Source organism: Mucilaginibacter frigoritolerans (assembly GCF_007830615.1).
GTDB classification, from domain to species: Bacteria; Bacteroidota; Bacteroidia; order Sphingobacteriales; family Sphingobacteriaceae; genus Mucilaginibacter; species Mucilaginibacter frigoritolerans.
Genome location: NZ_VLLI01000006.1, coordinates 1 through 57671 on the forward strand (window position 1 = coordinate 1; position 57671 = coordinate 57671).

The window sequence follows — 57671 nt, forward strand, 5'->3', positions numbered from 1 at the left end:
AGCCTTGGTAAGCCGTTACCTTACCAACTAGCTAATGTTCCGCATGCCCATCCATATCCTATAAATATTTGATCATTATACAATGCTGTACTGTGATTTTATGCGGGCTTAATCTCTCTTTCGAGAGGCTATCCCCCTGATATGGGTAGGTTACATACGTGTTACGCACCCGTGCGCCACTCTCATGAAAAGCAAGCTCTTCAATCCCGTCCGACTTGCATGTATTAGGCCTGCCGCTAGCGTTCATCCTGAGCCAGGATCAAACTCTCCATTGTAAAATGTTTTTGTTTGTTCACTGACCCTATTATTAATAATAGAATCTGTATTTTATATCTTTTTACAGTATCCTATCTCTTTGTTTTCATAACCGCTTCGATCCGAAGATCTCTACTGTTACACTACATGATTATCTATATCTTTTAAGAACTTTGCGCTTCCCCATCTCGGTTCTGCTTATTTCGTATCAGGCCTTTTAAAACCCTCACTATTTCATTTTTACTACCGGAAATCGCTTCCGGTCTCTTTTGCTTTTCAGCGCCCCTTTCTTTTGGGACTGCAAAGGTAAGAACCTTTTTCTTTTTTGCAAACTTTATTTTTTTATTTTTGTTCGCCTTTCTTGCCGCCCTAACCCCTCTTTTCCTTCCTCTCTTGCGGGCTGCAAAGGTAACAACCTTTTCCTCTTTTGCAAACTTTATTTTTTATTATTTTCGTTCGCCTTTTCCCGCATTCCCCTCTCTCTTTTTCTCCTCGTTTGCGGGCTGCAAAGGTAAGCACAATTCTATATTCTGCAAATAGTTTGGTAGAAAAAGAAGCACAATTAATATAACTCACTGCAAAACAGGCGAAAAAATTTAAGAACAATTGTTAATAGCATTAATAACCACGGTTAGTGCCCCATTATTCACAGCAACGTCTTATTAATTTAACAATTATTCAATATAGTTATATGTGAAATGATATCACCCATCAATAGTTCAATCGCTGACTATTGATCAGCTACTGTATATAGTATATAATATAGGTGGCGATTAGGGTGAATGATTTCTGACAATGAATACAGATCAATGGATTATCAATTAACAAACTATCCTGATCTAAATAATAAATGAAAACCTATGCTATAATAACAGTTGGTATATCTTTCTGCCATCTGGCAACCCCATACAGTATAATAATATAGATATAACCTGTTTGCTTTTATATTCAGTAATAATCTACAAAATATATTGCTCCACATATATACTATATAGCAGGCATTTTTTGTTTTAGCGTTAAACCTCAATTATGAGTTGTATTATATGGCCTTCTTATTAAAGCTACATGGTTATTTGGCATACCATTATATATAGTATCAGCTTTAAGTAAAGACGATGGATTGGTACGCATTACCGGGCCATCAAACCGCAATAGTTAAAAGATGTTAAATCATACCTATATATATACTACAGGTAAAACAAGCGTTATATATTAGCTGCTAAATAAAAAATTGACTGATTTATATTATTCACCTATCTTTGCAAAATGTTTAAAAAACAACTAACGTTATTAGCAAGCGTATTTGCTCTATTCATTATCGTACTGGCCGGCTGTAAAAGCAAATATGAAAAGCTTAAAGCCAGTAATGACAATGCCAAAAAATACGCTGAAGCTGTTAAATTATATAACAAAAAAGAATACGCAAAAGCGTTAGGCTTATTTGAACCATTGGTAACCCGTTACCGCGGACAGGAGCAAGCAGAAGATTTGTATTATTACTATGCTTATACTAACTATAAGCTGAAAGATTACACATCGGCCAGGTATCACTTTAAAACATTTGCGGATACCTACCCTTCCAGTGCAAGAGCTGAAGAGTGCCGGTTTATGTCGGCCTATTGCTATTACCTGGATTCTCCGATATTTTCATTGGATCAGGAAAATACCAATAAGGCAATTGATGCACTGCAATTATTTATTAACTTGTATCCGAAAAGTGATCGTGTTCCGGAAGCAAGTAAGTTGATACAAAATTTACGCGACAAACTGGAAGAAAAATCATACGCTAATTCAAAGCTGTATTTAACTATCAGTGATTATCAGTCGGCAGTAATTTCATTCGGCAACACCCTGCGTGATTACCCGGATACTAAATATGCTGAAGAAATTGAGTTTTTAACAATTAAGGCTCAATATTTGTATGCATATCATAGTCGTGAAGATTATCAGGTAGATCGTTACCACTTAGCTATAACTTTTGCAGATCAGTTTATTGAAAAATATCCAAACAGCAAATACCTGAAAGATGCAAAGCAATTTGAAAAAGACAGTCAATCTGGCACATTAAAAGCTAAAAGCGTATTAGCTGAAGCTTTGGGCAATCAAAAAATAGCTAAAAAAATAGCAGCAAAGAAAGATACAGTAATTAGTCAACCACCGTCTGAAAAAGGGAACGACGATAAAAAAATCCCTAATTAAAAAACGATATGAACAATAACAATAATATTAACAAGCCGACTGGTCCAGCCAGCAGCACTGTGACCCGCGACTTACGTGAGTTAGATGTAAACACAGGCAACATTTACGAGTCACTCGTAATTATGTCAAAAAGAGCTAATCAGATCTCTAATAATATTAAAGAAGAGCTTCATCAGAAGCTTTCTGAGTTTGCTTCATCAAATGATAATCTTGAAGAGATTTTTGAAAACCGTGAGCAGATTGAGATTTCTAAATATTATGAAAAACTTCCAAAACCTACTTTAGTAGCAGTTCAGGAGTTTTTAGAGGACAAGGTTTACTACCGTAACCCAACAAAAGAACAATAGTGCCAACTGCATTAGCAGTTATGCATTTTTAGAATCTGGCTAAATATCAGTCAGCATTCAAAAGCTACCAGCATCTTGAGAAAAGCATGCTGGTAGCTTTTTTATTATACATTATTGTGATATGGTATAGTACCTAATGTGTATTTTTGTTTTATGCTTGAGGGTAAAAACATTATTTTAGGCGTTTGCGGAAGCATTGCAGCCTATAAATCAGCATCATTTGTAAGACTTTTGGTTAAAAGCGGCGCTAACGTACAAGTAGTGATGACCCCCGATGCTACCAATTTTATCACACCGCTTACACTTTCAACTTTATCTAAAAATCCTGTTCAAACAGCCTATTTTATTCCTGAAACCGGCGAATGGAACAACCATGTGGATTTGGGTTTATGGGCGGATCTTTTAGTGATTGCACCGGCAAGCGCCAACACCCTGGCGAAAATGGCAAACGGTCTTTGCGACAATTTGCTTTTAGCTGTTTATCTTTCGGCCAAATGCCCGGTATACTTCGCTCCTGCTATGGATTTGGATATGTGGAAACACAGTGCCACCTATGAAAACATCAGCAAACTACAATCATTCGGCAACATCATGATTCCGCCGGGTACCGGCGAATTAGCAAGCGGATTGCATGGAGAAGGCCGCATGGCTGAGCCCGAAGATATGATTGCCTTTTTATCTGCTGATATAAAAAAAAAACTTCCTTTAGTTAATCAAAAAATACTGGTAACCGCGGGGCCTACTTATGAGGCTATTGATCCGGTACGCTTTATCGGTAATCATTCGTCAGGTAAAATGGGCTTTGCTATTGCTGATGAACTGGCTTTATTAGGTGCCGATGTTACTTTGATAGCTGGCCCATCGGCACAAAAAAGCAAACAACAAGCAGTTACGCGTATTGATGTTACCTCGGCAGCCGAAATGCTGGAGATCTGCCTTCTGTATTTTAAAGATTCAAATGCCTGTATTATGAGTGCTGCTGTAGCTGATTATACTCCTGCTACAGTATCAACTCAAAAAATCAAAAAAAGTGATAGCACCTTTAGCATCGACTTAAAGAAAACTACAGATATTTTAAGTACCCTTGGCGCTCAAAAAGTAAACGGACAAGTATTAGCCGGCTTTGCTCTTGAAACCAACGATGAAGAAAAAAATGCTATTGCAAAGCTCCAAAAGAAAAATCTTGACTTTATTGTGCTAAATTCGTTGAATGATGAAGGGGCCGGTTTTCAGAAGGATACCAATAAAATAACCATTATTGATAAACATATGCAAAAAACGGTTTATAACCTTAAAAGCAAAAATGAGGTTGCCCGTGATATTTGTCAAAAAGTGATTGAGCTGATAAAAGCATGAAAGTATTTAGCCTGTATATTTTTTTTACCTTATTAAGTATTGGTGCCTTAGCACAGGATCTAAATGCAAGAATACAGATTCTTTCGCCCAAAATACAAACAGCCAATAAGCGTACTTTTCAGGCATTGGAAACGGCAATGAAAGATTTTTTAAATGGCCGTAAGTGGAGTGCCGATAATATTTTACCACAGGAAAGGATTGATTGTAACTTCATCCTGAATATAACCAGTTGGGATGGCAGTTCTGCTTTTACCGGCGAATTACAGGTCCAATCATCGCGCCCTGTATACAACTCGACCTATACTTCTACCCTACTCAACACATTAGATAAAGACATTGACTTCACCTATACCGAAGGCCAAACCATTGATTATACTGATCAGAACTTTCAAAGCAATCTAAGCTCTATAATGGCATTTTATGCCTATATCATTGTTGGCCTTGATTACGATACTTTTTCCAAATACGGAGGATCGCCTTACTTTTTAAGCGCCCAAAATGTGGTAAACAATGCACAAACTGGCGGCAGTAAAGGCTGGAAAGCTTTTGATGGAACAGTAAACCGCTACTGGTTATCAGAAAACCTGAACAATAAACTTTATAGTTCATTAAGGGGTTTTATGTATGATTACCATAGAAACGGATTGGATTTAATGGCCGAAAACCCCGGAAAAGGCCGTAAGGTTATTGCTTCTTTATTGCCAACGCTATCTCAAGTGGATCGTCAGCGGCTCGGGGCTACCTTCCCGCTTATCTTCTTCACAGCAAAATGTGATGAGCTTATTTCTATTTTTACCAAAGCCGATGTTCCTGATAGATTACAGGCTTTAGATATTTTAAGCAAGGCCGACCCGGCCAATGGTCTTAAATATCAAACATTGCAGAAAAACTAATTCCATTTCGGAGTTCGGAATTTCGATTTCGGATTTATCTACAAACGTTACAAAAACATCTTCCTTTACTGTAACACTCCTGCTTTTCAAGCGTCTTTTAAAAAAAATCAATAATTAATTTGCAAATACGAAAACTATCGTACATATTTGTACGAAGAAATTCGTATAATAAATAAAATGGAAATAAAACCAACAGAAAGCGAACTGGAGATATTGCAGGTGATTTGGAAAAAAGGTCAGTGCAGTGTTCGCGACGTACACGAAGAATTGGCAAAAAACAAAGATGCCGGCTATACTACTACCCTAAAATTAATGCAAATAATGCATGATAAAGGTTTGGTTGAGCGGGATACTACGGCCAAAATACATTTATATAAAGCGATAATTACCCGTGAGCAAGCACAACAAACAGCTTTGGATAAGATTATATCAACCGTATTTAAGGGCTCAACATCTGACCTGGTTATACAGGCTTTGGGTAACCACCGTGCCTCAAAGGATGAAATTGATGCCATAAAAAATTATTTACAGCAATTTGAAGGTAATGATTAGTGATTAGGATCAGGGTTAGTTGATAGTTAATTAATAAAAATAAGAACTTACACCAATGGAAATCATACTATATAATATCAGCCAAGTTTTAGGTATCACCCTAATCCATTCTTTATGGCAGGGCTTACTAATTTATTTTATACTCCGTATAATTTTAAATGTTGCCCCCCGGTTATCATCTGTAAAAAAGTATAATCTGGCTGTAATTGCATTGTCATCCATCAGTTTATGGTTTATATATACCCTGTTTTTTGAGATACAATCCTATAACTGGGTAAGCTCCGGTACCGCTCATATTACTCCGCTAATCCCTTACTTCAACCTGGCGGCTAATGCACAATTACTGGCTGATAATCATACCTCCTTCTATTATAAAATAGCCGGTTACTTACCTTATGTATCTATATTATATATAGCGGGCTTGTTGGTTAACCTTGTTAAACTGAGTGCCAGTCGTAAAAGGCTAAAACAGATAAAAAAATCACTGATTCCTGCTGAGCAAATGCAGCAGTTTATCAATAGCTTCTCTAAAAGTCTGGATATCCGTAAACACATCCAGGTAAATTTCAGCTCATTAATTGATGTCCCTTGCGTTACGGGTTATTTAAAACCTATTATTCTGCTTCCTGTATCATTGGCTACCAGTTTAACAGCCTGCGAAATTGAAGCTATACTATTACATGAGTTGTCGCACATTAAAAGGAAAGATTATCTGGTAAACATATTACAGCAGATGATCACCATTATACTTTTCTTTAATCCATTTGCACGATTAGTAAATGGTATTATAAACCGTGAAAGGGAAAATGGCTGTGATGATATGGTAATTGAAAAGACCGAAAACCCATTAATATATGCCCATGCTTTATTAAAACTGGAAGAAACCAGGCAACCTAATATGGAGCTTACGCTTGCAGCAACCGGAAAAAGACATGATTTATTAAACCGAATTGAACGTATTATGAAAACTCAACAGCCAACAGGCAACTTTAAGCACCTGGTAATTACCATTGCTTTATTGGCGGGCAGCCTTAGCGGATTAGCTTGGTTTAACCCTAAAGCCAATAACCACAAAGTTATTGCAGAAGATAAAAAAACTGTAACAACGGTTATGGTAAGTGGATCGTCAAAAACAGCACAGACTTCCATAAGTGCAATACCCACTATTACCAAAACCAATATTATTAACTTTTTGGGTACCGATTCAACCAAAACAATCAGGATTACTGATACGTCAAAGCACATAAAGAATAAAATTATCATTATTGACGATAACGGGAATAAAAAGGAATATGGCTCCATTGATGAAATGCCATCGCCATTAAAAGAAGAGTTTTTGAAAAATAATTTTGGCATTAATCAGGCCCGGTTTGATTCTATCAAAAATTATTATTCAAGCCCTGAGTGGAAAAGCCAGATGGAAGCTATGAAAAAACAGGCTGAAGAAATGAAAAAGCAATTCAACAGCCCGCAATGGAAGTTTCAGCAGGAAGCTATGAAAAAGCAGGCCGAAGAAATGAAAAAACAGTTTAACAGCCCGCAATGGAAAAGCCAGATGGAAGCCATAAACAAGCAAGCTGAAGAAATGAAAAAACAATTCAGCAGCCAGGCATGGAAGGATCAGGAAATAGCCATGAAGAAACAAGCTGAGGAAATGAAAAAACAGTTCGATAGCCCGGAGTGGAAAGAGCAGATGGAAGCTATGAATAAACAGGCTGAGGAAATGAAAAAGCAATTCAACAGTCCGCAATGGAAGCTTCAACAGGAGGCCATGAAAAAGCAGGCCGAAGAAATGAAAAAACAGTTTAACAACCCGCAATGGAAAAGTCAGATGGAAGCCATGAAAAAACAGGCCGAAGCAATAAAAAAGCAATTTGATAGCCCGGAATGGAGAAAACAAATGGAAGAGATGAAGAAACAGGCCGAAGCTATGGGTAAACACAGATGGATTTTAAAAGATTCGGTAGGTGGCGTAAAAATATATGCTCCTGAAAAACCTGAAGCTCCCGAAAAACCAGAACAATAATAGATACGCTAAACGTTATAAATGATTAATACACCGGTTATGGAAAACATATTGTATAACATCAGCCAGGTTTTGGGTATCACCATTATCCATTCATTATGGCAGGCGCTGCTGGTTTATTTTATGCTTCGGCTGGTATTGATGTTTCCGGAAAGGCTTTCATCAATTACAAAATACTGGCTGGCCGTAAGCAGCATGCTGGTTGTAACCGGGTGGTTTATTTATACGCTGATTAATGAAATTAATATTTATAACTGGTTGGCTGTAATACCGTCAAGGTTAAATGCAATGCCTTTGCTGCTTAACCTTCCCACAGGCATTCACCAATTTGATGATCAAAGCATTCGGTATTATTATAATATTGAAGAATATTTGCCTTACATAAGCGCTTTGTATGCCGTCGGACTCCTTTTTAATTCGGTAAAGCTTTTACTGGCCCGTAAAAAGATCAGTCTCCTTAAGCAAACTATGAGTATTGATATTGCCCTTCAATATAAGGTGAACAAATTTGCCGGAATGCTTAATATCAGCCAAAAAGTAAAGGCCGGCTTAAGCAAACTGGTTGATGTGCCCTGTATGGTAGGGTATTTTAAACCTGTTATTTTACTACCATTTACGCTGTCAACTTATCTTTCGGCCGAAGAAATTGAAGCCATATTGCTTCATGAGATGGCTCATATTAAACGGCATGATTACCTGATAAACGTATTTCAGCAGGTAATAAGCATATTATTATTTTTTAATCCGTGTACACAATTAATTAACCGGATTATAAACGAAGAACGTGAGAACTGTTGCGACGACCTGGTTGTAAAGGCCACCGCAGATCCTATCATCTATGCAAAAGCATTATTGAAGCTTGAGCAAACCCGCCAAAACGACTGGAAGCTAGCGCTGGCCGCCACTGGCAGTAAGTACTATTTATTAAACAGAATTGAACGTATCATGAAAACCAAAAAACAAACTCCAAGCCTGCGCCCCGCATTGTTGGCCATGCTCATATTAACAGCCACAATAGGCATTGTGGCCTTATTAAAACCTGAAATTGCCCAGGGGAAAATATCCGTAAAATTAATTAACCCTACTTTAAACAGTCTATTTGCTGATACAGCGCATAAAGCTAAAAAGGCTGCGCCATTACAAGCACATGCCACTAAAAAAGTTAATCATACAACATATCAGGGAGATGCAAATCAAAAACTGAATGAATTATCGGCAGAAGTAAGTAAACACTCAGAGGCATTAAGTAAGCTTTATAGTAGTGAAGATTTTAAGATGACTCAAAAGCAGCTAGAAGAACACGGCAAGGTTGTGAATGCATATTATGACCGCCCCGAGTTAAAAAAACTACAGGAAGAGATGCAACAAGCCAGTGGTGATTATGCAAAAGATTACGGAAATGATCCCCAATTAAAGGAGATTACTGTCCAAATGAGTGAGGAAGGGCGGAAAATAGGCGCCTATTACAGCAGCCCTGAATTTAAGAAAGTAAATGCTGAGCTGGAAAAGAAATACGGTATTCCGCATGAACATGCCTATTATAATAACGATGATATTAAAGATGAGAATTACAAGAAATATCAGGCTGAACTCAACACTCATATCCCTGCAAATATCAAACAAATACAAAAAGACCTGGAAAAACAGGGCGAACAGATAAGTGCCAAATATGATTCACCAGATGCTAAGGCAAAAACTCAACGTATACAGATTTTGGGAGATAGCATGAGAATAGTTTATGATAATCCTGAAATTAAACAGCAACAACAAGAAATGGATAAGCTCGCTCAAAAAATGAGCACTTATCAAAATAGCCCGGAAATAAAAAGGGAGCAGGCACTACTTGACCAGGCTGTAAAAAGAATGACTGCTTACATCAACAGCCCCGAATACAGAAAATACGTTGCTCACGTGCAAAAGATGAGTTATAATTTCGATTACCATTATGACTACGACAAGCCAGAGAAACCAGAAAAACCTGAAGCGCCAGAAAAACCTGAAGTACCTGAAAAACCAGAAGTAGTGGCACCGGCACAACCTGTTCAACCGGTAGTACCGCCAGCGCCTGTTGATCAATAACTAACGAGCTTAGCCAATAGACGCTCCGATTGGGTTGAACAAAAGCTGCTAATTAAATTAGCTATTTCATCAACACCATAAAACATAATCAACTAAAACCCTTAATTTAGTATCCTCCAAACAGGGGATACTTTTTTTATGCTTCAGAAGCTCAGTATTAATAATTACGCCTTAATTGATAACCTTGAAATTAGTTTTGGCAGCGGGTTAAACATACTCACCGGCGAAACAGGGGCCGGAAAATCCATTATCTTGGGTGCACTTTCGCTCATATTAGGTCAGCGGGCCGAGAGTCGTTATTTTTTTAATCAGCAAAAAAAATGTGTAATCGAAGGATCATTTAAAATCGGTGCATTTCATTTAAAACAGTTCTTTGAGGAGAATGATCTTGATTACGAAGCCGATACGGTTTTGCGGCGAGAAATATCTGCCGACGGTAAATCAAGGGCATTTGTGAATGATACTCCGGTAAACCTTACAGCCCTTAAAGCTTTGGGCGAAAGATTGATAGATATCCATTCGCAACATGCTACCTTAGAGATTAATGATCCGGAGTTTCAGTTACTGGTGGTTGATGCCGTGGCTAAACATGATGATCTGCTGAACGAGTATCGTACAAAATTTAAATCGTACAAAAAAGCAACAAACAAACTGGAACGCCTAATCAGCGAAAGTGATCAGGCTAAAGCGGATCTGGATTATTTTCAGTTTCAGTTTGATGAACTGGAAAAAGCCAAACTTGCGGCCGATGAACAAGTGCCCCTTGAACAGGAACTTTATACCTTAAATAACGCCGGCGAAATAAAACGCAACCTGCTTGGCGCTTTTTATTTAATGCAGGATGGCGAAACCGCAGCTATTATTCAACTGCGCGAAGCCGGGCATCAGCTTTCAACTTTAGAGAAGTTTAATCCTAAAATTGAAGAGTTGCATCAGCGTTTAAACAGCACGCTAATTGAGTTAAAAGACATTGCTGCTGAAATTGAAATACTTGAACAACATACCATTACTGATGATGCCCGCGCCGAAGAAGTAAATACTCGTTTAAGCTTGATTTACAATCTGCAAAAAAAACATCGCGTTAGCAACAATGCGGAGCTTTTAGCATTACAGGACGACCTGTCAGGAAAAATACAGCAAGCAGTTTTCGGTGATGAGGCAATTGAAAAACTAAAACAACAGCTTAAAACAGATAAGGATGAGCTGGAAAAATTAGCTAAAACATTGTCTGCCAACCGCAAAAAGGTTATCCCCGCCATTGAACAGCAAGTATTGGGAGCCTTAAGCGAAATGGGCATGGGTAATGCTGCTTTTAAAATCAATTTGACTTCAACTTCAGCATCAGGCTCCTCATCAGTGGGTTTGAGTGCCAATGGAATTGACGAGGTTAAATTTCTTTTCACGGCAAATAAAGGCCATGCTTTATCAGAAATGAGCAAGGTAGCATCAGGCGGTGAGCTTTCCAGGCTGATGCTGAGCATTAAATCATTAATAGCACAGAACACGGCTTTGCCAACTATTATTTTTGATGAGATAGATACAGGAGTATCAGGCGAGGTAGCTAATAAAGTTGGGCAAATAATGAAGCAATTGGCTAATAATTTACAGGTTATTACCATTACCCACTTACCCCAAATTGCAAGCAAGGGACAAAGCCATTATTTTGTTTATAAAGATGATGAAGGCGCAACTACCTATACCCGTATTAAACAATTGGACAAACAGGAACGCGTATTGGAAATTGCAAAAATGTTAAGCGGCGATAAACCCGGTGAAAGCGCTTTGCAAAATGCGCGGGAATTGCTTGGCAGTTAACATTAAGCAGCTAGCAGTTTGCCATTTTTTGTGCAAAATACTAAAGCAAACTGCCTGCTATAAACTGCAAACTAATTTTATAACTTTACAGCCGATTATTAAACTTTAAACATGGCTTATAACTTATTAAAAGGTAAAAAAGGGATTATTTTTGGTGCGCTAAACGAGCAATCCATAGCCTGGAAAGTAGCACAGCGTGCTGTTGAAGAAGGCGCTGAAATTATTTTGAGCAACGCCCCTATCGCCTTACGTATGGGCGAATTAAATAAACTTGCCGAACAATGCAACGCGCCTGTTATTGGGGCTGATGTTACCAATACCGATGACATTGTTAACCTGTTCACCAAATCCCAAGAGCATTTTGGCGGTGGTGTAGACTTTATTCTGCACTCTATTGGTATGAGCGTTAACGTTCGTAAAGGCATTAGCTACCCTGAAAATAATTACGATTTTACCCACAAAGGGCTTGATATATCATCATTAAGCTTACACCGTGTATTACAAACGGCCATGAAAATGGATGCTATTAATGAATGGGGATCAGTACTTGCCCTTACCTATATCGCCGCGCAACGTGTGTTTCCTGATTATAACGATATGGCTGATAACAAAGCCTATCTGGAAAGTATTGCGCGTAACTTCGGCTACTATTACGGTACTAAAAAACACGTACGTATCAATACGGTATCTCAATCCCCTACCCGCACCACTGCAGGTTCTGGTGTTAAAGGATTTGACGGCTTTATTAATTACGCTGAAAAAATGAGTCCATTAGGTAATGCCAGTGCGGACCAGTGTGCCGACTACTGTGTTACCTTATTCTCTGATTTAACTAAAATGGTAACTATGCAAAACCTGTTCCATGATGGTGGTTTCTCCTTTACCGGGGTTACACAAGCTGTTATTGAACAAATGGAAAAATAAAAGATCCATTTTAATACATAAAAAAAGGTTCCCCGGATATATTCCAGGGAACCTTTTTTGTTTTCCTTTAGGTTATTATCTCTTAGTTAGAATCAACCAAAATAATTTTAACCTTTATTGGCAATGTTGGTTGTACAGCAGTAGTACCATCAGATGATTGGGCATAAAGCGTTACGTTACCTGCATTGTAAGTATAGCTATAAGCTATACCAGCATAAGTTTCGGGTAATTGCTCGTAAGTAGTTCCACCATCGTAAGAAATAGCAACTATAATACCGCCGTACTGTGCAAAATTGTTGCTTATTAAACTCACATTAATAGGAGCCTGATACGATTTGTTACCGCCATTATCGGTGTATAAAGTCCAGTCGGTAGTGGCCAGGTTAGCGTAAACCGTTTGATTGGTTGTGGCTGGTGAAACATATTGTTTTGTGCATGAAGTTGCTGCAAACAAAATAACGCAGCCAAGGATAGTCAAGATTTTTTTCATAAATAAGAGTTTTAACTGTATTATAAGAACAACGTTTTTGTAAAAGGTTTAATATAAGTTAAAGTTTTTTTCTAAAAAAAATCTATTAACCAACCCTTAACAAAAACTATTATCTTCAAATTTAAAATAATTCTTTAAACTAATCAATTTTATACCGATAAACCTGCCGGCCTAAATTGCCATCACTATCAATACCTTCCACTACAACACGATAATTTCCTTTAGTATCGGCATTAAAAAACTCAAACGAAGCATTGCCTTCTTTATCAGTTATGATATTGGGTTTCCAATAAATGGTACTACGTAAATCAGGAATTTTCGAATTGGTTTTGGGGTCGTCGTATTTCGGCGAATAAAACTCGCGTACCTTACTGTATCCTTTTGGGATAAATGTAATAACACCCGGCGCATACCGTTGATAGGCGTAACCCTCATTGCCATTTTTTGTGGTAATAATCAATAAGCCATTGCCACCTTTACCACCGTAAATAGAAGTATATTGTATGCTGCGTAAGACCTCAACACTACCTATATCATTCGGATTTAAACTACTTAAAACAACCCCATCAACGTAAACCCCATCAAGAATTATTTGCATGGGCCTGCTTAAATTTCGCATTAAAAAAGGTGTATCGTTACGAAAAATCACCCCATTTATGCGCCCCTGCAGGCAATCAGCTATATCTGCACATCCTTGAAGAGCATCTGGCGCTATTACCTGGTCGGCATTACCTGGGCCATTTAAGTTTGATGAATTTTTAACAGCTTGCATTTTTTTGTCTTTTATAACCACTTCCTTTAAGGCAATTGAACGATTAATTGTACCGTTCCTAATTCCACTTTCATAAGCTGCTTTACTATTCTTTAAAAAGGGGGATATTTCATCAACTGCATTTGCCTGCCAATCAGGCGCATTTTTATTTTCCCTTACCCGTTGCTGTAATAGATTATCCAATTCAACCTGGAGGTTTTTATGGTCTTTAGCACTGCGCCCCTGTATTAAAAATCTTATACTATCTTTAAAAACCAGGTTTTTGAAGGTAAAGCGCCCCTCACTATCGGTTAGCGTATCTATCATAAAGATGCTTTGATTAGCAGTAAACAAAGTTACCTTTCCATTTACTACGGGTTTGCCAAATAAATTTTTTAAATGCCCTGATATTTGTAGCGATTTCTCAGGAGAATAAGCAACAGTCTTAATATCATCTTCCAATACCTGTTTCCACTCAAACCGGTGGTATCCCTGGGTAAGCATAAGCGCATCCAAATCAGCATTAGTTTTTTCATCGTCATGAGCAAAGTAATAGCCCGGTTTTTCAATATATCCCCTGATATCTGCTGTAAGCAAAAGACCGGAAAAAATAGAACTTTCATTCTCATCAGCTGGCACTATCGATTCATTGGTAACCGCTACTGAAAAACTCCCAACCACCGGCTGGTCATTTTTATTTTTTGTATTGAGTTCTATTTTTACTTTTTGGCGAGGGGTATATTCTTGTTTGTCGGCTTTCAGATTCAATTTTAATTCATCATGATTTTTAATAAAAACCAAACGCTCGTTCAATGGCTCGCCAGATGAATTAAACAGGGTAAACTGAATTATCCCGGTTGGAAATTTACTTTTTGGGATAACAACGTTAAAGGATTTACTACCTGCCTGGCTCTTGCCTGCAAAATAAATGGTTCCACGGCTTTGTGCAATTAAGCTTATCACTTCTGTTGTTGAAGTACTACTTTCAACTTCCGCTCCCGGGATTATTTTAACTTCAATATTATCGTTACCTGTGTCATCTACGGTTAAAGAATAACCTGTATTAACAGCTGTAGGTAAACTGACTATATTAACAGATCCATCGACATAAGTAATTGCTGCTTTGTAAATTTTACCACTTTCGGGCTTGAAATTAAAAACGCCCATAGCCAATTGATTACTGTTAAACGTTGCAACCTGCTTATTTTCATTATCAGTAACTACTCCTTTTATTTCGGTTCCCAGCCCATTGGCAGCGACAGCCTTAAAAGCCATTTTTGTTTCATTGCCAGAAACAAGATTACCTCCTTCTGGAAAAAACTGCACATCCACGTTTGCAGAGGTTGCTTTCACCAAGAGTATTTTTTTTACTGATGATTTGTCTGCAAGCTTTATATCTGTGATGATACGTTCAGCTCCGTTGACGCCCGAAGGGTTAATAAAATTGATATTTAAATTTCCGTCTGTATCTGTTTGCCCCTTGCCATTGGCAATGTTTTTATTGCCTGTTTGCACCTGATAAGTAACCGGAATGCTTGCATAAACGGTACCATCCACATTGGTATATTTAATATGCGCATTCACCTGCTGAGTCCCATTTTGGTTACCATAATTGTAACTGGCTTCGGTGAGTACCTGGTTAGTAATTACATTACTGATAGTGATGGTTTTATCAAAAAAATATTCTTCACCTGCATTTCGCATCCAATTGGTATAGGCCCTTATGCGATAATTACCTTCATTAAGTGTATCAGGCAAAGAGAAATCGCCCCAGGTTAAGCCACTTACAATTGGGAGCTTAAGGCGCTGTTTAACAGAATCACGGTCATCAATCAGTTCAACATTTAACACGCCGCTAATACCTGATAATTGATGATTGCTACCCGCAGTTACATAGGCCTTAAACCAGATGTCATTACCTGTGGCATAATAAGATTTATCCAATTGCAGGTAAACATTCTCCTGCGGATGAACCACCATCCATCTATTAAATTGGATAATAATATGTTGTAATGGATCAATGTCAAAGCTGGAAAATGCTGATATAATGATAATACCGCCAAACAATAAAATGCCCGCAACTATCTTTCTGAAGTTCATATGGTAAATAAACTTCAATTTAAACAAAGGATATTATTGCTTTGGTAACAAGTATGTTAAGGTTTAATTTTTGAATATTTTTTGTTGTAAGAATACCATAATCTGGTCCTTTTATGAAGTTTATACCAGTACTCCTTTTTTATTCATTTCATTAATCAGAAGCGCTTTTAAAACCAGAATTCTTCTATTAAAAATACAGATAATCTCATTTTCAATAAAAATTAACAAAAGTTGAAATTTTTATTACCAAACGTTATAATAATTGAATAATTTTTATTTTTTTTATAATATAATTACAACCTTAACATAGGCTTGCTTTGCAACCAAAAGATTACTCAATGTTATCCATTTGTTAACGACGAGTTAACCAAAACACAACATTGATACCTCAATTTTGGAGGGATTCTGAAGAGGCTTAAAATTTTGCTTCTGCATTCTGAATAAATTAATTCTTATTCCATAATAAAAATGAGCATTATAAAAGGAATATTTACGTCCCGGAACCAACAAGCAGATACAGGCGATGAGGCTGGTTTTGAAGCTCTTTTTAAAGAATTTTATGACAGACTGGTATATTTCTCATTCCAGTTTGTTTATGATAAGGATCAGGCCCGGGATATTGTACAGGATGCATTTATCAAATACTGGAATCAGCACGAAGAAATATTGGATAATAAAGCAGCCATCAAAAATTTCCTGTACAGCACGGTACGCAATGCCAGCCTGAATCACATAAGGCACAGCAAAATTGTAGCAGGTTATATTCAACTGCATAACACTATTGAACCGGAGGAAGCCCCCATTATTGATGCCATTATTACTGCCGAAGTTGTTGCCGAAATCCATTCAGCTATTCAATCATTACCTGAGAGCTATCGCCAGGTTTCTGTTTTAAGTTACCTGGAAGGCAAAAAGAACCAGGAAATTGCCGATGAACTGGATATGTCTATCAATACCGTAAAAAAACAAAAACAAAGGGCCCTGCAACTGCTTCGCATGAAAATGGTGCCCGAAATGTACATGCTATTAATAGCACTTTCTGTTAAAACCTTTTTATAATCTAGTGCGCTTCACTTAAACTTATCTGACGTTTTTGAAGGATTACTTTCTATTTCTATAGCTATCAACTGCCTATCTCTGCTAATTCTAAACGTGTTTCTAAAAATTATTAAAAAAAAGTTTCATTCGCTTTATCCTTTTTAAATATTGAAGTGTCTTTATTGATGAAAAGGCACCATGAATAATTACCAACCTTATTTTAATACCGGCGAACTTATTGCAAAACATTTGAGGGGCGAGCTTACAGCTACCGAAAATGAACAATTAGAGCAATGGCTTCAAAGTGATCCGCATAACCGTGAATTATTTAATAAATTATCCGACAGCGTTTTAATTAATAGTGAGCTGGAAATTTATGCAGCATCAGAAAAAGAAAAGGCTTGGGAAAACATAGTAGCCAAAACCGGATATAAAGCAACCTCAAAAAAACGCAATTTAAAGCAGCTCATCCCCTACGCTGCTGCTGTAGTTTTACTGGCAGCCGTAGGGATAACTGCCGGAAAATATTTTTTAAAAAAAGAAGAGCGCAAAACAAGGGCTATGGCTATGCAACCGGCTGATCTTTTACCCGGCAGCAATAAAGCTATACTGAAACTGGCCGATGGATCGGAAATTGCACTGGACGATACCCGGAAAGGCAAAATTGCCCGTCAGCAAAATGTATTAATTGCAAAAACACAAAACGGGCAGATTGTGTACCAGACTGATGATAGCCAGGAACTGATTAAAAATATCACCCAATACAATGCCATTATTACCCCACGTGGCGGACAATACGAAGTTGTTTTGCCCGATGGCACCAAAGTATGGCTAAACTCAGCGTCTTCATTAAAATATCCTACCACATTTACCGGGGCCGACCGCAGGGTTGAACTAAGTGGTGAAGCCTATTTTGAAGTGGCCAAAAACGCAGCTAAACCTTTCTTTGTAAAAACTGGTACTCAAACGGTTGAAGTATTGGGCACCCACTTTAACATTAACAGTTATACCGACGAAAAAGCCGTTAAAACCACTTTGCTGGAAGGCAGTGTAAGAGTTAGCAGCAATACGAGCAAATCAGTAGTAAAGATTATCCCTGGCGAGCAGGCTGTTAATGGTGCAAGCGGCATCAATATTATTCACGATGCTGATATTGATGAAGCAATGGCCTGGAAAAATGGCAAATTCCTATTCAGAAATACGGATCTGCAAACTATTATGCGCCAGCTATCGCGCTGGTATGATGTAGATGTAGAATACCAGGGAACGGTTGCAGAACGCCACTATCGCGGAAGGATCTCCAGAAACGTACCTGTATCGCAGGTATTTGAAATACTAAAAACAAGCGGCTTAAACTTTACCATTAACGGGAGGAAGATTATCGTAAAATCATAAAAAACAGCTAGTGGAGCCCGGCCAGGCCGGTTAACCGTATTCAGCTAAAAAAGCCGAAAGTGCAGCGAACACTCCCGGCGTAATAAAGGGCTGACCGTAAAAAATAAATTATTGACTTATAAATCATACTTAACAACCCAAAACAAACTTATGGATTTTTCTACATTTTCCAAGCCACTGCATTTGAGCGGGCTGGCAAATAAAATCACACCGGTTATCAATTGTTTTTCCAGGATGACCCCTGAAACTAAAAGAAAATTAATGATGCGGATTAAATTAATTACCATTTTATTATTTGCAGCATGCCTTCACCTAAGCGCCTCCAGCTTTAGCCAAAGCATCAGCATCAGCGAAAAAAATGCAAGCCTCGAAACCGTGCTTAACAAAATTGAGCAACAAAGCGGCTATGATGTGTTTTTACAAACTGAATTGCTTACCAAAAGCACCAAAGTATCTATCAATGTAAAAAACACACCTATGGATAAGGTTTTGGACAAGGTTTTTAAAGACCAGCCATTTACCTATGCTATAGTTGGTCATACCATTGTGTTAAAAGAAAAAACCGCTACCAAAACTGCTATCGTTATTACGGCAGCTGCTGGCGTAATTACCGGTAAAGTTGTTGACGCCGATACTAAAGAACCATTGGTAGGTGCTTCAGTATTATTAAAAGGAACTTCGAAAGCTACTTCTGCCGGTTTGGATGGATCTTTCAAAATTGATGTGAGCGAAGCAACCAATCCTGTTTTGGTTATCAGCTACATTGGTTATGTAAGCAAAGAAATTGAAGTAGCCGACAAAACAAAACTAGGCGAAATCGGCCTTAAATCGAGCGCTACCGGTATGAGCGAAGTAGTAGTAAACGGCGACGTTGCTATTGATAGAAAAACACCTGTTGCGGTTACAACTATTGGCCCTGAATTTATTGCAGAGCACATTGGTGCACAAGATATTCCTGAACTTTTAGTAGGTATACCAGGGGTAATGGTTACTGCACAAGGCGGCGGTTATGGCGATTCACGTATCAGCATCCGTGGTTTCTCAAGCAAATCAGGAAACGGAAACGTGGCATTTACCATTAACGGTATCCCGGTTAACGATCCTGAAACAGGCGCTATTTACTGGTCTGACTTCTCAGGCATAACAGATGTGGCCAGCTCTATCCAGGTACAACGTGGTTTAGGTGCTTCAAAAATCATTATCCCATCATTTGGTGGTACTGTAAATATCACTACCCGTAGCACTGATATGCAACAGGGCGGCTATGTTTCACAAACTATTGGTAGCGATGGTTATGAAAAAACTGCAGTATTAATATCAACTGGGTTAAATTCAAATGGTTGGGCAGCAACTTTTCAGGGCAGCAGAAACAGCGGCAATGGTTTTGCTGATGGATTAAATTTCTTAGGATATAACTACTTTGCCAATGTTTCCAAAGTATTAACCCCTAACCAAACTTTATCATTCAACATTATCGGCGCAAGCCAAACTCACGGACAAAGAGCAGAAGAATCAATTGCTGATTACCAGCAGGCACCACAAGGCATCAAATGGAACTACTATGATGGCGTGAAAAATGGTCAGGAATACAATCCTTATAATAACTTCTTCAGCGAGCCATTGGTTTCTATTAATCACGATTGGACCATCAATGATAAATCAAGCTTGTCAACCGTAGTATACGGTTTGTTTGGTAACGGTGGCGGTGGTGACATAGGCGGTAGTGTAGCAGTAGGCGATTTGCCAAGAATAGGTAATTTCTATACTCCTCTTGACTTTGACGCCGTTCAAAGAACTAACGCAGCAAGCGCTGACGGTTCTGCATCAACCTACATTTATGATTCGCACGACCAAACTAACTGGTATGGCTTAAGGAGTACTTACAAAACTATATTAGGTAAATATATTGACCTATCAGTTGGTATCGACTTAAGATACTATGTAGGTAACCACTATGATGAAGTAAGCGATTTATTGGGTGCTGATTATGTGCAATATAACTATAGCGGTAACCCAGCTTTAGGTACTGCATCAGGCAACATTAACAACCCGGTATACAATGCAGTTGTTGGCAGCAAAATTGATTACTACAACAGGGATTACGTTGAATCAGGAGGCGCATTTGCACAAGCTGAGTACTCTAAAAACAATTTCACAGCTTTCGCTACTTTATCAGGATCAGAAGATGCTGACAAAAGAACCGACTTCTTTAACTACCTGAACAGCGATCCTAACCAAACCAGCCGTTGGGTTAATTACACTACCTACCAGGCTAAAACAGGCGCTAACTACAACATCAACAGCCAAATGAACGTGTTTGCCAACATTGGTTACCTAACCAAACCACCATATTTTGGCAACGTATTTGAAAACTACACCAACCAGATTAATAAAAGCGCTATAACCGAAAAACTATTCAGCTATGAGTTGGGTTATGGTTTCAAAACATCTGATTTTAGTGCTAAAGTAAACTTGTACAGAACACAATATTCTGACAGGGCATTTGCAAGCTCTTATTCTGATCCTACTACTGAACAACTATACACTGCAAACGTTTCGGGTGTAGGCGAACTGCACCAGGGTGCTGAATTGGAACTGAAATATCGCCCTATAAAAGAGATTTCTGTTGGCGGTATGCTTTCTTTAGGCGATTGGTATTACACCAGCAATGCGGGTCCGGTTTCTGTTCAAAACAATCAGGGCGCAGTAATAGGTACAGTTAAACAAATTTATCTGAAAAATGAAAAAGTAGGTGATGCTGCTCAAACTACAGCTGCTGCTTTTGCTGATTTCAACGTTTTACCGCAGATTAAATTAGGCGTTATTTATAACTTCTACGGTAACTATACTTCATACGTACCGTTCCAGAATTATACCAGTGCAAACCTGCAGCCATACAAAATACCTAACTACTCGCTTTGGAGTGTAAACGGTGTATTTAAATTTAAAATGGCGGGGTTTGATTCTGAGTTGATTGCCACTGTAAACAACTTATTAAACACCAAATACATTTCTGATTCTGAAGACTATTCAGGTGCAGGTCAGGCAAGTGGTGTAAGTGTTTATTATGGTTTAGGCAGAGTATTTACTACCGGCTTAAAAGTTAAATTTTAATTGATATACCCTAAAAAGATATTAAAATGAAAAAGATATATTATTTACTATTGTTGCTTCCACTGGCGTTTACTGCCTGCCAAAAGCAGCCTAATTTAATTCCATCGAGCTATACCAAAGCGATGACGCTTACCCTGCAGGCTTCTGATTATCAATTGCTGCCAAAAACAGATTATCCTTACAATACGCTTTCGTTTGATAATGTTGCTGATGCGAATACTTATATTCCTATCATCCTAAACGCCCGCGATCCTCAATTGGGTAACGGATCAACCGCTAAAGTAACCTATACCGTGTCATCACCATATTTGAAAGTGGCCGATAGTGTTTATGCTGACGTAGCCTACACACTTACCAAAGCCGATTATTTGTTATTACCCGGAAATAAGTACAGTGATTTTAGCATAGCACAAGTATTAAGCTGGTTACCTTATAAATATCCTACACCTGTTGCCAACCAATTGGCTGTATTAACCTTTAGCTATTATAACGTAAGTACTACCACAGCTACATTTTCATTTTTGTATTTAAACGGAGCCTGGCAACAAATTTACCAGGTTACTCCTACTCAGTATGCAGCATTGGGCCTTGGTGGTTACGATCAGTTTACGGCAGCAAACAATGCAAATTTGGCAGGCTTGTTAAATGCGCTTTTAAAAGCTGATCCGCTCGTTTCTGCTTCTGCTAAATACGGACAGGTAGAATATGTGAGCTTTAACTACTATGGCGGTGGTACTTTTCAAAGGGTTGTGCCTTTGGTATTTGATGGTAATAACTGGGTTGGTACGGCAACCACTACCAATACCCTTGCATTTTTGAAAAGCGGCGGCACCTGGATTCCTGATCCAACGGTTTATTACACCCTTACATCTGCTGATTTACAACTTATTGCAGCATCAGCTTTTGGTACAACTACCCAAAGGACCGATGTTGGTAAATATGGCGACTTTTCGGCATGGGCCACTGCCGATCTGGATAATGCTATCATTTTAGTACTTACAAAAGATTTCCCTACACCAAAAGTTAACGTGAACTATAACGTTACTTATTTGAATTATACCGGCGGTGCTGATGTACCAACTGTTGTTACTTTCCAATACAACGGTACGGCATGGGTTGCAAAATAATCAACCTTTAATATCATTAGTATAACAGAAAAGGACACGCTTAACGGCGTGTCCTTTTTTTGTTTCTTATCAGTCCAAATCCAAAAAACCATGGACTATCGACCATCGACTATGGACTTTTAATTTAAAAAACATTCTTCCACATCATACTCTCCACCGGGCGGGTTGATGGGGTGTTGTATTTGGCGCCGTCCTTGGTATTGTAAAACGTATCTATCTCGCCTTCTACCACAAAATAAATCAGCTGACCGATAGGCATGCCCGCATAAATTTTAACCGGCTGGGTGCAGGAAATCTCCAGCGTCCAGGTATTGCAAAAGCCCACATCGCCCTTGCCTGCGGTGGCATGGATATCAATACCCAACCTGCCCGTGCTGGATTTACCTTCCAGAAAAGGCACATGCTGATGGGTTTCGGTATACTCCACCGTTACGCCTAAGTATAGCGTACCTGGCTGTAAAACAAAGCCATCCTTAGGTATCTCAAAATTAATGATCTCATTATGCAGTTTGGCATCCAGCACCCTATCACGATAGGTAGCCAGGTGCTTACCCAAATGCACATCGTACGAATTTGTGCCTAAACACTCCGGTCTGAATGGTTCAATAATAATATTGCCTTTATCAATTTCCTCTAAAATTCGTTTGTCTGAAAGTATCATGGGCCCATGTAATTGAGGGGACTAAATTATAACATATTGCCCCGGCAGGCAATAACATATTGCCAACAAAAGTTGTAGCAGATTGTGGAAAGAAACTTCTGGGAATTGGTTCATCGGTTTAATAGTTCACTGAGGTATTGGTGGACAAACCTTTCTCTTTGTATCATTGAAAAATGGTAACATCATTAGAAACATTACCAACAAATAGAAACACTTGTTTCTAATGTTTCTATTTGTTACTAATCTCCAAGCGTTATTGTGGTAATACCAACATTTAATAACACTACTAACATTTGGTAACACTTGTTAGTAGTGTTACTAATCTCTCGGTATTATTGCAAATGTGTTAATAGTGAAGATGATCAATATCTATACTCATCATTAATATTTTGATATCAAACTTTAAAAACAATTGGCAACAGGTATTACTAAATGGGTAACGTTGAAATTAGTAAATAACTAAAAATAAAGCGAAATTTAAAAAGGCAAAGTAAGTAACCGTCATTTTAATATGGACATACAAGAACAAATAGAAAAGTATATTACCAGCCAACCTGAACCCAAACGGAGTGATTTGGAAGAGCTACACAGGCTCATACCTCAATTACTACCAGGCTGTAAACTATGGGTTTGATAACGGTAAAAACAGTGATAATAAAACCGTTAGTAACCCTAATATAGGATATGGAACCCATACCATAAAATACGCTAATGGAAAAACCAGGGAATTTTTTAAAATTGGGATGAGTGCAAACACAACCGGAATCTCTATTTATATTATTGGTATTGAGGATAAGACCTTTTTAGCCGAAACCTATGGGAAAAAACTGGGCAAGGCAAGCGTAACCGGGTATTGCATTAAGTTCAAAAAAAAAAAAGATATAGATATTACGATACTTGCAGAGGCGATACAGTATGGCGCTAAGCTTACCAGTGAAAATTAAATTTCAAACTGAAACATGACTTCTCATTAGCCGCCATCCTGATTAAAGAGGGATCTTCAGCGGGAATAGGTATGCAATGAAATTTATCTTAATAAACTACTAATTATCTTTCTTTTTGAGCGCGTCAATATCGCCCAAATCTTTCGAGCGGCCGGTTGCTATCTTATTGGCAATAAAATCAGTAATGTTAATAAATGATATGGACAAATCTTCGTATTGCCCTATTACTTTTCCTTTGTAGGCTTTGTCAAAGTTAACGCCAGAAATGTCATTTAAAATATCAATTCGTAATGGTGGATAACCCAACTGGGTAACGTAGTTATCTTTTAAAAAATCCTCTTTTTGAAGTCCAAGCGACTCAAACCCAAAATCGCGGAGTACCAGAATCATCTTTTCAGCATTTTCAACGCTGGGTTTAATCCAAATGTCTAAATCGCCTGTATGGCGGGGCCTGCCATGAAAAGCCAGTGCATGAGCACCAACAACCATGTATTCCACATAGTGCTGATTAAGCAATTCAATAAAGTCTACAAAATCATCCTCAAAAATCATTAATACGCGTAGTGATAACTTTTGTCATTTTTTCGGGGAACGCTCCGTTTAACCAGGTAAAATAGTTTTTACGTAGCCTAACTACCTCCTGCAATCTTTCGGCCATACTCTTTGAGCGCCAAAAAAGCACATCCAGGGCATCTTCATCGTCCATTTTAACATGGTTAACTACTTTAGCTATCTTCCTTTCCATACACAAATATACTTTAAAATACAGGTGTTTAAAATAGCCCTATCAGTGAATATTAAATGTAACCATCGTTTCTACAAGAGCTATAAAGCAAAGCCAGAAATAAAAACTTTTATCTGTTTTGCGTGCTACTCCATTTACAAAGAGTGTTAAAATATACACTATTGCTATAATACCCAAAAAGAATTCTGAAAGCCCAACCCCTTCACCACCCAACATTATTCCACTTTCACCTGGCTTTCGGTGTTTAAGTGCTTCATGAAATTGCCTAATCATTGTTAACACAGAAATACAAATCCATGTGTACAGGATAAAAAATATAAATGCTGCTAAGTGTCTAACTATAAATTGCAGAATTGGCTTCATAAGGATATCGGTCACTATCTGTTAATACCTGGTTATAGAGAAAAGTAACCCCTTATTAGTTATTGGTAACCCGATGGTATTAACATTTAACATTTTTAACACCTGTTATGAAATGTTAAAAATGAATATCTGTAACCCTGTCAGATGCCAACATTTACCAACACTACCAACAGGTGTTGGCATTTGTTACTAGTGTTGGTAATTGAAAATGGACAATCTCTACGCTGTCATCCTGAACGGAGTGAAGGATCTTCTGCGGATGATGGGTCTGCTGCATACTTATAGCGCGAAGAAGATGTTTCACTACCGTTCTACATGACAAGAGAAGAATCCTGGCGCGGGTATTACTAACATTTAGAAACATTAGAAACATGTGTTAGTATTTGTTACTAGTGTTTCTAAATGTTACTAGTGTTATTAAAGATTAATATAAAGGCTGCTGAATTCTCTTAACAGCGTTTTTGATACCAACATTTGGAAACATTAGAAACACTTGTTTCTAATGTTTCTAAATGTTTCTAGTGTTACTATTTAAAAGTTTGTAATCCAGGCAACTCCGATGAACTCTCAACCATGAACTATGAACCATCGACTACAAACCAATCTACCCTATCTCCCTAACCGTAACTTCCCCTGTAACCTTATGCTTCAATATCAGCTTATGCTCACCTGATGGCAAGATCTCCTTTTTTATGAGGTAATGGTCGTCATCGTATGATGCGGTTGCGGGGCCGTTATCTTCAGTGGTATTGCCTCGCCAGCCTTCAATCTGTACCGGTTCCCACCTGCCTGTTTTGGCCGATGCATAGGCGGCATCCAGTATGGCGTTTACTATGTAGCCATCATAAAAACTTTCCAGCGGTTCGGTTTTATTTTCAATGGAGTTAAACATATCGGTAAACATGTTGGTATAGCCCAGCTCGTGCACCTCATCGCCCACCGGGAACAACCATCCGCTGCTACTTTCGGCCTTTTCGGCTACATAACCACCCTTGCCGGTGCTAAACATCTCGAAACCGGTACGTAAAAAGTTATTGAGCCAAATAGTTCCCTCGGTACCCATCACCTCGTCGCGCAGGTCCATCCCACCCCTAAAGCACCAGCTTACTTCAAACTGGCCCATGGCACCGTTGGCGTACTTTATTAGTCCGATGGCGCTGTCTTCTGCCTGTATGGGATGTACCTGGGTAGCGGTCCAGCACATTACCTCCAGCGGCCTTATTTCTTTGCCTATAAAGTTACGGGCAATCTCCACGCAGTGGCAACCCAAATCGACCATGGCACCACCGCCCGATTGTTCGGCGTCCCAAAACCAATCGCTATGCGGCCCCGGATGCGCCTCGCGCGATTTGGCCCACAATACCTTACCAATACTGCCATCCCTTATGGCCTTTGCCGATTTAAGGAACTTAGGCGTATAGCACAAATCTTCCAGGTAGCCGCCCATTATGCCTGCCTCTTCTACCATATCCAGCATGCGCTTGGCTTCGGCAGCATTACGGCCGAGGGGCTTGGTACACAACACATGCTTTTTAGCTTTGGCACAGGCAGCAACGGCGGCTTCGTGCAGGTTGTTGGGCAGGGATATCACCACCAAATCAACATCCGGGCGACTTACCAGCAAATCCATATCATCGGTATAAAAAGAAAGCTGGTAATCATCAGCAAACTTTTTGGCCTTATCCAAATTGCGCGAGTATACGCTGATCAGCTTATCCTTTGCACGCTGGGCTACCAGTGCATCTGCATAAAAGCGGGCTATAAAACCCGAACCTAACATGGCTACGTTCATAATTTTGTTTTTTTTAATTGGTAGTCGTTGTCCATGGTCGATAGTCCATGGACCATGGTTGATTTTCTATTGTTATTGCTTTTTACTCTTTTTTAAACTATGCCTTTCTGGCTATGGACCATCGACTATGGACTCACTCTATCCACAAATATATTTTTTTCTATGGACTATGGACCATCGACTATGGACTACAATCTATGTACCATGGACTAATTTTTCAGTTAGTATTCGGTAATAACTTAAGGTAATGGCTTATAATTGCTGAAAAGCGATACAAATTAAATTAATTTGATATAAGTTTGTCATCCTTTTTGCAATTTTACATTTATGGCAATAGCATACAGACAGCAGGTTGATGACGATACAGAATTTGCTATCTGGAAAATAGAAGAAGAGGCTGATGAACTCTATAATCAGCTGCAATTGGATGAGCAGGAAAAAGCTTATTATGAAAAACTGAAAATAGGCAAACGCAACCTGCACTGGTTAGGTACGCGGGTATTGCTCAGAAAAATGCTGCGCACCGATGAATACATTGACTGCAAGGTTGATGCCCATGGCAAACCCTACCTGGTAAACTTGCCCTACCATATTTCTTTAAGTCACTCTTTTGATTATGCTGCGGTAATGATCAGTACACAGCCCGTAGGGATAGATATTGAGCAGGTAAAAGAAAAGGTAGAGCGCATTGCCCACAAGTTTATGCGTAAGGAAGAACTGGACTTTTTAAATGAGCGCCAAAAAATAAACCAACTATACGTTTGTTGGTGCGTTAAAGAAGCTGTTTATAAATGCTATGGCCAAAAAGAAGTATCGTTTGTAAACAATATAATACTGGAGCCTTTTGAGTTTGAGGGTCACGGGTTTGTAGATGCCCATCTTAAAAAAGGCGACGTGAACAAAAGCTATGAAGTTGGTTACCTGCAATATCACGATTACATGATAGGTTACGTAAAAGGATAATTTATTCTAATGAAAAACAAACAGGTATTTTTTCAGGATTGGGGATTGATAGACTATAAAGAAGCCTGGGATAAACAGGAAGCTCTTTTCGCCAATACCGTTAACTTAAAAATAGCGCAGCGCAACCGGCAGATAGCCTCGGAAGGCGATGAGCAAGAAGAAACCACGCCAACGCCTAACTACCTTGTATTTTGTGAACATCCGCATGTATACACCTTAGGCAAAAGCGGCAAACCCGAACATTTATTGCTGGATGAAAAAGGACTGAAAGAAAAAAATGCAGTTTACTATCTGATCAATCGCGGTGGTGATATTACCTATCATGGACCGGGACAAATAGTATCCTACCCTATCCTTGATCTGGATAACTTCTTTACCGACATCCACCTATACCTGCGCACGCTGGAAGAAGCCGTTATATTAACACTTGCCGATTATGGTTTACAGGCGGGCCGCTATCCCGGCTATACCGGTGTTTGGTTTGATGCCGATAATGAAAATGCCCGTAAAATTTGTGCCCTGGGGGTTAGGTGCAGTCGTTGGGTTACTATGCACGGCCTGGCATTTAATATCAATACCAATCTGGATTATTTTAAAAACATAGTTCCCTGCGGTATTGATGATAAGGCAGTAACCTCTATGCAACAAGAGTTGGGTCACGTGGTAGATATTAATGAAGTAAAAAAAATCCTTAAACAGCATATTTCCGTATTATTCAATATGGAGATATTATGAAAGCATTACAGATTATATTATTATCATTAACCACATTATCCGGCTGCGCCAAAAAACAAAACACTTTGCCAACGGCAACAACCGATACGCCATCTACCCAAAAAAGCATGACCACCACCGATACGCTTAATTACCTTGCCCTTGGCGATTCATACACCATTGGCGAGGCAGTACCCCAACCGCAATCGTTCCCATATCAGCTATACAGTGCCTTAAACGGACAAGGGTTAAGCGTAACCCCGCCAACCATTATTGCCACCACCGGCTGGACCACCGACGATTTAATAAGCGCTATTGCACGAAGCGGCCTTAACGGAAAGAAATATGCCTTTGTAACGCTGCTGATTGGGGTAAATGACCAGTATCAGTATTTAAGTCAGGATAATTACAAAGTAAAATTTGCAGAGGTACTAAATACGGCTATCAGTTTTGCGCATGGTGATATCAGCCGTGTATTTGTATTATCGATACCTGATTATGGGGTAACACCATTTGCAGGAGGTGAGGATGCGGTGATAGGCCCTGAAATTGATCAGTTTAATGCCATTAATAAGGCTATCAGCATGCAAGCAGGAGTACATTATGTAGATATCACCCCAATTTCAAGAGAAGCCGCCAAAGATCCAAGCTTAATAGCCCCTGACGGGCTGCACCCATCAGGTAAAATGTACCAGCTATGGGTTAGCTTATTAACGCCTTTGGTAGAGGCGAGGTTGAAGAGATAGGGTGAGCGCAGAGGCTTCCCTTAATACCTGATTGCGCTCGCTTTCCAATTTCTCCCATTTGTCATGTTGAACGTAGTGAAACATCTTCTTCAGCTGACAAGTCTGCTGCCTCCTTACCGCGCGAAGAAGATCCTTCACTACGTTCAGGATGACAAGGTGTAGATCTTGCGGCAACGAAAACCACATCATCCCCACTAACACTCCGGCAAACTCAGCGGGATATTAATAGCCAATCCACCATCAGAAGTTTCTTTGTATTTGGAGTTCATATCCAAAGCGGTTTGCCACATGGTTCTAACAACTGCATCGAGGCTTACTTTGGCATTATCCGGATTGGTTTGCAGCGCCAGTTGCGATGCGGTGATGGCTTTTATGGCCCCCATGGTATTACGCTCAATACAAGGCACCTGCACAAGTCCGCCAATGGGATCACAGGTTAAACCCAGGTGATGTTCCATAGCAATTTCGGCAGCCATTAACACCTGTCGCTGGGTACCGCCCAGGCACTCGGTAAGCGCAGCAGCAGCCATTGCTGATGACACGCCTATTTCGGCCTGGCAACCACCCATAGCAGCCGATATGGTAGCCCCTTTTTTAAATATGCTGCCAATTTCTGAAGCAGTAAGCAGGAACTGGATGATGCGCTTATCCGAATAGCCATCACAAAAAACCAGGTAGTATTGCAACACAGCTGGTATTACTCCCGCAGCTCCATTGGTTGGTGCAGTAACTACCCTGCCAAATGAAGCATTCTCTTCATTAACCGCCAGTGCGAAACAACTTACCCAATCTAAAGTATTCTGAAAGCTATTACCTGTATTACGGATAGCAGCCACCCACTCTTCAAAGTTATTATAAGGCTGACCTTTAATTAGCCGCTTATTTTGTGCAGCAGCTCTTCGGGCTACGTTAAGCCCTCCGGGCAATACACCGCTGGTATGGCATCCACGATAAATACAATCCCTAAGTGCTTTAAAGATGTTTAATACGCCGGTTAACGTTTCCTGTTCACTACGCCAGGCCAGCTCATTTTCCATCACCACTTCTGATATCTTGAGGCCGGTTTTTATGCACCAATGCAACAGGTTGTTGGCCGTATCAATAGGGAAAGGAAGATCCACTTCTGCTTTTTGAGCACCATCACTGCCTTCTTTTACTACAAAGCCACCGCCTATTGAATAATAGGTTTCGGAAATAGCTGTACCATTACTTAAAAAAGCCTGAAAACTAACTGCATTGGGGTGATAGGGTAAGCTCTCATTAAAAAGGAACAACAAATCATCATTCACAAAAAAGCTAATCTCTTGCTTGCTGTTTAATATCAATTTGTTTGATGATCTGATATGCTCGGTTTTGGGTCCTACCTGGTCAACCTCGAAGGTTACCGGGTCATCGCCGCTTAGTCCAAGTAAAATGGCAATATCAGTACCGTGTCCTTTACCTGTTTTGGCAAGGGAACCGTACAACAATACCTTCAACTCTACTACTAATGGTAACACATCTTTGTGTTCGAGCGATTGCACAAATTGCTGCGCCGCACGCCATGGACCTAAAGTATGCGAGCTAGACGGGCCTATGCCTATCTTAAACATATCAAAAACCGAAATTTGTTCCTTTTGCATCGGGGCAAAATTACAACAATAAGCCAATTCCTTATTTTTAAATAAATTTTCGGCTTTATTATATTTTATTTACTTTCCCAATATATTACTAAACAATCACTTAAACTAAAACCATTAATCAATGCAAAATTATGATCCAAATTCGGTCGGAGCGACCGCCGGTGTATTAGCCCTTATTGGCGTTTTAATTATCCCTATCATTATTGTCTCTTTAATTTCCATAATTGGACAATGGAAAGTTTATACTAAAGCAGGTAAACCAGGATGGGCATGCATAGTTCCTATCTACAATTTAATTGTTTTGTTAGAGATTGTAGGAAAACCAATATGGTGGATATTCCTATTCCTAATTCCATGTGTAAATATTATATTTATAATATGGACCATAAACCTGTTGAGCAAAAGCTTTGGACAAAGCGAAGGTTTTACTGTTGGTCTGTTACTTTTAGGATTTATTTTCTGGCCGATTTTAGGCTTTGGCAATTATCAATACCTGGGGCCTGCTGCTGCTGAAGCCGGAGGTATAAAACCTCGGGATTATCAGGATCCGCTGGTTTAAAAGATAATCAATGGTATTATTTCAAAATATGATTTGCAGCCAGCTAGTTTTTATTAACTGGCTGCAAAATCATTTAATACGTTGCCCCTTTAAATATTTAACCGGGATTGATTGCCCAGGCTGCGGATTTCAACGCTCAGTTTTAGCACTAATACAAGGAGATTTCAATAAGAGTTTCGGATTATATCCTGCAACTATACCCTTGCTCCTTTTTTTCATTTATGGACTAGCAGATAAATTCTTTAAGCTTGATAACTCAAAAAATCAACTAAAGAAAGCCTTGTTTATTATAGTCGGCTCAATTGTATTAATAAGCTATACCGTTAAACTTTTAGGCTATTATCAACATTACAAAGCATCAGCCTGAGCCGTTACATGGCTATAATCTTTGAGTATAGTTTGTAAAAACTGCATACTATTCATTTCCGGGGGTAAACTTATTTGTAAATGCCTCCTTATTTTATCGGCCATGTGGTAAACCACCTGTGTATTTCCCGTTTTAAGATAAGTTTGAATAACTTCATGAATTAAACCGATATCGCTATCAGACAACTGGCTAACCTGGGTAAATACAACGGTATAAGTATCATCAAAATGATTAAAAACAACTTTATCTCTTTTTGTACGCGGCACAGTTCGCACAACTGCAGTACCTGCTACCAGGTCGCCAACCCTTTGCCCCTTGTCGGTTAAAGCGATGGTAAGCACGCCACACACCCACCAGCTCAACGAAAAATCAACCATGCGGAACAGCCATCTTAACAAATACTGACTAAATTTTGCGCGGTTGCCATCTAAACTGATTACTTTTATTTTCATCACGTACTTTCCGGCGGTTTGTCCATTAAAAAAAGTTTCGCACAACAAATCGTAAAAAAGCAATAATAAACCAATTGCTATAAAAAAATATTTTACCGATTGGCCCAAAACGGAGCTCAAGGCAATGCCTCCGATAATCATAAGGGCTGCAAAGAAGCCTGCATCTATTAAATATGCCAGTATTCTTTCTCCAAGGCCACCTACTTCATAATCTATATCGATATTCTGGGTGGTATGTACGGTAATTGTTTCCATTTTTAACAAATATAAAATTGTTATTGAAATTTATAATTGCAGTTTAAAGTTTTGTGATTATTTTAAACAAAAATTTAAACTATAATGCGCGAAGCCCTTTTTGTAAAACAAAATACGCAAAAGTGGAAAGATTACGAGAACTCAAAGGATTTAAGTCCTGATGAATTGGCCGAATCGTTTATCAGCATTACCGATGATCTGGCGTATGCCAAAACATTCTATCCCAAATCAAATACAACTAAATATCTGAACGGACTCGCAGCCACCTTTCATCAGTCTATCTATAAAAACAAGAAAGAGAAAACAAACCGCTTTATAACTTTCTGGAGTTTTGAGTTACCACTGGTTTTTTATAAACACAGAAAGCCGTTGCTTTATTCGTTCTTGTTTTTTGCAGTGTTTAGCTTAATGGGAGCGCTTTCGGCAAAATATGATAATACTTTTATCAGGCTAATTCTGGGCGACGATTATGTGAATATGACCAACGCTAATATCGCCAAGGGCGATCCGTTTGGTGTTTATAAACAAGGAAATTCCTTTTTAATGTTCAGCCAGATAGCGTTTAACAACATAGCTGTAGAATTAACTACCTTTATAATGGGCATATTTCTATCTGTTGGCACAATATACCAGCTTATGAATAATGGCATTATGCTGGGTTCTTTTGAATATTATCTGTATAGCAAGGGTATTAGCGCCCAACTGATGTTAACGGTATGGATTCACGGTACGCTTGAAATTTCGGCCATCATTATAGCCGGGGGTGCGGGGCTGGTACTGGGCAACAGCCTGTTGTTTCCAAAAACCTATAAACGCATAGATGCCGTAAAAATGGGCGCCAAAGACGGATTAAAAATTGGAATTGGATTAATACCTATATTTTTAACTGCTGCTTTTTTTGAAGGTTTTGTTACCCGGCACACCGAAATGCCTTTATGGCTGAGTTTAACTATACTTATTTTGTCATTTACGTTCATTATCTGGTACGTAATTTTATACCCGGCAACCCTGAACCGAAAAATTAACAATAACACCACAACTATAAATGAAACAGCCTATTGAGCTTAGAAAATTACGTGATTTTGGACAAACTGTAAACGATTCCTTTACCTTTTTTAAAGAAAACTTTAAACCGCTTGTAAGAATTTTATTGGCAATATGCGGGTTATTTATTCTGATAGGTACCGTATCAACAGTATTCACCTACATGAACATCAGCAGTATGTTCAATTTCACCCCTGGTGATTATGAGTCGTCATCAAAACCTACGAGCTATATCATTGGCACAATTGCAAGTACCTTTATACTTATACTAACGCAGGCATTTATACATTTGGTTACCTTATGCTACATGTCTGTATACCTGCAAAAAAACAACACCATACCTACATTGGCCGAGGTTTGGGGATATTTCAGGTATTACTTTTTCAGGGTGCTGGGCAGTGGCATTGTTATGTTCTTCGTTATCTGCATCGGGTTTATGCTTTGCATTATTCCGGGTATTTACCTTACCGTACCTATGTACCTGGTTATTCCTATAATCGTTATTGAAAACGGGGCTTTTGGTTATGCGTTTAACAAAAGTTTCAAGCTCATCAAAAACAACTGGTGGACCGTCTTCGGGGTTATTTTCATCATGTCGCTGGTGGTTGGGGCAGCGAGTTCTATTGCCGCTATACCACTTACCCTGGTTTCGGTGGGAAGCAAATTTATTCCCATGAAAGCACTGTCCTTACCCATTATTATTTTTTTTAGTATACTGCGCAATTTGTTAATACTCGCTTACACCTTGCCTGCCATTGCAGTTTGCTTATGTTATTTTAATTTGTCGGAAGATAAAGAGGGTACTGGCTTGCTCGACCGTATAGAAAAACTTGGCCAGCATAACAACCAGAATGACGGTTTGCCTTCCGAAGAATATTAATCATATGAAAAGGTTAGTTATTGCTTTTCTTCTGCTTTTATTTGCACTTTGCCAAACAAGTTATACCCATGCTGCGGCCGTAAAAAAAATAAGCAGCGGCAAAATATTTATTGATACTACAAAAGTTGAATTAAAGAAGTTTAATGCCAAAGCGCTTGATAAGTTCAGAACCGATAAAAACTTCAACTACAACGGTGAAGCTGTAGGTACTCCATCGCTATGGGATAGGTTTTGGAAGTGGGTTGGGCAGCTAATCTCCGGGCTGTTTAAAGACATACCCTTTAGCGGCACTATTTTAAAATACCTGGCCTTAGCATTGGCAATAGCAGGACTTGTATTTATTATACTTAAGTCTTTAGGGTTAGATCCAATACAACTTTGGCGTCCGAATGCTAAAAAAACGGATGTGCCTTATTCTGAATCATTGGAAAACATTCACGAAATTGATTTTGATGCAGAAATCGAAAAAGCAGTATCTCAGCATAATTTCAGGCTGGCAGTACGTTTGCTTTACCTTAAATGCCTTAAACAGTTAAGCGATAAAAATTTAATTAACTGGCAAATTAATAAAACCAATGAAACCTATTTGTATGAATTAACCGACCCTACACAAAAACAAACCTTTAAACTGCTTACCCATCAGTTTGAATATGTTTGGTATGGCAATTTCGCTATCAACGGCGAAGCTTTTACAAGTATCAATCTTCTTTTTCAAAACTTTAAAAAGCAATTGCCATGAAGAGTTTAAAGCTATATCTTATTTTCGGAGGAGCGCTGCTGCTTATCTATATTATTGTACAGCTTAATCAACCTAAAATTGTTGACTGGACAGAAACGTTGAGCAGTAACGACAAAATACCATTTGGCACCTATATTTTAGATAAAAGAATTAATGACATTTTTCCGGGAGCTAAAATTATACGATACCGGCAACCGGTTTATAATGTTATTGCCGAAGACTCTATAAAAGGATCAACCTATATCATTATTTGCCCCGGAGCCAATTTCACCAAAGTTGATTTTGTACAGCTAAAAAAATATTTAAACCAGGGAAATGACGTTTTTATAGCATCAGACTACTTCGGAACAACGTTTGAAGATTCGCTGCATGTTAAAACTGAAACTTATTACAAACTGGGTTGGGGAAGTGTGGATGTTAAATTTGTTAACCCCAATTTAGACTCAACAAAGGTTTACAAAGTTAAGAAAGAAGCAGGAAACGGTTTTTTCAGCAAGTTCGATACATCAAGAGCCCAGGCAATTGCCAAAAACAGCTTTCATAAAGTAAACTTTATAAAGTATCCTATTGGCAAGGGTACACTTTACCTTTCTGCCAATCCTAAGTTTTTCGGCAACTATAGTTTATTGAAGTCCGACGGTGCACAATATGCCGCTACGGCCTTATCACTACTGAAGCCCACCCATAAGATCATTCTTGATCAATACTACACCCAAGGCAATGGAGAGGCAGACTCACCTATGCGACTGTTTTTAAAAAATCCGGTATTACAATGGGCCTATTTTATTACTCTTATCAGCTTGGCTATTTTTGTACTCTTCGAAATAAAACGCCGCCAGCGTATTATCCCCATTATTGAACCATTGGCAAATTCAACACTCGATTTTATTAACGTGGTGGGTCAGGTTTATTACGAAAAGCGAAATAACGTTAACATCGCACAAAAAAAAGTCCTTTATTTTTTAAGTCACCTCAGAGATGAGTACAACGTAAAAACAAATAAATTGGATGATGAATTTGCGGAAAGGTTAACCACCAAAATTGGTCTCGATCCGACTTTTGCCAATGAATTGACTAATTACCTGCTGTACATTACTGCACAAGCTAATATTACGGACCGCGAACTTATTGAACTAAATAAACTCATAGAACAATTTTATATCAAATCCAGATAAATATGGAAGGCGAAATATTTGAACAAAGAACAGATCTCAGCAAATTGAACAATGCTGTTGAACAAATAAAGGCCACACTGGCAAAAATAATAGTGGGCCAGCAAGATAGCATTGACTTGCTTATTGCCGGCATACTTGCCGACGGGCACATTTTAATTGAAGGAGTTCCAGGCGTGGCTAAAACGTTAACCGCAAAATTATTGGCTAAATCAATTGATGCACAATACTCCCGAATTCAGTTTACGCCTGATTTAATGCCATCGGATATTTTAGGCACTTCGGTATTTAATCCTAAAACTACTGAGTTTGAATTTAAGCATGGACCAATTTTCGGTAACATCATCCTTATTGACGAAATTAACCGTGCGCCTGCCAAAACACAGTCTGCATTATTTGAGGTAATGGAAGAGCGGCAGCTTACCATGGATGGTAAAACCTACAAAATGCAGGAACCATTTACAGTGCTGGCCACACAAAATCCGGTAGAACACGAAGGTACCTATCGTTTACCCGAAGCACAGCTGGATCGTTTTTTATTTAAGATAGAAGTACAATACCCTTCGCTGGATGAAGAAATAGCTATTATTACGCAACAGCATCAGCAAAAAACAACTGATCAGCTTAAAGAAATAACACCGGTACTTTCTGGGGCCGACATTGTTTCACTTCGCCGCCAGGTATTAAGTCTGCATGTGGAGGATAAATTATTGGTTTATGTAGCCAAACTTATTCATGAAAGCCGTAACAATAAATCATTATTTCTCGGTGGATCTCCGCGAGCCTCACTGGCAATAGTTAATGCCTCAAAAGCTATAGCAGCTATAAAAGGGCGTGACTTTGTTACGCCTGATGATATAATTCATGTAGCAGCACCTGTTTTAAGGCATCGTATTATGCTTACACCCGATAAAGAAATGGAAGGTGTAACCCCAGATGATGTGATAGCACAATTGGTTCAAAAAATTGAAATCCCAAGATAACGAAAGCTGCAGGTGAAGAACTTTTTTAATCTGTTTTATAAAAACCTTTTTTTAACCAACAGGCTTTTTACCGGGTTGGGCAGCTGCGCTGCGTTATTTGTGCTGGCCTTTTTCTTTCCGTGGTTGGGTGTTATACCTCAGCTGTTTTTTTATACGCTCGTTATATTGGTAATTGTTGATGGCACTATGCTCTATCGAACCAAAAAAGGTGTATTTGCCAAGCGGCATGCCCCCGAACGTTTAAGCAACAGCGACGATAACGAACTTGGAATTTATATCGAAAACTGGTATCCTTTTAATATCAGTATAGGTATTATTGATGAAATTCCAGTTCAGTTTCAAAAAAGAGATATCTGGTTTAAAACAGATTTAACGCCTCGTCAACGCAAGCTTATTAACTATGTTTTGCGTCCTACAAAAAGAGGTGAATATGAGTTTGGATTGATAAGGGTATACGTCCAAACTTCATTAGGATTACTCAGACGCCGTTATAACTTCAGTCAGGCAGAAACTTTGCCTGTTTATCCTTCGTTTTTGCAAATGCGGAAATACGAACTGATGGCCATTTCTAATAACTTAACAGAAATTGGTGTAAAGAAAATACGCAGGCTTGGCCATAGTCTTGAATTTGAACAGGTAAAAAATTACGTACAGGGTGATGACTATCGTACCATTAACTGGAAAGCCACTGCCAGACAAGGCAACTTAATGGTAAATAATTATACTGACGAAAAATCACAACATATTTATTGCATTATCGAAAAATCAAGGGCAATGAAAATGCCTTTTGAAGGATTAAGTCTGCTGGATTATGCTATTAATGCAAGCCTGGTACTGTCAAATGTGGCCTTATTAAAAGAAGATAAAGCGGGACTGATTACCATTGGTGAAAAGATTGGTGCAGTAGTCCCTGCCGACAGGCGCCCCACACAGATCAATAAAATACTGGAAGTTTTATATAAAGAGAAGACCCGATACCTGGAAACCAACATGGAGTTGTTGTACAGTACAGTCCGCAGCGTTATTAAACAACGTAGCCTGGTGGTATTTTTCACTAACTATGAAAGCATGTCGGCATTACAGAGACAGCTTCCATTTTTAAAGAGAATAGCCAAATTTCATCTGTTGCTGGTTGTATTTTTTGAAAACACGGAGCTAAAAAAAGTAAGCGAACAACCGGCAGCAGATGTTGAAGGCATCTACATAAAAACCATAGCCGAAAAATTCGCTTATGATAAAAAACTCATTGTTAAGGAGTTGGCTAAACATAATATCCAGTCTATTTTAAGCACGCCTCAAAACCTAACCATTAATACCATTAACCGTTATTTGGAACTAAAAGCGAGACAAAAGATCTGATTATCAGCCTGCCTTAGGGAAATTGACACCTGCTTCATTAAGCTGTTTAATAATATTTTCCATCAGGGATATCTTGGTAGTAAGAAAATCATCCGGCAAAACCCATACGTTTACCGTAAACCTGATGCTGTCTACATCCATCCCCACTACACCTGTACGGATGGGAAAATCGGCCAGTATGGTTGGTGTTGATTTGATGATATCTAAAACGATTGCTTTAGCCTTTTCCACGTCTGCAGCATAAGCCAGTTTGAATTCAAAATCAAGGCGTCTGCGGTTTTCCCGGCTTACATTTACTATAACCTCGTTAAATAACTTTCCGTTAGGTATAATAATGGTTTTGTTATCAACGGTTAGCAATACTGTATAAAATATCTGGATAGAGGTTACTTTACCTTCCTGCCCCTGGGCAACAATGCTATCATCAAGCTCAAAAGGTTTTAATAAAAGAATAAGCACACCACCGGCAAAGTTCTGAAAAGTACCTGATAACGCTAAACCTGCGGCAACACCGAATGCGCCTAAAATGGTAGTAAATACTGTTAAGGGCCATCCTACAATGTTCATTACCAAAATAACAAGCAGAACATATAAGGCTGTAATTGAAAGACTTAAAAAGAATGGCTGTAAAGAGGAATGGACCCCTCTTTTTTTCATCCGGTTACTGAGGCGTGCCCTGATGAATCTTATAAGTTTTAAACCTATAAATAGTATTATAACGGCTATGATAACCCTTCTACCGTTGTCTAAGAAATAGTTATAAGCCTGATCGTAATAATTTTGCAACTTCATAGAGAAGCGCAAAGATAACTATTTTAATTATTTACCGTAAATGGCTATAAAAAGTTCAGGGCCTTTATAAAACACCCATTCCACTATCTGGCTTTTTAATTGTCTGGTTTTTTCTGTTATGATTTTCATAGTATTTGCAGTTATTCAAATGTTGTGCCTAAAACCCAGCTTTTGATTTCCATCACAAAACTAATCCAAATTGTAACGCAAAAAATACTCAATCAATCATTTGATTAACTTATGACCATCCGTTTACCTTTAAATGACGGAAGACCCATTTTAAAAACAAAACCCTTGTCTATTTTTATAGACAAGGGTTTTTATTAGTGTATTGGTTTTTAAACCAAATGGGATTTTGATATTACATCATGCCGCCCATACCGCCGCCGCCCATTGGTGGGCCACCTGCAGGAGCATCATCAGGATCATCAGCCAATACGCATTCTGTTGTTAACAACATAGCTGCAATTGAAGCTGCATTTTCTAATGCTACACGACCTACTTTAGTAGGATCAATAACACCAGCACCAATTAAGTTCTCATATTTATCAGTACGTGCGTTGTAACCGAAATCAGCTTTGCCTTCTTTCACTTTTTGAACAACGATTGAACCTTCAATACCTGCGTTTTCGCAGATCTGACGTAGAGGCTCTTCGATAGCACGACGGATGATCTGGATACCAGTATTTTCATCTTCGTTAACACCTTTAAGGTTAGCTAAAGCTTCTACCGCACGGATAAATGCTACACCACCACCGGCAACAATACCTTCTTCAACAGCAGCACGGGTTGCATGTAAAGCATCATCAACACGATCTTTCTTTTCTTTCATTTCAACCTCAGTAGCAGCACCTACATAAAGTACAGCAACACCGCCTGATAATTTAGCTAAACGTTCCTGTAATTTTTCTTTATCATAATCAGATGTAGTTGACTCAATCTGAGATTTGATTTGGCTTACGCGAGATTTGATCTCTTCTGATTTACCTGAACCATTGATAATAGTAGTATTATCTTTGTCGATAATAATTTTCTCAGCAGTACCTAAGTAAGTAAGATCAGCATTTTCTAATTTATAACCCCTTTCTTCTGAAATTACAGTACCACCAGTTAAGATAGCAATGTCTTCCAGCATAGCTTTTCTGCGGTCACCAAAGCCAGGAGCTTTAACAGCAGCAACTTTCAGTGAACCACGGATTTTGTTAACTACTAAAGTAGCCAATGCTTCACCGTCCAAATCTTCAGCAATAATTAAAAGCGGCTTGCCTGTTTGAACTTGTTTTTCAAGTATAGGAAGCAATTCTTTCATTGAAGAGATCTTTTTATCGTAGATCAGGATAAAAGGATTTTCTAATTCTGCTTCCATTTTGTCGGCATTGGTTACAAAGTATGGAGAAAGGTAACCACGGTCAAACTGCATACCTTCAACAGTTTTAACTTCAGTTTCAGTACCTTTTGCTTCTTCAACAGTGATAACACCGTCTTTACCAACCTTAGCCATTGCTTCGGCAATTAATGAACCGATAACTTCATCATTATTAGCTGAAATTGAAGCCACTTGTTTAATTTTGTTATTGTCTTCGCCAACAGTTTGTGACTGAGCTTTTAAGTTCTCAACAACTGCAGTAACTGCTTTGTCAATACCGCGTTTTAAATCCATTGGGTTAGCACCTGCGGCAACGTTTTTAATACCCGCTGTTACAATAGCCTGAGCCAAAACAGTAGCAGTAGTAGTACCATCACCTGCAATATCAGCAGTTTTTGATGCAACTTCTTTAACCATTTGGGCACCCATATTTTCTAAAGCATCTTTTAATTCGATTTCTTTAGCAACGGTTACACCATCTTTAGTAATGATTGGTGAACCAAATTTTTTGTCAATAATTACGTTACGACCTTTAGGGCCCAAAGTTACTTTAACCGCGTTGGCTAAAATATCAACACCGCGTTTCAGGGCGTCGCGTGCTTCCACATTGTATTTAACTTGTTTTGCCATGATTTTTTTAGAATTTTTTGAATTAATAATTTATTGAATTACTGAGTTTAAGATCAGGAAAGAATCAGTTTATAATCCGATCCTTCAATAATTCACTAATTAATTTACAGAACTGCGTAAATATCAGTTTCACGCATAATTAAGTACTCTCTTCCTTCGTAGGTAATTTCAGTACCGGCGTATTTACCATATAAAACCTGGTCACCAACTTTAACAGTTAAAGGCTCATCTACTTTACCGTCGCCTACAGCAACCACAGTTCCGCGTTGAGGTTTTTCTTTTGCAGTATCCGGAATAATGATACCGGAAGCAGTTTTCTCTTCGGCCTGAGCAGCTTCTACTACTACCCTGTCTCCGATAGGTTTAATGTTTAATGACATAGTTATTCAATTATTAAATTTATTATAATTTAAGTTTCTACCTGCTTTTACTCATCAATTATGCCAAGCAAACACAATGCACCTTATTGGCATACAATTACTGTTTTATTGTCAGATTTGGGTAAGCTGTAAGTTTTAAGTTAATATTACTTTAACCTGAAATGCCAACGTGTCAGTACTATTTTTCAACATAATTGATAATAGAATAATTACCTATTTTAAAGGTGACAGCAATTGCAGTGCAACAAAAAAGGCTTTGGAATAATTCCAAAGCCTTTTAATATTTTATTAAACAGCGATTACTTTTTCTGCGTAGCTGGTTGAGTAGCAGGTTTTGCTGCAGGCAAGTTCAATTGATTTGTATTGGTTGGTGCCGCAGTTGGTGTTGAAGCTTTTTTAACCGTTTCACTCATGCCTGAATTTCCACTTTTTTCAATACCACCTTTAACAGATACGTTAATTGCCATTGAAAGAACCATTAAGGTAATTGCTAAAATCCAGGTTCCTTTTTCAAGGAAATCGCCGGTTTTTTGTACACCCATCAGCTGTGATGAGCTTGAAAAATTTGATGACAAACCACCACCCTTAGGGTTTTGAATTAACACCATAAGTACTAGAAGCGCGCACACAATGATCGCAATGATCAGTAATAATAAATACATTTCTTATATATTAATTGGTTTTCTTTTCTAACTGTTCAATCTTGGCTGCAAAGTAACGGCTTTTTTCCGGAAATTTCAACATCAATTTTTTGTATGATGCTATTGCCTTGTGATAAAGCATCTGTTCGGTATAAATACTTGCCAAAGTTTCGGTAACAAGCTCATCCCTGTCTTCCGAGCTTTTCTTTGCTTTGTTCTCATTATCCAGCTTATCGCTGCTCTGTGGCCTTATCTGTGGCTCTTCCTGTATAAAGCGTTCAATAATTAGTTGTTCCTTACGCTTAGCATCCGGAATTGGAGCATTCTCATTAAGAGGAGTGCCCTTATCTAATTCATCTACCGAAGTTATATGAAAAATATTCTCATAATATTGATGCTGTAATTCATCAGCCTGCTTTTTTACATTACTCTCAGGTTTTGCAACTTCACGGGCCTTTACATATGGCTGATAAATGCTTGCATGCTCCTTACGTGTCTTATCAAGCCACCACATAAAAGTATAAGGCATTTTGTCGTCATCATATCTTGATACATCATGCTGCTCAGCATCATTAGGTAAAGTAGAAACTTCTGGTTCTGTTATGGCTGACACAGCAGGTGCTTGCAACCCGGTTTCCTCCGGCTCAGTTGCTTTAGGCTCAACCAGGGTATTATCAAACATAAAATAGTCTGTAGAAGCGATACTGTCGGTAATCAGCTTTTCGGCCTCATCATATGCCAGTTCATCATCATCAATCTCCAACTCCTCACCTGGTGAGTCTCTCCAATTTGGATGAAAAGATGGCCGGTACATTTCTTCTTTATGTTCTGGTTCTTTATGCTCTTCTTCTTTGTTCTCTGCTGTTTCTTCAGTTTTAAGCGGTTCAGTTATGCTTACTTCCTCAATGCCGGTTATTTCGTCAAAAGTTTCTTCTTCAACTGAATTTAAAGCAACAGCTTCCTGCTCTTCATAACTTTCAGCTGTTTCAACTATGTGATTATTTAAATGATGATCTTCAACATTGTTAACAATATCTGCCGATGTTTCAGGTATTGCTGATACAGGTACTTCATCTATTAAACCAACAGGCTCTTCTAACGGTTTAATGTTTTCAATTTCATGAACAACATTGTTTAAATGCTGTTCTGTTATCTGATCATGTAAAACTGGTTCATTTGCAGTATCTGTATGGGAAATATTTTCATCGATGCTTTCATGCAGCAGATCTTCTACTTCAGCAGCGGGCTGTTCATTAAAATAATTTTCACCGCTTATTTGCTCTGTATTTGAATCAGTAGTTGGATAAGAGAATGTATGTTCAACAGCAGCAGAATCTTCATCTTCATAGTATCTGTTACTGCTAAGGCTTTTTTGAATATTGATTTTTTCATTAGGCACACCAATAAATGCCCCTGGTGTGTTGATTAGTTTATATAAAGCTTTAGGATTAAAATAAACAGATGCCTGCTTTAAATTCTTTTCATCGCTTGCATGTGCCAGTAGCGCTTGCAAAATACCGCTTTGTGGAAAATCATTTACAAGTCGTTGTAAATCATAGACATGTGCCTTTACATCACCAGCCGGGTCGGCTAATAATGTCCATAAAAATTCATTCTGACTGTTGTTATATTGATCCACGGTGCTCAAACTACTAATTGCTTACCAATTTGCAAAGGCTTTATTGAAAATATCTTCTGTTAACTGCTTATTTAAGTCAGCTATCAGCGTCTGTTCATGCGTTGCGATATCACCGGTAAAGTTCTCTGTTTTTGTAAACGTTTGCTCAAAACTATTCTTTTTATCCAGATTATCAATATATTTTACACTAACGGTAATGGATAAACGGCTTGCTCCCGCTATTGGCGCTACATTATTAGCTGTTGCGTTGATGGAAACCGGGGCAATATTATAATCAGTAATAGAACCCGACATCACGGCATCTGCTTCTTCTGATCGTACTATACTTAAACGGGTGGTATTTCTGATACGGTCTTTCAAAGCTTCGGTAAAAGTAGTACTGAGGTTGTTTACCACCAAGGCTGCGTTATTTTCAAAAAAATCAACCCTTATTGTTTTCATATTGGCGGGTATGGATGCACCATTTAAGCTTAGCTTGCAAGACGGGCAAATCAATATAAAACAAATAATGGCCACAAATAGCACCTGTATCCTCTTCATTCAATTACAAATTTAGTTCTTTAATTTTTCTATACAGGGTTCTTTCAGAAATCCCGAGTTCATTTGCTGCCAGCTTACGTTTTCCTTTGTGCTTTTTGAGTGCTTTACGTATCAAATCCGATTCTTTATCAACCAGTGAAAGTGATTCTTCAACCTCTTCAGCGTCATGGGTGATGTTGTACGGGTTAGCATTATTATTGTTACTAATAACGGGCTGCTGAATGGTAAATTGTGTTTCGGGTGCACCAGGTAATTCAATATCCCTGTATAACTGATTTATGGCCTGCGAATGACTTGCATGGTTAACAGATACTCCCCCATGTTCAATAATATCGGCAACCAGCTTTTTCAATTCAACCATGTCGCGCTTCATATCAAACAAAACTTTGTACAGTATATCGCGCTCCGAAAAATCCTCTTTAGGCTGATCTAAACGCATGGGCAGGTTGCGTCCGGTTGCTTCCATAGGGATATAAGAAAGCAGGGTTTGTGCTGTAATAATACGATCCCGCTCCAATACCGCCAACTGCTCGGCCATATTTTTCAGCTGCCTTACGTTACCTGGCCATGAGTAATTGACCAATACCTGCTGCGCATCGTCATCTAACTGAATGGCAGGTGTACGGTATTTATCGGTAAAATCGGAAGTGAATTTTCTGAATAATAAATAAATATCTTCCTTTCGATCACGCAATGGTGGTATTTTTAACGGTACAGTGTTTAAGCGGTAATACAAATCTTCCCTAAATTTACCATTCTTTACCGCATCATAAACATCAACATTGGTGGCTGCAATAACCCGTACATTAGTCTTTTCAACCTTTGATGAACCTACTTTAATATACTGGCCCGATTCCAATACCCGCAATAAACGGGCTTGTGTACCCAACGGCATTTCGGCAATCTCATCTAAAAATATGGTACCGCCATTTACTGTTTCAAAATACCCCTTGCGTTCGCCTACAGCACCGGTGTAAGCACCTTTTTCGTGCCCAAATAATTCTGAATCAATAGTCCCTTCAGGAATTGCACCGCAGTTTACTGCAATAAAAGGCCCATGCTTGCGCGGACTCATCTGGTGGATAATGTGCGAAAACACTTCCTTCCCGCTACCACTCTCGCCGGTTATTAATACCGAAATATCTGTTGGCGATACCTGGTTAGCTATATTTATGGCCCGGTTCAGCAACGGCGAATTGCCGATGATACCGAAGCGCTGTTTAATTTCTTGTACTTCCATACCCTCCGATCCCCTAAAGGGGGAGTTTTTTTTTAATATTTAATAAACCCCAAACAATTAGTCTGATAAACATCAGGACAAAACTCCCCTTTAGGGGGTTTGGGGGACAACTCTTCCTATCATGGTAGCTGTTGTGCTACGTTCAATAAACACGTTTGCATATTGGCCCGGCTTATAATTTTCAGTAACCGGGAAAACCACCATGGCATTCTGGTCACTTCTTCCACAATAATCCTGGTCTGATTTTTTTGAAAAACCTTCAATTAATACTTTTTGTGTGGTGCCTACCAATTTTTGTAACCTGATGAAGGAATGTTCCTGCTGCCTGGCAACTATCTCTTTCAGGCGATTATGCTTTACCAGATCAGGAATATCATCGGCATAACGTTTAGCGGCTAAAGTTCCCGGTCTTTCAGAATACATAAACATGTATGCAAAGTCGTACTGCACATAATCCATCATACTCAATGTATCCTGGTGTTCTTCTTCCGTTTCGCTGCAAAAACCAGTGATTACATCTGTTGATATAGCACACTCAGGTATAATACGACGAATAGCATCAACCCTGTTAATATACCAATCACGGTCATAAGTACGGTTCATCAACTCCAATACACGGCTATTACCCGATTGTACCGGCAGGTGAATGTATTTACAAATGTTGTCGTGTTTTTTAATGGTGTATAGTACCTCGTCAGTAATATCTTTGGGATGCGAGGTTGAAAAACGTACACGTAGTTGAGGATCAACCAAAGCTACCATCTCCAATAAATTGGCAAAATTAACCTCAACCTTACTCAAATCTTCTGAAACCTCAGCTATATCTTCGCCCACAGTCAGTGCATTTTGTTGCCGTTCTTCATTTGAAACTTCAGATTTCGGGCTTTCCATTCCTGATTTCCATTTGTACGAATCTACGTTTTGCCCAAGCAAGGTTACCTCGCGATACCCCTGGTTAAACAGGTCAGTACATTCCTTAACAATTGAATGAGGATCACGACTGCGTTCGCGGCCACGGGTAAATGGAACCACGCAGAATGAACACATATTATCGCACCCACGCATAATAGAAACAAAGGCATTAATACCATTACTATTTAAACGTACAGGGCTTATATCTGCATAAGTTTCTTCACGGGACAACAATACGTTCACTGCTTTCTGACCGTCATCAACCTGATCAATCAAATTAGGCAAATCACGGTAAGCATCCGGACCAACCACTACGTCGACCAGCTTTTCTTCCTCTAAGAACTTTGATTTTAAACGCTCGGCCATGCAACCCAATACACCTACCACCAAACCTCGGTTTTTAACCTTGGCAACGGTAAATTCTTTAAGACGATTGCGTACGCGCTGCTCCGCATTTTCACGGATTGAGCAGGTATTTATAAAAATAACATCGGCAACAGTAAAATCTGATGTGGTTTCAAATCCTTTATCTAACAAAATTGAAGCTACTATCTCACTATCAGAAAAATTCATGGCACAGCCATAACTTTCAATATACAATTTGCGGCCGTTGTTTTTCCCTTTTACGGGCTCTAAAACTAAAGCCTCACCCTGCCTGCTCTCATCATGTACTTTATCCGGAATTACCAAATCCATCATCTGCATTAAAAATTTAGATTACAAAAATACATAAAATTTAAATATAGCGTGACATATTGTCAGCAATAACAAAATCAAACTTTTCTTGTTGTAAATTGAGTTAAATCATAAATCAATGTCTGAACCAGAGACACATCCTAAAAAAAAGAAAAGAATATGGCCATGGGTCTTATTAGCAATTATAGTAATTGCATGTACTACAGGCTATTATTTATATAATAAGTACCTGGCCAATAACCGTTGGAAACCTATATTACAAGCACAACTAAAACAGCTGGTGCTTAAATCAAGCGATAGTTTATACCATATTGAATATTCTGATTTTGACTTAGATATTACATCAGGCAATGCTACAGTGAGTGATTTTAAACTGGTACCAGATACCGTAGTTTATGAAAAACTGGTTGCCTTAAAGAAAGCTCCCGATAACCTGTTTATTTTAAGCGTAAAAAAGCTATCTATTAAAAACGTAGGCGCACGCAAAGCTTACAAGGAAAAAATATTGGATATTGATAACATTTCAATTGATAAACCTGATCTTACCGTTATAAACAAGCGTTATAAATTTAACGATACGGTAAAGATAGGCAAGCCCAAAACACCATATGAGGTGCTTAAAAGCGTTTTTAAACAATTGCATATTAACGCGATCAACCTAAACGACATTAGCTTGAACTATATTAATAAAAACAAGCCTGTTGCTAAACAAACAGCCCTTAAACACCTGGATATTAAGATTTCTGACATTGTAATTGATTCTTTGTCTGACAGAGATCCCAACCGGTTCTATTATACCAAAGGGATAGACATTACTATTCATGATTATGAAATAAAAACACCGGATAGTTTATACAAGGTAAGTCTGAAAAAAATCTTCTTTTCTACCCAGCAAAAAAAGATGGTTCTGGAAAAAGTAGCCTTTGCACCCAGGTATAACCATACAGACTTTTACCGGGTATCTGGCAAAGCAGGAGACATTTTTGATTTAAAATTTAAACGTATCGATATTAATGATATTGATTTGCAAAGTATTTTTCGCGATCAGTTTTTGTATGCCGGATCAATGGATGCCATTAATCCAAGTGTAAATATTTATCACAATGGCTTTATAAAAGGCACAAACTCGGTTAAAATCGGTAAGGACCCCCATCAGGCATTGCAAAATGTAGCGCTTGACATGCGTTTAAAACGTTTAAATATTAAAAACGCCAGTATTATTTATTCAGAAACCGATGCCACCTCTGGGTTTACCGGCAAAATTTTATTTACGCACACCAATGGCTATATTCTGAATGTTACTAATGACGATGATCAAAAAAAGATAAACCCTTTTATGCGGGCTTACATTAATACCCGTTTTATGGAGGAGGCTCCTTTACAGGTAAATTTTAAATTTAATTTAGTAGCTAAAGACGGAGCGTTCAACTATTCAGGAACATTGGGAAAGTTTGATGGCCGGATATTGGATAAACTGGTAAAACCTTTAGCCATGGTTCACGTACAATCAGCTGATATTGAAAAACTAACTTTCAATGTAAACGCAAACAACTACAGTGGAAAAGGCCATCTTGAATTTTATTACAAAAATTTAAATATTCAGTTGTTAAAAAAGGTAAAGGGTAAAGCAGATTTGCAAAAGCAAGGTTTTATCTCTTCGTTAGCCAACACATTAATAATTGAAGACAACAATCCTGATAAAAAAGGAGTTTTCAGACCAGGGCCTATAGCTGTAAAAAGGGATTCAACTACTTCATTCTTCAGCTTTTTATATAAGGCTTTATTGGAAGGGTTAAAGCCGAGTGTTGGGTTTGACAAAAAAACAGAAAACAAAGTTAACGTAGCTGTAGCAAAAGTTAGTAATTTGGTAGACAAACTTAAGAAAAGCAAAGAAGCATATAAACAAAAGCGTGAGGAGCGAAAAAAAGAAAAACAGGCAAAAAAGGACTCTATAAATCAAAGCAAACAAAACCAGGGAATTAAATGACGGTTAACATTCTAAAGCGCAAATGGCATAAAGTAACAGCTGTTATTTCATTTATTTTAATTTTGCTTGTTTTCGCTTTTTCCCTATTTGTAAACAGCCATTGGTCGCCCATACTGGCTAAAAAACTTAAAGAGGTTGTTGCGACCAGCAGTGGCGGTTTGTACAACGTTGATTTTTCATCCGCAGAGTTACGTATACTTAGGGGTAGTATAGTATTTTATAATATCACCTTAAAACCCGATACAGCAGTTTATAATAGCAAAAAGAAATTGCATCTGGCCCCGAACAACTTGGTTGAGCTACATATAAAAAGGCTTACCTTATCTCATATCCATCCCTTAAAGTTATATTTCAAAAAGAAGCTTGACATAGGCGAGGTAATTATCAATAATCCGGAGGTCCATATCAGCTATCAACTAAACCATACTAAGGACACTGTACTTAAAGATAATCGTACAACGTGGCAAAAAATCTCCAAAAGCCTACGTTCAATTCATGTAGGTAATATTATAATGGGTGATATTAAGTTCAGATACGATGATTATTCGGGCAATAAATTGGCTATCTCCGAACTTAAAGAAATGAATGTAAGTGCACATGAATTGCTGATAGATTCAACAACACAAAAAGATAAATCGCGAATGCTTTATTGTAAGGAGATAATTGCCGAATTAAATAATTACACTTTTAAAACGGCAAATGGCCTGTACAGTGGTAAAATCGATCACATAAAACTATCAACCTTAAAATCGCAGCTAAACATTGAAGGGCTAACTTTAAAACCTATAAATGCTGAGGATTTTTTTGCTAAAAGCCATAAGGATAAGTTTACGATGCACATTGACTCGGTACAACTTAATCATTTTGATTTTTTAAGCTACCATAAATACCGCACGCTTAATGCATCCAATTTACTTTTAAAAAATGGAGCAATTGAAATTTTTAGTAATCCAAATCATTTTAAACCACCAACAGACAGGGTTGCAACTTTCCCAAATATTGGCATTTACAAAATAAATGCTAATATGAAAATTGATACTGCGTTTATAAACCAAATAAACATTACCTATACCGAATTCAACGCAAAATCAAACAAAACCGGATCTATCTATTTTAATCATACAAGCGGACGCGTTTTAAATCTTACCACTAATCCTGTTGCACTGCAAAAAAACAATGTATCCTCGGTGCAATTAACCAGTTACTTTATGAACCGGGGTAAGTTTAACCTGCAGATGTCATTCAATTTAACTGATGATGATAAAACCTTTGACTATAAAGGAAGCCTTGGACCAATGGATCTGAAAATAGTTAATTCGGCCACGGTACCCTTAACCATGGTAAAAATGACCTCCGGTACATTAAAACAATTCGACTTTGACATACATGCCAACAAAAACAAAGCAACCGGAAAAATTACACTTTTATATAATAACGCCAAAGTTGCTTTACTTAAAATAGATACTGTTTCAGACAACCTTAAACAGCGTGCATTTGCTTCATTGTACGCTAATATTTTTATACTTAAACGTAATAATCCTGATATTGAAGGAGGCCCCCCCCGGTCTGTTTTTGTGAATTTTGAACGTGAGTCTGATTTTCCATTCTTTAAATACATTTGGCAAACGTTGTTAAGCGGCATTAAACCCAGCATTGGCCTTGATAAAAAAACGCAGGATGCCACCGTTGAAATGACCAATCAACAAGCTATCTATCAACAAAACAGAAAGGTAAAAAAGGAGCAACGGCTACGAAAAAGAGCTGAGCGCCGTAAAAAACGAGAAGAAAAGAAATTGGCTGCCGGCAATTAATTCGGTTTATGTGTATTCCCGATTATCTGGATTTCCGATAACAAAGCAACGGGGTTTTAAACTGTTCTATCTTAATTATATTTCTTTTTGGTGCAACATTTTTAGCTGCATGTGCATCTTATCAATAAACAAAAATTATGAAAAAGATAGCATACTCCATTTTCGCTTTATTACTGCTAACAGGCACAACATTTAAAGCATTGGCACAATCTGAACAAAGCAGATCCGTTTCCGGATTCCACAGCATCTCTTCATCAGGACCATTTGATGTACATGTAAACATTAATGGCACCGAAAGTTTAAAGATTAGTGCCAGCTCTGATATTATTAATGAAATTGAAACAGTAGTTGAGGACGGAAATCTTGAAATAAAATTTAAACATCATTCCGAGAACCACGACAATATTGGAAGGATAGACGTATATGTTACCGCTAAATCCCTTTCAGGTTTAGCCAATGCAGGTTCAGGTTCTATAAAAGTAGAAGGCGTGGTCTCTGGCGATAACGTAAATATTGTTTTAAGCGGATCAGGCAGCATTTCATCTTCTGTTAAATCAGGCGATCTTCATGCTACCATCAGCGGTTCTGGCTCTATTCATTTAAATGGCCATACAAGCGAATCAAAAGTAACTATCAGTGGTTCAGGAGAATTGAATGGCAAGGAACTCAAAACCGGGTCGGCTTCAGTATTAATCACCGGGTCTGGTAATGCTTATTTTTCTGCCGAAAAAACCATATCAGCCCATATTGTAGGTTCAGGTAATGTAGTTTATACAGGTAGTGCTACCGTTACCGATAGTAAAACTATTGGCTCTGGAAGCGTTAGCAAAGCTGATTAATTTTATATAATTAATTTACTGTTAGTAAAAAAGGGATGCAAATTGCATCCCTTTTTTATTGTAGTATCAATTTCAAATTAATACCAAAATTAGTAAAAGCGGTATTAAAGGTTTGTGAAGTATACGGCCTGGTTATATTTGAATCATAAAACAAACTCAGGTTAAAACGTTGGTTAATTACATAATCAATAGTTGGCCGTACTGTAATATTTTGTGCTCCCGATGATACCTGTGCCTGTTGTACATCGGCCTGGTAAATAAGCGTTTTAGTATCCTGTAATGAAAAATCAATTTTAAAGTTAACATCATTATTCTGCTTGGTACCACTAAACCAGCCAAAAGGCCATCTGAAGCTTTTGGTATGATATCCCCAGCCAAACACCAATACATTTTGATTTTGCTGCGCCAGCTGACTGTTTAGTACACTTAAGCTTAAAGAGCGGCTTTGCCTGTACTCTAATGTAGCGGTCATGCTATTTTTAAAGCGGGCATTAAACCCTATCAAAGGCACAAATTGTTCAAAAATAGTTACGGTTGAAAACTGGTAATACGGTAAAAAGTCGTTATTGGCATCTCTTGAACTTACAGCTCCATTAGTTGCCTGGTATTGCAGCAAAGTAGTATAACCACTTACATTGTATGACGAACGATAACCATTGGTGACATCTAACGATTCAAAAATATTGCTAAAGAATGGAATATGGCTCAAGCCATTATAAGTTATTTGCCAATTCGGAATAGGGACATTTGGAAACTGGTTTAAGCTGGATGTTGATGCACTTTTGCCTGTATAGGCGGCAAGAAATGCAGGTACTACCACATTTTGTGAATTAGCGCTGTAACCATCGGCATAGCCTCCTGCAGCCAAACCATCTGAGTTTGGATTTTGTTGCCCTAATCTTTGTGAAATAATGACCCTGTCGGCCATAAACTTCTCAAATATTGGCGAAGTGTTATTAACGCCGCTGATTTTTGAAAATGCTGTTGCCAGGGTAAAATAGGAAACACTGTAATCACCTGTGGTAACCGGGTTATAGCTTTCGATATTAGTTGACCCATCAATTGATTTAAAGTTTGTTTGATAGGTATGATCCTGCGTTTTAAAAGCCATTAAATCTATCCGGAGGTATTTAAAGGGCTGTACAGTACTTTTCAGGTGCAGATCATAGTTATAGGTTCTAACGTACAACTGATTTTGGAGTGTATCTGTACTAATCCAGCCATGTTGAAGTGCGGTTTCACGTAAATCAGCCTGGCTGCCTAATAAAAATCCAATACCCGGCGAATTATAATTCAAGTCCTCCCCAAGGAAATTAGACTGTGGCAAATAACCCGGAATAAATGTACCCTGCGTATTGGTATAAGTACCGCTAATATTTTTCACACTGGTTAACAGATTTACCAGCATTTTGGTTAACCCATTCGTATTATCATTACTTGTTGCCCGTTTAATAAAAGAGAATTTTTTGTATAGTGCATCGAAATTAAGGGTTGGATTGAGCTGTATAGTACGGGCATTTTGTATACTGTTACCCACATCAAACTGCGGATCATCAATTGAAAAAAGAGCCTGTGCCTGCCAGGTAAAGTGGGTACTGTAATGTGCAACCAAAGTAGTCCAGTCCATTCCCGGTATTTTACCAATTGGTACGTTATAATTAATATTCAGTGTATGGTTATAGTTGGTGGTACGGCCCAAATTCAAAATACGATCCCAAAGGGTATCAATTTTTAAACCATTGATACGTCCGGCAGGCTCATCAACGGTTGACAAATTGGTAGCATCTAAATCCATGGTGAGCGATTTAGTCAGGTTCCATCCTATGCCGTATACCCGGGTAATGTTAAATGTTTTGTTATACGTGGTTGGTATAGGTACCTCATCCGTAGGGTCGTTGTTTCTTAATGTATTCTCCGAGTAAAAACGATCAAAGGTGATACTGTAATTCAACCTTGTTGGTGCCAGGTCAAAGTTAATATCGCGTATCAGGGCCAGCGTGTTTTTCTTAATGATTTTACTAAAAGGGCTATAATACTTTGGTTGTGTGGTATAATTATAAGCCAATGAAACATGATATGTTTTCTCCAGATCTTCAAGAGTTGTAAAATCATGGTGTTCATACTCTGTGTAAGCTACCGTAGCATTCCAGTTTTCAATATCCCATAAATGCGACGGAGCCTTTGGATCAGTTTTAGCTTTGTGAACATTGGTAAGGTTTACACTGGTTCGTTGCGTATAACTTTCTGCTGCGTTTTTAATGGAGTCTTTTTTCTGGGCGGTTGGCGCATTAGCAAGGCTTTGAGACAACAAAATATCAGGGGCTGCAGGATCATACTGCGGCATGCTTATTTGTTTGGACACATCAATATAAGCCGGGATGTGAACACCGCTTTTATCAGGAAAAACCTTTCCGAGTTCAATATTTGCAGCCACATCATATCCGGATACATTATCTGTACTGCGATCTTCCATTCTTGAATCCAGCGTGCCAAAACCGGCGGTAGTTTTATTACCTGATATAGTTACATTGGCAAAATCAGCCAGTTTCGCATTAAAGTGACCAATAGCTGCCCACCCACCCTGCTCATCAAAATCAGTAAGGCGCAATTCATCAAACCAAATCGTGGCAGATTTTTCCATACCATCATCAGTACTGGTGGTAGATGGTGTTTTTAATGGGTTACGCACACCCAGCATAACTGTAGTAACCTGACTCAAATCTGGTTCACCCACAATAGTGATTTTATTATGCCCGTTAACCAAAGTATACGGCATTGTTAAAGGCCATGGCTGTCCATTATATTTGGCATTATTGCGGGCAAGTTTTGCATTTGTTAATAATGAAAGCTCCAGATCAAGTTCATTTGCGGCGGGCCAAATAGAATTCACGTCTGAGCTACCGGGAGGAGTAACCTGTAGCGGTATTTCGTACTCATAATAATTATTTACGTAATCGGCCCCTAAACGAATAAAGGCACTTACATCATTATTTTTTAACGTTGCTCCGTTAGCCTCAGCATGTATAAACATCTGCAAGTGCTTGTATTTTCTTAAATCATTGCTAAATAATTTAAAAGCTGCTCTTGAATATCCGTCGCGCACGTTGGTTACTATTACCGATAACGATTGCTCATTTAACTTGGTATTGGTTTGCAGGTTGCTGTAATCTGTTTGCCTTTGAATACCAGGAGGTACTACATAAGGGATAGGTGTGCGGTTACCATTTTGCTCAATACTTACCGTTTCAACATCAATTGTTGAATTATCTAACGGAGGGTTAACTATCGCAGGGTCTGCAAGTACGTTGGCCGGGTTGTTTTCTGTATTAAATGCTCGCCAATCACCACGTACCAATTGCAGGGTGGCAAAACGCAAAATTGCCGTATCAGCAAAGTTTGTGAGGAATGTACGGATATAACGAATGGATTTAAAATCCTGAATACCACCAACGGTATTGGTATAAGCATTAATAGGGACACGGAACTGATACCAGGTAACATTTTCTTTAGTGCCATTGGCAAGGGTTACTGCCGATACTACCTTATCACTAATAAAATTCTGACCAACCACCATGCCACTGGGTTTTAAGGACACATGATACTCAAAATATTCATCATCCTGATCCATGTTGTTATCGTGATTCACATCTTCTCCATCGGGCACAGCTGTTGCGGCAGATGTTTGAAGGCCCAGTAACGCTTGTGACTGCTGGGTTGTTGGCGAGTTACCCTCTGTACCGTTGTACCTGCTATAACGCGACAAAATACCGGCACCTGCCCTATCCAAAGCCGGCCCCTGGTAATATTGATAGTCATCTGATGAGGGGTCAGCAGCAAAAGTGCTGGCTGCACTTGCGCTCACTGCACCTTTTACTTTTTGTACTACTGATGCAAATTTTGTTTGCTCGTCAGCATCTGCTAAACCATCCAGGCCCACATCCTGTAATTTGCGCGAATTTGGGTCACTATCGAATGAATTTACAACAGGCTGCAATTTGGGTACTCTACCCCAATTTGTTTCACTAACATTGGTTAAAGTACCATCAACAGGCAATCCGTTTTCCAAACTCTTTTGACCATCTTTTAATATATCTTCCGAAATATTACCCAAATCAAAATAAAGATCACCACCCTTTGAATTAGGTTTATTTATAAACGGATCCATCACCCAAAATTCAATATACTGAACATTGAGTGCCTGGAAGTCATTTGAATTAAGCCCACGGAAGATACCACCCCAACGTGAAGTTGGATTTTGAAGTGTACCATCAGGGTTTATCAATGAGGTTGAATAGTTATAAGGCCCGCGTATGGAAGGGTAAAAGGCAAGGTCAAAAGTGGCAATTGGCAAAGGCGATCCGGTTGGCGATTGCTTAAATGGGAATACCTCGGTCTCTATGATCTGCCTTACGTAATTATTGGAAAGTTCATTGTGATTAATCGGAATGGTTGAACCTGTATAAAAAATCGGGTCGATATTATAAAATGCCAAACGCGCACGATTATATCCATAACTTAAATCATTAAAATTGCCTGCTTCGGAAAACAATTGCGGTGTACCCGAAATTTGCCAGCCTGTAGCACTATTCAATTGAATTACGGATTGGCTATTCTCAAAATCGTCCAGGTAAGCTGTTCCATTTTTTGAACCGGCAAAGTTCAACGCAGATGGACTCCCTGGTACCAAATCAGCAAATTCGCCATTAAAAGATATGGACGAAGGTACTTTGGTATGTATCAATGGTATTTTATCAACTAAACGGGTAAGTAACCTTGATTGGGAATTATAATTTACATCGAAACCATAAATGGTATTTGAAATAGATTCCTGACCAACTAATTCATTTTGCGTTATTGGCTGCTCTGTTAAGTGCATTATAGTTGCGCCAAGATTTAAATTATCATCCACCTTATAATTAAACCTGGCACCATACAATGACTTTTGCTGAACCCCAAACAATGCATTATTTTCAACATTAACCGTAATAGGCTGACCTGATGCCAGCAAGGCTGTGTTTAAAATGCGGATTCGGCCGGCGCTATAATCAACAGTAAAATCGGTCCCCTCTACCAGCTTCAATGCACCAGCAGTTACGGTTACTGATCCCTGTGGAATATTAACTGCATTCAACTGATAATCGGACCCGCCTGTGGCACTGTATGTTCCGGATATGGTATATCTGTTCAGTTGTGGAAATAACTGCTGTGCAATGGTTTTAGTAGAATCATATAGTGGCTGATAAACATAACGATTTTTTAAATCCTGTTCGCCGGCGGTAAATTGGTTAGACAAATCGGCACCAAAAGGCTGCAGTACCGGGAAAATAAGGAGGCCATTTTGGGAATCAATGGTCACGCCTTCCAGATAATCAAAATA

General features: G+C 38.6%; 46 protein-coding genes and 1 rRNA gene (1 of these 47 running past the window's edge). 28 read left to right on the forward strand and 19 right to left on the reverse strand.

What is annotated here, in order from left to right; all coding sequences use genetic code 11:
- Positions 1-275 (reverse strand): 16S ribosomal RNA (locus tag JN11_RS10850); the annotation flags it as partial.
- A gap of 1246 nt (positions 276-1521) precedes the next feature.
- Between JN11_RS10850 and JN11_RS10855 the strand changes: the two genes are divergently transcribed.
- The 9 genes from JN11_RS10855 to JN11_RS10895 all read left to right on the forward strand — a co-directional run bounded on the left by JN11_RS10855 (position 1522) and on the right by JN11_RS10895 (position 12446).
- Positions 1522-2454, forward strand: a complete 933-nt coding sequence (locus JN11_RS10855; protein WP_144912485.1) for an outer membrane protein assembly factor BamD — start codon at positions 1522-1524, stop codon at positions 2452-2454.
- A gap of 8 nt (positions 2455-2462) precedes the next feature.
- The gene (locus JN11_RS10860; RefSeq protein ID WP_144912486.1) at positions 2463-2801 is read left to right on the forward strand and encodes a DNA-directed RNA polymerase subunit omega; all 339 of its coding nucleotides are present in this window, start codon (positions 2463-2465) and stop codon (positions 2799-2801) included.
- 153 nt (positions 2802-2954) lie between these two features.
- Positions 2955-4157 (forward strand): bifunctional phosphopantothenoylcysteine decarboxylase/phosphopantothenate--cysteine ligase CoaBC, encoded by a 1203-nt coding sequence (gene coaBC / locus JN11_RS10865; protein WP_144912488.1) that lies wholly within the window; start codon positions 2955-2957, stop codon positions 4155-4157.
- On the forward strand, positions 4154-5050 hold the full coding sequence (gene porD, locus JN11_RS10870) for a type IX secretion system protein PorD (RefSeq protein WP_144912489.1): 897 nt from the start codon (positions 4154-4156) through the stop codon (positions 5048-5050). The genes coaBC and porD overlap by 4 nt, the downstream gene beginning before the upstream one ends.
- A 177-nt stretch (positions 5051-5227) precedes the next feature.
- A complete protein-coding gene (locus JN11_RS10875; RefSeq protein ID WP_144912491.1) occupies positions 5228-5602 on the forward strand; it encodes a BlaI/MecI/CopY family transcriptional regulator in 375 nt (124 codons plus the stop codon).
- Between the two features lie 55 nt (positions 5603-5657).
- Positions 5658-7628, forward strand: a complete 1971-nt coding sequence (locus JN11_RS10880; RefSeq protein ID WP_144912492.1) for a M56 family metallopeptidase — start codon at positions 5658-5660, stop codon at positions 7626-7628.
- A 39-nt stretch (positions 7629-7667) separates the two neighbouring features.
- Entirely contained in the window at positions 7668-9707 is a 2040-nt protein-coding gene (locus JN11_RS10885) for a M56 family metallopeptidase (RefSeq protein ID WP_170227740.1), read from the forward strand.
- Positions 9708-9845: 138 nt separating this feature from the next.
- Positions 9846-11522: a DNA repair protein RecN gene (gene recN, locus JN11_RS10890; protein WP_144912494.1), complete on the forward strand. Its 1677-nt coding sequence runs from the start codon at positions 9846-9848 to the stop codon at positions 11520-11522.
- A gap of 111 nt (positions 11523-11633) precedes the next feature.
- Positions 11634-12446, forward strand: a complete 813-nt coding sequence (locus JN11_RS10895; RefSeq protein ID WP_144912496.1) for an enoyl-ACP reductase FabI — start codon at positions 11634-11636, stop codon at positions 12444-12446.
- Positions 12447-12528: 82 nt separating this feature from the next.
- Here the strand turns inward: JN11_RS10895 and JN11_RS10900 are convergent, their stop codons facing one another.
- Entirely contained in the window at positions 12529-12936 is a 408-nt protein-coding gene (locus tag JN11_RS10900) for a hypothetical protein (protein WP_144912498.1), read from the reverse strand.
- A 139-nt stretch (positions 12937-13075) separates the two neighbouring features.
- On the reverse strand, positions 13076-15787 hold the full coding sequence (locus JN11_RS10905) for a carboxypeptidase regulatory-like domain-containing protein (protein WP_144912500.1): 2712 nt from the start codon (positions 15785-15787) through the stop codon (positions 13076-13078).
- Between the two features lie 468 nt (positions 15788-16255).
- Here JN11_RS10905 and JN11_RS10910 point away from each other — a divergent pair, with 468 nt between their 5' ends.
- From JN11_RS10910 to JN11_RS10925, 4 genes are all read left to right on the forward strand, one after another.
- Positions 16256-16846, forward strand: coding sequence for an RNA polymerase sigma-70 factor (locus tag JN11_RS10910; RefSeq protein ID WP_144912501.1), 591 nt, complete (start codon positions 16256-16258; stop codon positions 16844-16846).
- Between the two features lie 177 nt (positions 16847-17023).
- Positions 17024-18220 carry a FecR family protein gene (locus JN11_RS10915; RefSeq protein ID WP_144912503.1) on the forward strand — a complete coding sequence of 399 codons (1197 nt, stop codon included), beginning with the start codon at positions 17024-17026 and terminating at the stop codon, positions 18218-18220.
- A 261-nt stretch (positions 18221-18481) separates the two neighbouring features.
- Entirely contained in the window at positions 18482-21334 is a 2853-nt protein-coding gene (locus JN11_RS10920; protein WP_170227741.1) for a TonB-dependent receptor domain-containing protein, read from the forward strand.
- Between the two features lie 26 nt (positions 21335-21360).
- Entirely contained in the window at positions 21361-22461 is a 1101-nt protein-coding gene (locus JN11_RS10925; RefSeq protein ID WP_144912507.1) for a hypothetical protein, read from the forward strand.
- 124 nt (positions 22462-22585) lie between these two features.
- Here JN11_RS10925 and dcd read toward each other — a convergent pair whose 3' ends face one another.
- Positions 22586-23122, reverse strand: coding sequence for a dCTP deaminase (dcd, locus tag JN11_RS10930; RefSeq protein WP_144912509.1), 537 nt, complete (start codon positions 23120-23122; stop codon positions 22586-22588).
- Between the two features lie 569 nt (positions 23123-23691).
- On the opposite strand from dcd, the gene JN11_RS10935 reads away from it, so the two are divergent.
- Positions 23692-24066, forward strand: coding sequence for a hypothetical protein (locus JN11_RS10935; RefSeq protein WP_211360733.1), 375 nt, complete (start codon positions 23692-23694; stop codon positions 24064-24066).
- 99 nt (positions 24067-24165) lie between these two features.
- Here the strand turns inward: JN11_RS10935 and JN11_RS10940 are convergent, their stop codons facing one another.
- From JN11_RS10940 to JN11_RS10955, 4 genes are all read right to left on the reverse strand, one after another.
- Positions 24166-24618 (reverse strand): hypothetical protein, encoded by a 453-nt coding sequence (locus JN11_RS10940; RefSeq protein WP_246138990.1) that lies wholly within the window; start codon positions 24616-24618, stop codon positions 24166-24168.
- Positions 24608-24811, reverse strand: a complete 204-nt coding sequence (locus JN11_RS10945) for a hypothetical protein (protein ID WP_144912510.1) — start codon at positions 24809-24811, stop codon at positions 24608-24610. Before JN11_RS10945 ends, JN11_RS10940 begins: the two co-directional genes overlap by 11 nt.
- A 42-nt stretch (positions 24812-24853) precedes the next feature.
- Complete coding sequence (locus JN11_RS10950; RefSeq protein ID WP_144912512.1) at positions 24854-25189, reverse strand: hypothetical protein; 336 nt, start codon at positions 25187-25189, stop codon at positions 24854-24856.
- 589 nt (positions 25190-25778) lie between these two features.
- Positions 25779-26966, reverse strand: coding sequence for a Gfo/Idh/MocA family protein (locus JN11_RS10955; RefSeq protein WP_144912514.1), 1188 nt, complete (start codon positions 26964-26966; stop codon positions 25779-25781).
- 327 nt (positions 26967-27293) lie between these two features.
- Here JN11_RS10955 and JN11_RS10960 point away from each other — a divergent pair, with 327 nt between their 5' ends.
- From JN11_RS10960 to JN11_RS10970, 3 genes are read left to right on the forward strand one after another with little or no spacing between them, the layout of a single operon-like run.
- Positions 27294-27929, forward strand: coding sequence for a 4'-phosphopantetheinyl transferase family protein (locus JN11_RS10960; RefSeq protein ID WP_144912515.1), 636 nt, complete (start codon positions 27294-27296; stop codon positions 27927-27929).
- A 9-nt stretch (positions 27930-27938) separates the two neighbouring features.
- Complete coding sequence (lipB, locus tag JN11_RS10965; protein WP_144912517.1) at positions 27939-28664, forward strand: lipoyl(octanoyl) transferase LipB; 726 nt, start codon at positions 27939-27941, stop codon at positions 28662-28664.
- A complete protein-coding gene (locus JN11_RS10970) occupies positions 28661-29389 on the forward strand; it encodes an SGNH/GDSL hydrolase family protein (RefSeq protein ID WP_144912519.1) in 729 nt (242 codons plus the stop codon). The genes lipB and JN11_RS10970 overlap by 4 nt, the downstream gene beginning before the upstream one ends.
- A 194-nt stretch (positions 29390-29583) precedes the next feature.
- Here JN11_RS10970 and JN11_RS10975 read toward each other — a convergent pair whose 3' ends face one another.
- Positions 29584-31011 carry an L-serine ammonia-lyase gene (locus tag JN11_RS10975; RefSeq protein ID WP_144912521.1) on the reverse strand — a complete coding sequence of 476 codons (1428 nt, stop codon included), beginning with the start codon at positions 31009-31011 and terminating at the stop codon, positions 29584-29586.
- A gap of 121 nt (positions 31012-31132) precedes the next feature.
- Between JN11_RS10975 and JN11_RS10980 the strand changes: the two genes are divergently transcribed.
- Together JN11_RS10980 and JN11_RS10985 are read left to right on the forward strand one after the other, a co-directional pair.
- On the forward strand, positions 31133-31570 hold the full coding sequence (locus tag JN11_RS10980; RefSeq protein ID WP_144912523.1) for a DUF5684 domain-containing protein: 438 nt from the start codon (positions 31133-31135) through the stop codon (positions 31568-31570).
- 28 nt (positions 31571-31598) lie between these two features.
- Positions 31599-31937 (forward strand): DUF2752 domain-containing protein, encoded by a 339-nt coding sequence (locus tag JN11_RS10985; RefSeq protein ID WP_144912954.1) that lies wholly within the window; start codon positions 31599-31601, stop codon positions 31935-31937.
- Here the strand turns inward: JN11_RS10985 and JN11_RS10990 are convergent.
- A complete protein-coding gene (locus JN11_RS10990) occupies positions 31919-32644 on the reverse strand; it encodes an RDD family protein (protein ID WP_144912524.1) in 726 nt (241 codons plus the stop codon). The genes JN11_RS10985 and JN11_RS10990 overlap by 19 nt on opposite strands.
- A gap of 84 nt (positions 32645-32728) precedes the next feature.
- On the opposite strand from JN11_RS10990, the gene JN11_RS10995 reads away from it, so the two are divergent.
- Genes JN11_RS10995 through JN11_RS11020 form a run of 6 tightly spaced genes read left to right on the forward strand, consistent with a single transcriptional unit; the run spans position 32729 to position 38821 of the window.
- The gene (locus JN11_RS10995; protein ID WP_144912526.1) at positions 32729-33706 is read left to right on the forward strand and encodes a stage II sporulation protein M; all 978 of its coding nucleotides are present in this window, start codon (positions 32729-32731) and stop codon (positions 33704-33706) included.
- The gene (locus tag JN11_RS11000) at positions 33690-34568 is read left to right on the forward strand and encodes a hypothetical protein (protein WP_144912528.1); all 879 of its coding nucleotides are present in this window, start codon (positions 33690-33692) and stop codon (positions 34566-34568) included. The genes JN11_RS10995 and JN11_RS11000 overlap by 17 nt, the downstream gene beginning before the upstream one ends.
- 4 nt (positions 34569-34572) lie before the next feature.
- Positions 34573-35307 (forward strand): DUF4129 domain-containing protein, encoded by a 735-nt coding sequence (locus JN11_RS11005; protein ID WP_144912529.1) that lies wholly within the window; start codon positions 34573-34575, stop codon positions 35305-35307.
- The gene (locus JN11_RS11010) at positions 35304-36482 is read left to right on the forward strand and encodes a DUF4350 domain-containing protein (protein ID WP_144912531.1); all 1179 of its coding nucleotides are present in this window, start codon (positions 35304-35306) and stop codon (positions 36480-36482) included. The genes JN11_RS11005 and JN11_RS11010 overlap by 4 nt, the downstream gene beginning before the upstream one ends.
- 2 nt (positions 36483-36484) lie before the next feature.
- Positions 36485-37462: an AAA family ATPase gene (locus JN11_RS11015; RefSeq protein ID WP_144912533.1), complete on the forward strand. Its 978-nt coding sequence runs from the start codon at positions 36485-36487 to the stop codon at positions 37460-37462.
- A 12-nt stretch (positions 37463-37474) separates the two neighbouring features.
- Positions 37475-38821 carry a DUF58 domain-containing protein gene (locus tag JN11_RS11020; RefSeq protein ID WP_144912534.1) on the forward strand — a complete coding sequence of 449 codons (1347 nt, stop codon included), beginning with the start codon at positions 37475-37477 and terminating at the stop codon, positions 38819-38821.
- A 3-nt stretch (positions 38822-38824) separates the two neighbouring features.
- Here JN11_RS11020 and JN11_RS11025 read toward each other — a convergent pair whose 3' ends face one another.
- The 8 genes from JN11_RS11025 to JN11_RS11060 all read right to left on the reverse strand — a co-directional run bounded on the left by JN11_RS11025 (position 38825) and on the right by JN11_RS11060 (position 47660).
- The gene (locus tag JN11_RS11025; protein ID WP_246138991.1) at positions 38825-39478 is read right to left on the reverse strand and encodes a mechanosensitive ion channel family protein; all 654 of its coding nucleotides are present in this window, start codon (positions 39476-39478) and stop codon (positions 38825-38827) included.
- A 496-nt stretch (positions 39479-39974) separates the two neighbouring features.
- Positions 39975-41609 carry a chaperonin GroEL gene (gene groL / locus JN11_RS11030; RefSeq protein ID WP_144912537.1) on the reverse strand — a complete coding sequence of 545 codons (1635 nt, stop codon included), beginning with the start codon at positions 41607-41609 and terminating at the stop codon, positions 39975-39977.
- Positions 41610-41713: 104 nt separating this feature from the next.
- Complete coding sequence (gene groES, locus JN11_RS11035; RefSeq protein ID WP_144912538.1) at positions 41714-41989, reverse strand: co-chaperone GroES; 276 nt, start codon at positions 41987-41989, stop codon at positions 41714-41716.
- Positions 41990-42288: 299 nt separating this feature from the next.
- Positions 42289-42651, reverse strand: a complete 363-nt coding sequence (secG, locus tag JN11_RS11040; RefSeq protein WP_144912540.1) for a preprotein translocase subunit SecG — start codon at positions 42649-42651, stop codon at positions 42289-42291.
- A 10-nt stretch (positions 42652-42661) separates the two neighbouring features.
- On the reverse strand, positions 42662-44269 hold the full coding sequence (locus tag JN11_RS11045; RefSeq protein WP_144912541.1) for a hypothetical protein: 1608 nt from the start codon (positions 44267-44269) through the stop codon (positions 42662-42664).
- A gap of 21 nt (positions 44270-44290) precedes the next feature.
- Positions 44291-44809: an LptE family protein gene (locus tag JN11_RS11050; protein WP_144912543.1), complete on the reverse strand. Its 519-nt coding sequence runs from the start codon at positions 44807-44809 to the stop codon at positions 44291-44293.
- A gap of 4 nt (positions 44810-44813) precedes the next feature.
- On the reverse strand, positions 44814-46049 hold the full coding sequence (locus JN11_RS11055; RefSeq protein WP_144912544.1) for a sigma-54 interaction domain-containing protein: 1236 nt from the start codon (positions 46047-46049) through the stop codon (positions 44814-44816).
- A 90-nt stretch (positions 46050-46139) separates the two neighbouring features.
- Positions 46140-47660 (reverse strand): MiaB/RimO family radical SAM methylthiotransferase, encoded by a 1521-nt coding sequence (locus tag JN11_RS11060; protein ID WP_144912546.1) that lies wholly within the window; start codon positions 47658-47660, stop codon positions 46140-46142.
- A gap of 115 nt (positions 47661-47775) precedes the next feature.
- Between JN11_RS11060 and JN11_RS11065 the strand changes: the two genes are divergently transcribed.
- The 3 genes from JN11_RS11065 (at position 47776) to JN11_RS11075 (ending at position 52294) form a co-directional block, all read left to right on the forward strand.
- Positions 47776-49644, forward strand: coding sequence for a hypothetical protein (locus JN11_RS11065; protein ID WP_144912547.1), 1869 nt, complete (start codon positions 47776-47778; stop codon positions 49642-49644).
- Complete coding sequence (locus tag JN11_RS11070; RefSeq protein WP_144912549.1) at positions 49641-51455, forward strand: AsmA family protein; 1815 nt, start codon at positions 49641-49643, stop codon at positions 51453-51455. Before JN11_RS11065 ends, JN11_RS11070 begins: the two co-directional genes overlap by 4 nt.
- A 137-nt stretch (positions 51456-51592) precedes the next feature.
- A complete protein-coding gene (locus JN11_RS11075; RefSeq protein WP_144912551.1) occupies positions 51593-52294 on the forward strand; it encodes a head GIN domain-containing protein in 702 nt (233 codons plus the stop codon).
- A 55-nt stretch (positions 52295-52349) separates the two neighbouring features.
- Here JN11_RS11075 and sov read toward each other — a convergent pair whose 3' ends face one another.
- Positions 52350-57671 carry the 3' portion of a T9SS outer membrane translocon Sov/SprA gene (gene sov / locus JN11_RS11080; protein ID WP_449406738.1) on the reverse strand. Its footprint extends 1722 nt past the window's final position, so 5322 of the gene's 7044 nt are visible here — the last part of the coding sequence; its start codon lies beyond the right edge, outside the window — the gene reads right to left on this strand; the stop codon is at positions 52350-52352.

Coding starts and splice junctions, on each gene's coding strand:
- JN11_RS10855 (WP_144912485.1), top strand. CDS start 1,522: ATGTTTAAAAAACAACTAACGTTATTAGCAAGCGTATTTGCTCTATTC.
- JN11_RS10860 (WP_144912486.1), top strand. CDS start 2,463: ATGAACAATAACAATAATATTAACAAGCCGACTGGTCCAGCCAGCAGC.
- coaBC (WP_144912488.1), top strand. CDS start 2,955: ATGCTTGAGGGTAAAAACATTATTTTAGGCGTTTGCGGAAGCATTGCA.
- porD (WP_144912489.1), top strand. CDS start 4,154: ATGAAAGTATTTAGCCTGTATATTTTTTTTACCTTATTAAGTATTGGT.
- JN11_RS10875 (WP_144912491.1), top strand. CDS start 5,228: ATGGAAATAAAACCAACAGAAAGCGAACTGGAGATATTGCAGGTGATT.
- JN11_RS10880 (WP_144912492.1), top strand. CDS start 5,658: ATGGAAATCATACTATATAATATCAGCCAAGTTTTAGGTATCACCCTA.
- JN11_RS10885 (WP_170227740.1), top strand. CDS start 7,668: ATGGAAAACATATTGTATAACATCAGCCAGGTTTTGGGTATCACCATT.
- recN (WP_144912494.1), top strand. CDS start 9,846: ATGCTTCAGAAGCTCAGTATTAATAATTACGCCTTAATTGATAACCTT.
- JN11_RS10895 (WP_144912496.1), top strand. CDS start 11,634: ATGGCTTATAACTTATTAAAAGGTAAAAAAGGGATTATTTTTGGTGCG.
- JN11_RS10900 (WP_144912498.1), bottom strand. CDS start 12,936: ATGAAAAAAATCTTGACTATCCTTGGCTGCGTTATTTTGTTTGCAGCA.
- JN11_RS10905 (WP_144912500.1), bottom strand. CDS start 15,787: ATGAACTTCAGAAAGATAGTTGCGGGCATTTTATTGTTTGGCGGTATT.
- JN11_RS10910 (WP_144912501.1), top strand. CDS start 16,256: ATGAGCATTATAAAAGGAATATTTACGTCCCGGAACCAACAAGCAGAT.
- JN11_RS10915 (WP_144912503.1), top strand. CDS start 17,024: ATGAATAATTACCAACCTTATTTTAATACCGGCGAACTTATTGCAAAA.
- JN11_RS10920 (WP_170227741.1), top strand. CDS start 18,482: ATGATGCGGATTAAATTAATTACCATTTTATTATTTGCAGCATGCCTT.
- JN11_RS10925 (WP_144912507.1), top strand. CDS start 21,361: ATGAAAAAGATATATTATTTACTATTGTTGCTTCCACTGGCGTTTACT.
- dcd (WP_144912509.1), bottom strand. CDS start 23,122: ATGATACTTTCAGACAAACGAATTTTAGAGGAAATTGATAAAGGCAAT.
- JN11_RS10940 (WP_246138990.1), bottom strand. CDS start 24,618: ATGATTTTTGAGGATGATTTTGTAGACTTTATTGAATTGCTTAATCAG.
- JN11_RS10945 (WP_144912510.1), bottom strand. CDS start 24,811: ATGGAAAGGAAGATAGCTAAAGTAGTTAACCATGTTAAAATGGACGAT.
- JN11_RS10955 (WP_144912514.1), bottom strand. CDS start 26,966: ATGAACGTAGCCATGTTAGGTTCGGGTTTTATAGCCCGCTTTTATGCA.
- JN11_RS10960 (WP_144912515.1), top strand. CDS start 27,294: ATGGCAATAGCATACAGACAGCAGGTTGATGACGATACAGAATTTGCT.
- lipB (WP_144912517.1), top strand. CDS start 27,939: ATGAAAAACAAACAGGTATTTTTTCAGGATTGGGGATTGATAGACTAT.
- JN11_RS10970 (WP_144912519.1), top strand. CDS start 28,661: ATGAAAGCATTACAGATTATATTATTATCATTAACCACATTATCCGGC.
- JN11_RS10975 (WP_144912521.1), bottom strand. CDS start 31,011: ATGCAAAAGGAACAAATTTCGGTTTTTGATATGTTTAAGATAGGCATA.
- JN11_RS10980 (WP_144912523.1), top strand. CDS start 31,133: ATGCAAAATTATGATCCAAATTCGGTCGGAGCGACCGCCGGTGTATTA.
- JN11_RS10985 (WP_144912954.1), top strand. CDS start 31,599: ATGATTTGCAGCCAGCTAGTTTTTATTAACTGGCTGCAAAATCATTTA.
- JN11_RS10990 (WP_144912524.1), bottom strand. CDS start 32,644: ATGGAAACAATTACCGTACATACCACCCAGAATATCGATATAGATTAT.
- JN11_RS10995 (WP_144912526.1), top strand. CDS start 32,729: ATGCGCGAAGCCCTTTTTGTAAAACAAAATACGCAAAAGTGGAAAGAT.
- JN11_RS11000 (WP_144912528.1), top strand. CDS start 33,690: ATGAAACAGCCTATTGAGCTTAGAAAATTACGTGATTTTGGACAAACT.
- JN11_RS11005 (WP_144912529.1), top strand. CDS start 34,573: ATGAAAAGGTTAGTTATTGCTTTTCTTCTGCTTTTATTTGCACTTTGC.
- JN11_RS11010 (WP_144912531.1), top strand. CDS start 35,304: ATGAAGAGTTTAAAGCTATATCTTATTTTCGGAGGAGCGCTGCTGCTT.
- JN11_RS11015 (WP_144912533.1), top strand. CDS start 36,485: ATGGAAGGCGAAATATTTGAACAAAGAACAGATCTCAGCAAATTGAAC.
- JN11_RS11025 (WP_246138991.1), bottom strand. CDS start 39,478: ATGAAAAAAAGAGGGGTCCATTCCTCTTTACAGCCATTCTTTTTAAGT.
- groL (WP_144912537.1), bottom strand. CDS start 41,609: ATGGCAAAACAAGTTAAATACAATGTGGAAGCACGCGACGCCCTGAAA.
- groES (WP_144912538.1), bottom strand. CDS start 41,989: ATGTCATTAAACATTAAACCTATCGGAGACAGGGTAGTAGTAGAAGCT.
- secG (WP_144912540.1), bottom strand. CDS start 42,651: ATGTATTTATTATTACTGATCATTGCGATCATTGTGTGCGCGCTTCTA.
- JN11_RS11050 (WP_144912543.1), bottom strand. CDS start 44,809: ATGAAGAGGATACAGGTGCTATTTGTGGCCATTATTTGTTTTATATTG.
- JN11_RS11055 (WP_144912544.1), bottom strand. CDS start 46,049: ATGGAAGTACAAGAAATTAAACAGCGCTTCGGTATCATCGGCAATTCG.
- JN11_RS11060 (WP_144912546.1), bottom strand. CDS start 47,660: ATGATGGATTTGGTAATTCCGGATAAAGTACATGATGAGAGCAGGCAG.
- JN11_RS11065 (WP_144912547.1), top strand. CDS start 47,776: ATGTCTGAACCAGAGACACATCCTAAAAAAAAGAAAAGAATATGGCCA.
- JN11_RS11070 (WP_144912549.1), top strand. CDS start 49,641: ATGACGGTTAACATTCTAAAGCGCAAATGGCATAAAGTAACAGCTGTT.
- JN11_RS11075 (WP_144912551.1), top strand. CDS start 51,593: ATGAAAAAGATAGCATACTCCATTTTCGCTTTATTACTGCTAACAGGC.